This window comes from Pantoea sp. SGAir0183 (genome assembly GCF_043545505.1).
In genome coordinates, this window is sequence record NZ_CP028053.1 from 1,894,218 (window position 1) to 1,951,888 (window position 57,671).

Here is a 57,671-nt window from a genome sequence, read left to right on the forward strand (position 1 = left end):
TGCTTTTCTCGTAAAACGCCAGCCAAATAAGATGAATCTTACCCTTTTGTTCATTACGATAGTTCAGTAACAATGAGTTACAGCATTCCCTGGTCATAAAAAAGTGAGGAGACAGCTTACGGTGAGCATGATATTTCCACCCGAACTGGACGATTTACAGGCCGATTTAGCGGCTTTCGAAGAACGGTTACAAAATTTTTCACAGCGTCTGGGGTTAAACTCTACAGACCTCGACGTCGATCATGTGGCCGTGCGGTGTCATCAGAATGCGACGGCCGAACGCTGGCAAAAAGGGTTTTTGCAACTCGGGGAGCAGTTCTCGGCGGCGATGATTAACGGACGACCGGTATGTTTATTTAAGCTGCACCAACCGTTAATGATTGCCGGCTGGGCGATAGACGTCGTTGAGCTGCCCTGGCCGGGTGAAAAACGTTACCGCCACGAGCGCTGGGAACATATTGAGGTGGTATTACGAGGCGAGCCTGAAACACTGGGCATGCGTGCCATGGCGCTGCTGTCCGATCAGGCACTCACACAGCCGGGTATTTCATTCAAAACCAGCTCACCGAAAGGGGAAAACGAGCGTCTGCCGAATCCTACGCTGGCAGTGACCGATGGGGAAACCACGATTAAGTTTCACCCATGGCGACTGGACGAGATTGTGGCCAGTGAACAGCGTTAGCCCCGGGCTTCAACCGCACGTCTGAGCCGTCTGACGGCTTCTTCCAGCAAGGCGCGGGGACAGCCGAAATTGATCCGTACAAAGCCGTCATCACCAAAGTCGCGCCCCGGCGAGAAGCCAAGCCCGTGTTTTTCAAAGTACAGCGCCGGGCTGGCAACCTGGAGTTCTCGCGCATCGATCCAGCCCAGATAACTGCCTTCCGGAGAGGTCATTTTGAGGCCGGGCAGCGCATTGACTTCGGAAACCAGCCAGTCCCGGTTGCCGCGCAGATAATCAAGCTGGGCATCAAGCCAGTCATCACAGGCCCGCCAGGCGACTTCCGCCGCAACCAGGGCCAGAATATCGACTGAGGGCACAATGCCCTGGCGCACGGCGTTGAATCGCGCCCGTAGTTCAGGATCCGGGATCACAGCGACGGAAGCGCCCAGCCCGGCAATATTGAAGGTTTTGGATGGCGAAAGCAGCGTAATGCTCCGTTGGGCCGCATCATCACTCAGGGAGGCAAAGGGGATATGTTGCAGCCCCGGCGTTAACAGTAAATCGCAATGAATTTCGTCAGAGCAGACGATTAAATCATGGTGCTGCGCAAAGGCCAGCTGCGCTTCAAGTTCTTCCCGGCGGTAAACCGTGCCGCCAGGATTTTGCGGATTGCAAAGCATCAGCAACGTTTTGTCCTGCATGTGGCCGTCTGCTGCAGTGAGATCCATGACCCAGCGGCCTTCCTGCAACGTCAGAGGCAGATTCAACTGATCACGTTCAGCCAGCTTCGCGGCTGAACGGAAAGGGGGATAAACGGGATGCGGCGCGACGGTGCCTTGGTGCGGCGCGGTAAACGCCCGCACGGCCAGATTTAACCCGCAGACTACGCCGGGCAACACGACCACCCATTCCGGTTTAACTTCCCAGCGATAGCGTGATTTACAGCGGGCAATCAGCGCATCGATAAATCCCTGAGGCTTATCGCCATAGCCGAAAACACCATGATCAACGCGGGCTTTAATGGCCTCAATGATGGGGGCAGGCGATCGGAAATCCGTATCCGCTACCCACAACGGCAGAATATCCTGGCCCGCATATTTGTGCCATTTAAGGCTATCACTGTGACGGCGGTCTATCCGTTGGTCAAAATTGAATGTCATAGTTAGTTTTCCACGTAAACTGTTCTAAGGGATAAGCATACCTGACGAATTTGGCGTGAACAGGACGTCATGTAAAGGAGAAGAGAATGACCACACTGGAAATTTGTTGCTATGGGGTGGATTGTGCCTTAACCGCTCAACAGGCGGGGGCCGATCGAATTGAACTCTGTGCGGCACCGCGTGAAGGCGGCCTGACACCTTCTGCTGGCATGCTGGAAGTCGCCCGTCGTGACATTTCTGTTCCGGTGCATCCTATTGTCCGCCCGCGCGGCGGAGATTTTTGCTATTCCAGCCGGGAGTTCGAGGCAATGAAATCGGATGTCGCGCGGATTCGCGAACTGGGCTTTCCGGGCGTAGTGTTAGGGATGCTGGATGAAGATGCCCATATTCATGTGGGGCAGATGCGGCAGATCATGGCGCTGTGCGACGGCATGGCGGTGACCTTCCATCGCGCCTTCGATCTCTGCCACCGGCCAAAACGTTCGCTCGATGTTTTAACCGATTTTGGCGTGAAACGTATCCTCACTTCCGGGCAGCAGCAGAGTGCGGAAAACGGAATTGCATTATTGAGGGAACTTAATGAATACAGCAGCGGTCCTATCATTATGGCAGGTGCTGGCGTTCGTTTAAGTAACCTGCAAAAGTTTCTTGATGCAGATATTCGTGAGGTACACAGCTCGGCAAGCCACCTGGTGGCATCACCGATGCGTTACCGCAAAGCGGGTGTTTCTATGTGTTCCGAAGCCGAAATTGATGAGTTCAGCCGTTACTGCGTCGATGGTGATGTTGTAGAGGCAATGAAAAGTGTCATGCAAATGAATACCGCCCGGGTGGCCTGACTCATAACCAGTTTTGCCGCGCAGCACGCCGATTGATGACGTGATGTTTGCAAGTACCAAACCCCAGCACATTTGCTGGGGTATTTTTTGTCCGGTATTCCGCTATAGTGGATGATGAAACAACGCATTGCGTGCATTCTGTGTCGCCGTTTGCCGTCAACGCGGCTTTGCTTTCCCTGTTCTGTTCCCCGGTTGCGGGTCATCAGCTTAACCCTAATCGACATTGATGTCAGAGGCCCTGCCATGCGATGCATTCTGCTTTCCGCTGTTCTCACCGTGATGGGATGCCATGCGCCCTTAACCTTTGCCGCGTGCAAATCAAACAGTAAAGCGGTCTCTGACAGTAATAACTGGATTCTGCTGGGCGGCAGTGCGAAAGGGGCGGTACGTCAGGTTGTCGCAGGGGAGTTTGGCAAAGACGTCAATTCGCAAAAGCGAGTGCTGGGGCAGTTTGATCCCTGTGGCGACCTGCTGGTGGCGGATATCAGTTATGAAAAAAATGAGCGTAACGTCATTCTGAGCATGGAACAACATCTGGTGCGTGTGCAGGAAGGTTGGGTGGCCGAATATGCGTATCTGGTAAAAGTGCTGAAACAGGGAAAGGAAGTGGTGGTGGATAACCGACAAGGCACCATCAACTGGCACAAGGGAAAAAACGGCAATATTATCAGCGCTTCAGACAAATTCATCAGCATGGGCAAATCGGGATTCACGGACACCACGTACCGCTACGATAAACACTATCGTTTGCTGAAAAGCATTGCGCGCGGAACCGATCCCGTCAGCAACGGGGAATACCGTTACGCGTGGAGTCCGCAGGGCCTCGTCACCCGCACCACCTCTGCCCGGCGAAAAGACACCTATGCCTATGACGATAAAGGGCGGGAGCTGCGCCTGAACGGCACGGCATCAACCGACGTCAGCACTCTGCGCACCGTGGATGAATGCCAGTTCTGGGATGACAAGGGCAACTGCACCCTGAGTTACCTGAATGAAACCGAAGTTTTTAAGAAAGGCACGGTGCAGCGTCACCTCAGTGCGGTTTATAAGTATCAGTACTGGGACAAACCCAGTGAGGCGACGGAATAGCCCCTATTTTACCGTTTTACTGAACGCATCCAGGCCCAGCAGCGCATGGGCGATCTGTTCCGGTGCCAGGTTAGGATTGAGGTTTTTCAACGTATCGCCTTCGCTGTTCGCCAGCGCGCCGATTTTTACCAGATCTTCCCAGCTCACCCCGTCCAGATGCATCTCTTTTAACGTGGTCGGCATATTGATCGAACGGTAGAAGCGGATGTAGCGGGCAATTTCTTCATCGGGACGCTGCTCAAGCACCATCTGAGTTAACGTACCGTAGGCCACTTTTTCACCGTGAGTAAGATGGTGGATATCGCCGTCAATTGCGGTGAATCCGTTATGAATCGCGTGCGCACCTGCCAGACCGGCGTTCTCAAAGCCTAAACCGGACAGCAATGTATTGGCTTCCACTACCGCTTCTACCGCTGGCGTGACGCGTTTTTCCGAGACGGCGATATAGGCACTGTAGCCCCACGTCAGCAGCGTCTCTTCACAGGCCCGTGCAATGGCAAGACCGGCAATAGTCGGATCGCCATTGACCATCGATTTCGCATGGCTACGGGCCACCGCCTGGGCTTCAACCCAGGTCGCCAGACCATCGGCGATGCCGGACGCGAACAGGCGGGCGGGCGCGGCGGCGCACACGGCGGTATCAATTAACACCAGATCGGGATTTTTACTGTAGAAACGGTAGCTTTCAAAAACGCCACTGTCGGAATAGATAACAGACAGCGCGCTACAGGGCGCATCGGTTGAGGCAATGGTGGGCACAATCACTACCGGCTGTTTGAGTTCATCGGCCACGGCTTTTACCGTATCCAGCGTTTTGCCGCCACCCAAACCAATCACCACGTTACAGCCCTGCTGCTGCGCATGCTGACTTAACCGGGTAATTTCATTACTGGAGGCTTCGCCATTGAACTGCTGACGGCTGAGAGTAATGCCTGCTTTTTCCAGCGTAGACTGCGCCCGCTCACCAATCAGCCCCCAGACGACATCGTCAGCCACCACGAAAGCGTGATTGCCTAATTCCGTGACATACTCTCCCAGTTCATCGAGCACGCCCGCACCCTGTACATATTTGCGAGGCGAAGAGAAAATAAATTTACTCATGATCGTAGCTCCTGGTTTTTCAATTGAGACCGTTACCGGCCCGCTAATAACGCCACTAAAAAGCGTAGCAGTTAATCACGCCTGGCTGTCTGTACAGCGTGAAAAACGCTTGTTATTGTTAAGCACTTCTAATCAGGAGTACGCCTGTGACGACTTCATTCCTCTCTTTTCTGTTTGCGATCATTATTTTGACCCTGACGCCGGGGTTCGATACGGCATTAATTTTGCGATCGGCGGCGGCACAGGGCTGGCGACGAGCCAGTGCGACCGCGCTGGGCGTGGCGACGGGCTGTCTGTCGTGGGGCATTGCGGTAGGGCTGGGGCTGGGGGCGCTGCTGCTGGCATCGGAAACGGCGTATAACCTGCTGAAGTGGGCTGGCGCAGCCTATCTGCTCTGGCTGGGCGTCAGGTTACTGTGGCATCCGCGTCGCCAGAATGCAGCGCTGCCCGCCGAAACGCCGTCGCAGCAAACGCATCTGGCCTGCTTTCTGCGTGGGTTACTGGGGAATCTGTTGAATCCTAAAGTGGGCGTTTTCTACGTAACATTTTTACCGCAGTTTATCCCTCAGGGCGGTTCGGTCCCGGTCTGGTGCACCCTGATGGCCCTGACACATATGGTGACTGGATTGATCTGGAGCAGCGTGCTGATTGGCAGCAGTCACTATTTTGCGGCACAGCTCAGGAAGCCACGCGTGTTAATAATCATGGATCGTTTGACGGGCTGCGTCTTTATTGGCTTCGCGGCGAAACTGGCGCTGTCTCGCCGCTGAGCATTACGGCTTGGTGGCGACCAGCACCGCACGCAGCGGTGCGGGATAACCTTCAACGGTTTTGCTGCTGTCCGCAGGATCAAGGAATTCCGCCAGCGATTCGCTGGTCATCCAGTCGGTCCGGCGCTGTTCATCTGTGGTCGTTACGGCAAAGTCCACAATGCGCACATCGACAAAGCCGCATTTCTCCAGCCAGCTTTTCAGCGCCTCGGCGGAGGGGATAAAGTAGACGTTGCGCATCTGAGCATAGCGTTCGCCCGGCACCAGCACCTGATTCACATCGCCTTCAATCACCAGCGTTTCCAGGACCAGTTCGCCGCCGCTCACTAACTGATTTTTCAGCTGCATCAGATGATCCAGCGGCGAACGGCGGTGATAAAGCACGCCCATGGAAAACACGGTATCGAACGCCTGAAGCACCGGCAGCTGTTCGATGCCGAGCGGCAGCAGGTGGGCGCGGCGGTCGTCATTTAACAGCTTGCGGACGGCTTCGAACTGGCACAGAAACAGCTGCATGGGATCGATACCGACCACAAGGTGCGCGCCTGCCCCGATCATGCGCCACATATGGTAGCCACTGCCACAGCCCACATCCAGTACAGTGCGTCCGGCTAACGAGGAGATGTGTGGCAGCACGCGATCCCATTTCCAGTCTGAGCGCCATTCCGTATTAATTTCGGTGCCGTAAAGCGAATAGGGGCCTTTGCGCCAGGGCATCAGATTACGCAGCAGTTTCTCAATGCCCTGACGGTGCCGATCGCTGATATCGTCCCGATCGGCGCTGACGCTGTGCAGCAGGTCCAGCCGCTGAGGTTCCAGCTGGGGTAAATATTCCAGCGACTTGTACCAGTCACGGAAGTGCCCGTGCAGATTTTCACGCTGCCACTCGCTGATTTGCGCAGGCAGCACCTCCAGCCATTTTGCCAGGGGACCCACGGCGATTTGCTGATAAAAACGGCCAAAGTCGATCATTTTAATGCCACCAACGAACCAAAATTAAAACACTGAAACCACAGCTCAGCATGAGAAAAGCCGGCCTGTTTCAGGCGCGCCTTGTGCGTTTCTACGCTATCGGTGAGCATCACATTTTCCAGCATGCTGCGTTTCTGGCTGATTTCCAGTTCGCTGTAGCCGTTGGCGCGCTTAAAGTCATGATGCATGTTGAACAACAGTTCACCGACGTCACGATCTTCAAAGCTGAACTTCTCAGAGAGCACCAACGCGCCGCCGGGATTCAGCCCCTGCCAGATTTTGGTCAGCAACGTCAGGCGGGCTGGCGGTTCAAGAAACTGCAGGGTGAAATTGAGCACCACCAGTGAGGCGTTCTCAATGGCGATATCGCAGATATCCGCTTCGACGACCGTAACCGGCGTAGCCGCCCGAAACGCATCGATATGACGGCGGCAGCGCTCCACCATGGCCGGCGAATTATCCACAGCAATAATCTGACAGCCGGGCACGTGAATATTGCGGCGCACCGAGAGCGTGGCAGCGCCTAGTGAACAGCCCAGGTCAAATACCTGGCTGTTGGGCTGGACGAAACGTTCTGCCAGCATGCCAATCATCGAAATGATGTTGGAATAGCCCGGCACTGAGCGCTGAATCATGTCGGGAAACACTTCAGCCACGCGCTCGTCAAACGTCCAGTCGCCCAGTTTTTCAATGGGCGCAGAAAAAAGTTGATCGCGATCAGACATAACGAAAATCCGAAGAGACGGCGGAAAGGGCGCTATTCTGGCAGAAACTGCCGCGGCCTGCACCCTTTACGCCGTTAACATTAACGCAAGCTGAGCAAGAGTGGCCAGGGCAGGTAAATCAGGTTAAAAATTACCATACCGGACAGCGAGAATAACGTCAGCATCATGCCATATTTGCGTTTGCTCATAACATCGCTGCGCAGGCCCTGTGCATGCAACACCCGGCCAATGAAAAACAGGATGCCGGTCAGGTGCACCATCCAGATATTCGCGCCGTTCATCTCCAGCACAATCAGCAATAATAACCCCAGCGGGATCGTTTCAATGGCATTGCCGTGAATCCGGATGGCCATGTGTAAATCGTGATGACCGCCATCGCCATAAGCCACATGATGCTGTCGCCGTAAGCGCACAACATTCAGGGTAAATTTCATGATCAGTAAGGCCCCGATCACCACATATAACGCGCTTATCATTATTGATTCCTTATTTTTACTTTTGCCAGAGGTGTGATGCTGCCGGTCGCTATCAGAATAGCGAATCCTGTTGCGGCCAGTCCGGCCCGGGACCGATGCTGGCATCAATTTTTTGCAGTTCAGGCCACAAGGCCTGCACCAGCGGAAAGACCTGGCCCATGTCGGGCGTGTGAATGAAGACCAGCGGTTCACTTTGCGTATGCCATTCAGCCAGTTTCGTCAGCCAGATGCGAAACAGCGGCAGGCTTTCTTCAAGACTATCGCTGCCGACAAAGCGGATCATCGGGCGCGGTCCTGTTAACAGCGCATGCGGCGGGACGCGCGGTTTTTGCTGGCGGGCGTGCAGCGCCGCCGCGCTTTGTGACGTTGAGGCGTGAACCGGACGACTGTCCAGCACCACACGATTGACGCCGCGCTGGAGCAGGCCACGATTCAGCGCGCGCTCAGCCTCACCTTTCGCGAAAAAAGCGGCATGCCGCACTTCCACGCCATAGGAAAAAGAGGCAGGCAGACTATCCAGAAAACGCCACAGATCGCTGAGTTGGGCGGGAGAAAAGCTGGCAGGCAACTGGAGCCAGTACTGACCGATGCGATCGGCAAGCGGATGCATCAGGCGAAAAAAGTCGGTCAGTAAGTCATCGGTGTTTTGCAGTGCTGCCTGATGGCTGATGGTGCTGGGGAATTTAAAACAGAAGCGAAACTGATCGTGCGTCATATCCCGCCAGCGCAACACGGTTTCGGGATCCGGCAGTGCATACAGCGTGGTATTGCCCTCAACGGTCTGGAAATAACGCGCGTAGTCCGCCAGGGTTTCAATTCCCCAGAGTTTCCAGTGTGCGTGGTGCCATTGCGGCAAACCGATACGAAGTGTCACGCCTGACTCCTGTCGTTGAGTGTGATGGTAATTATCCTGTAAGGCAGTATATTGACGCAACCCGGTGAAAAGGGAACAGGAAATGCCGTGCTTTAGCGTGGCTCCACTTATCCTGTCAGCCTTTTTCCATTATAATAGCGGCCTTTTTTGCGACAGCACCTGATAAGGTTACGCGGCCTGGTGCTGTCTGCTGCAGCGGCGAAGTTAAAAGGATAGTGTTATGCGTACAGAGTATTGTGGACAGCTCAATCTGTCTCATGTGGGTCAGCAAGTTACGCTTTGCGGCTGGGTCAATCGCCGTCGCGATCTGGGAAGCCTGATCTTTATCGATATGCGCGACCGTGAAGGCATCGCCCAGGTGTTTTTCGATGCCGATCATCAAGAGGCGTTCCAGCTGGCATCTGAACTGCGTAACGAATTCTGTATCCAGATCACCGGTACCGTCCGTGCCCGTGACGAAAAGAACCGAAACAGCGACATGGCGACCGGCGACGTGGAAGTGTTCGCCCACGCGCTGACCATCATCAACCGTGCTGACCCTCTGCCGCTGGATTCTAACCAGACCAACAGCGAAGAAGCGCGTCTGACGTATCGCTATCTGGACCTGCGTCGTCCGGAGATGGCGCAGCGTTTGAAAACCCGTGCGAAAATCACCAGCTTTGTGCGTCGCTTTATGGATAACGAAGGCTTTCTTGATATTGAAACGCCGATGCTGACTAAAGCAACGCCAGAAGGCGCGCGCGACTATCTGGTGCCCAGCCGTGTGCACAAAGGGAAGTTCTATGCGCTGCCGCAGTCACCGCAGTTGTTCAAGCAGCTGCTGATGATGTCCGGCTTCGACCGCTATTATCAGATCGTTAAGTGCTTCCGTGATGAAGACCTGCGTGCTGATCGTCAGCCAGAGTTTACCCAGATCGACGTTGAAACCTCCTTCATGACCGCAGAACAGGTGCGTGAGAAGATGGAGCGTCTGATTCGTGAACTGTGGATGGACATCAAAGGGGTGGATCTGGGGGCGTTTCCACAGATGACCTTTGCCGAAGCCATGCATCGCTTTGGTTCGGACAAGCCTGACCTGCGCAACCCGATGGAGCTGGTGGACGTAGGCGATCTGCTGAAAAGCGTCGAATTCCAGGTCTTTGCGGGTCCCGCAAATGACCCGAAAGGCCGCGTAGCTGCGCTGCGCGTGCCCGGCGGTGCGGCGCTGACGCGTAAGCAAATCGACGAATACGGCAAGTTTGTTGAAATCTACGGGGCCAAAGGGCTGGCGTGGATGAAGATTAACGAACGTGCCAACGGCTTCGAGGGCGTGCAGAGTCCGGTGGCCAAGTTCCTCAGTGCCGACATCGTGGAAGCGATACTGAACCGCACGGGCGCACAGGATGGCGACCTGATCTTCTTCGGTGCCGATCGCGCGAAAGTCGTGGCGGATGCGCTGGGTGCGCTGCGCCTGAAAGTCGGCCGCGATTTGCGGATCACCGACGAAAACGCCTGGGCACCGCTGTGGGTAATCGACTTCCCGATGTTTGAGGAAGATGAAGAGGGCGGTCTGGCTGCGATGCACCATCCGTTCACCTCACCGAAAGACATGACCGCAGAGGCGCTGGCCAGCGATCCGGTTCAGGCGGTGGCAAATGCCTACGACATGGTGATTAACGGCTACGAAGTGGGCGGCGGTTCCGTGCGTATTCACAACAGCAAAATGCAGCAGACGGTGTTCAGTATCCTCGGGATCACCGAAGAGGAGCAGCGCCTGAAGTTTGGCTTCCTGCTTGACGCGCTGAAATACGGTACACCACCGCACGCGGGCCTGGCGTTTGGTCTGGATCGTCTGACGATGCTGCTGACCGGCACCGATAACATTCGCGATGTTATCGCATTCCCGAAAACCACCGCCGCCGCGTGCATGATGACCGAAGCACCGAGCGAAGCCAATCCTGCCGCGTTGCTGGATCTGGGCATTCTGGTGGCGCCGAAGAAAGAAAAGTCAGAGAACAAGTAATGGGCAATAAACATCCGGTATCGGTGCTGGTGGTGATTTTTGCGCAAGATACTGGCCGGGTGTTAATGCTGCAGCGACGTGATGATGCCAGCTTCTGGCAGTCGGTCACAGGCAGCCTGGAAGTCGGGGAAACCCCGCGCCAGGCGGCCGAGCGTGAGGTGTCAGAGGAGCTGTCCATCAACATTGCGGACGAAAAGTTAGTGCTGGAAGACTGTCACAAACAGATCGAGTTTGAAATTTTCCCGCACTATCGCCACCGTTACGCACCGGGCATCACGCATAACCGTGAACACTGGTTCAGGCTGGCGTTACCCGCAGAGCGCGACCTGGTGCTTACCGAGCATCTTGCCGCGCGCTGGCTTGAGCCCGCCGCTGCTGCTGCCCTGACCAAGTCCTGGAGTAACCGCCAGGCGATTGAGGAATTTATCTGAATGCCTGCCGTAACGCGTTTTTCAGGCGGCAGTGACGTTAAATTTCGCGAATTCGACGAAGCTCATCCTTCGTTCCCTAAACCGGGCGCCGGTGATAAACCGGCGCCGTTAAAATTGAAGAGTCGGGCATCATCGGTATCGCGAAGCCGCGACCGTCAGTGCAGTGCAACCGGAACGTTTATAACGACGTGAGGATGGCAGGCACTGTCGGGAGGCGGATCGTAAGTCAGATAACCCGTGCGATTGTTAAGATCGGAGAATATGCAAGATGGCTGGACATAGTAAATGGGCGAATACCAAGCACCGCAAGGCTGCTCAGGATGCCAAGCGCGGTAAAATCTTTACCAAAATCATTCGCGAGCTGGTGACCGCCGCGAAACTGGGTGGGGGCGATCCCGGTTCTAACCCACGTTTACGTGCTGCCATGGACAAAGCGCTGTCTAATAACATGACACGCGATACCATGAACCGTGCGATTGCACGCGGTGTGGGCGGCGAAGATGATTCCAACATGGAAACCATCATCTATGAAGGTTACGGTCCGGGGGGATCTGCCATCATGATCGAGTGCCTGAGTGATAACCGAAACCGTACGGTGGGTGAAGTGCGTCATGCGTTCACCAAAACCGGCGGCAACCTGGGAACCGATGGCTCCGTGTCTTACCTGTTCAGCAAAAAAGGCGTGATTTCTTACGCGCCAGGCCAGCATGAAGATGCGGTGATGGAAGCCGCGCTGGAAGCCGGTGCAGAGGACGTGGTGGCGTATGATGATGGCGCTATCGATGTCTTCACCGCCTGGGAAGAGATGGGCACCGTGCGCGATGCGCTGGAAGCCGCCGGTCTGAAAGCGGATACGGCGGAAGTTGCGATGATTCCGTCAACCAAAGCGGAAATGGATGCGGAAACCGCACCGAAACTGCTGCGTCTGATCGATATGCTGGAAGACTGCGACGACGTGCAGGAGGTTTATCACAACGGTGAGATCTCCGATGAGGTGGCGGAAACGCTGTAATGCTGTACCGCTTTCATCGCTGGCTGGAGACGCGTCATGTCTATCATCCTGGGGATTGACCCCGGTTCACGCGTCACCGGTTACGGGGTGATTCGTCAGACCGGCCGCCAGCTCACCTATCTGGGCAGCGGCTGTATCCGCACCAATACGACAGAATTGCCGGCGCGCCTGAAACTGATCTATGCTGGCGTTTGCGAAATTATCACGCAGTTTTCGCCTGATTTTTTCGCCATCGAGCAGGTGTTTATGGCGAAGAACGCCGACTCGGCGCTGAAGCTTGGCCAGGCGCGCGGTGCCGCCATCGTCGCGGCGGTAAACCATGACCTGCCGGTGTTCGAATATGCCGCACGTCAGGTGAAGCAGACGGTTGTCGGAACCGGCGGTGCAGAAAAAAGTCAGGTTCAGCATATGGTCAAATCTTTACTGAAGCTTGCAGCCAGTCCGCAGGCTGATGCCGCCGATGCGCTGGCTATCGCGATTACGCACTGCCATGTTGCACAGAATGCCGCGCGCATGAGTGAGAACACGCTGGTGCTGACCCGCGGCCGGCTGCGGCAGCGCTAACGGCAATCCCCGCAATATGCCCGTCAGGCTGGATATTCATCCAGCCTTTTTTATGGTATAAATTCCGCCACATACGTTGAATAAGGAAGGCATCAGGTGATAGGTCGTTTACGGGGAACCATTCTGGAAAAGCAGCCACCGCTGGTCCTGCTGGAGGCGCATGGCGTTGGTTATGAAGTCCATATGCCAATGACCTGTTTTTATGAACTGCCTGAGCTTAATCACGAAGCGATAATCTTTACGCAATTTGTGGTTCGTGAAGACGCGCAACTGCTGTTCGGCTTTAACAGCAAACAGGAACGTGCCCTGTTTCGTGAACTGATAAAAGTCAACGGCGTTGGGCCGAAACTGGCGCTCGCTATTCTGTCGGGCATGTCCGCTCAGCAGTTTGTCACGGCGGTGGAAAAAGAAGAGATTGCCGCGCTGGTCAAACTGCCGGGTGTGGGCAAGAAAACCGCCGAGCGTCTGGTTGTCGAGATGAAGGATCGCTTTAAAGGGATGCATGGCGATCTGTTTGGCGGTGACTCGGCCTTTACGCTGACCACGCCGGGCCCGGAACCCGAAACCAACGACGCCGAAGCGGAAGCGGTTGCAGCGCTGGTGTCCCTGGGTTATAAACCGCAGGAAGCGAGCCGCATGATCAGCAAAGTGGGTCGCCCTGACGCGGATTGTGAAACATTAATTCGCGAAGCGCTCCGCGCCGCTATTTGAGGTAATTCATGATTGAAGCCGATCGCCTGATCTCCGCCGCCAGCGTTAGCGAAGAAGAGAGCCTCGACCGCGCCATCCGGCCTAAGATGCTGACCGAGTATGTCGGCCAGCCGCAGGTGCGGGAGCAAATGGAAATTTTTATCAAAGCGGCCCAACTGCGTGGCGATGCGCTGGACCATTTGCTGATTTTTGGCCCACCCGGGCTGGGAAAAACCACCCTAGCGAACATTGTGGCTAATGAGATGGGCGTCAATCTGCGCACCACCTCCGGTCCGGTGCTGGAGAAAGCGGGCGATTTGGCGGCGATGCTGACCAACCTTGAGCCGCATGATGTGCTGTTTATTGATGAGATTCACCGCCTGTCACCGGTCGTTGAAGAAGTGCTGTATCCGGCGATGGAAGACTATCAGCTGGATATCATGATTGGCGAAGGTCCGGCAGCGCGATCGATTAAGCTTGATCTGCCGCCGTTTACGCTGATTGGTGCCACTACGCGCGCGGGCTCACTGACGTCGCCCCTGCGCGATCGTTTTGGTATCGTGCAGCGGCTGGAATTCTATCAGGTAAAAGATTTGCAGCATATCGTCGGGCGCAGTGCCGCCTGTCTGGGCCTGGCGCTGAGCGAGGAGGGGGCCCTTGAAATCGCCCGTCGCTCTCGCGGCACGCCGCGTATTGCTAACCGACTGTTACGCCGGGTGCGTGATTTTGCAGAAGTGCGGGCAAACGGTAACTTAAGCGGCGAAGTCTCAGTGACCGCGCTGGACATGCTTAACGTTGACAGCGAAGGTTTCGACTATATGGATCGTAAACTGCTGCTGGCGATTATTGATAAATTCACCGGCGGGCCGGTGGGTCTGGATAACCTTGCGGCGGCGATTGGTGAAGAGCGGGAAACGATCGAAGATGTCATCGAGCCCTTCCTGATTCAGCAGGGCTTTATTCAACGCACACCGCGCGGCCGGATGGCCACGCAGCATGCTTACCGTCATTTCGGTATCACCAAAGAGGCGTAATCACAGCGCCGGTTTGCGCACCATACTGACGATAAACAGTATGGCTGCGCACAGCACCACAGACGGCCCCGCAGGCGTGTCATAAAACGCCGAGAAGGTTAACCCGCCGGTCACTGCCAATACCCCGATCAGCACCGCAATTGCGGCCATCATTTCCGGTGAACGTGCAAAGCGTCGCGCCGTCGCAGCCGGGATAATCAGCAGCGAGGTGATGATCAGCGCCCCGACAAATTTCATCGCCACGCCAATAGTCAGCGCGGTCACCAGCATCAGGATTAACCGGGTGCGTTGAATATTCACCCCATCGACCTGCGCCAGTTCGGGGCTGATGGTCATCGACAGCAACGCGCGCCACTGCCAGGCCATGACCGCTAAAACACAACCTACGCCCGCAGCCATTGCCCCGAGATCGGCAGGGGTGACCGCCAGCAAATCGCCGAACAGGTAGGCCATCAAATCGACCCGCACATTCGACATCAGGCTGACGACCACCAGTCCCAGTGAAAGCGCACTGTGCGCCATGATGCCCAGCAAGGTATCTATGGCCAGATGCGGGCGGCGTTCCAGCCAGACCAGCCCCAGCGCCAGACAAACCGTCACCAGAATCACGGCATAATATGGATTTACATCCAGCATTAAACCAAACGCAACGCCCAGCAGTGAGGCATGGGCCAGCGTGTCGCCAAAGTAAGACATCTTGCGCCAGACGACAAACGAACCCAGAGGACCGGCAGCCAGCGCCAGCATGACGCCGCCCAGCCAGCCCGGTAGCAATAATTCAATCATAGTGGACCCGGTCCCTTGCGAAGTACGATACGTCCCTTTAAGTCGTGACGATGATTATGGTGATGACGATAGATAGCCAGTTCCTGCGCGCCGCGTGGCCCAAACATGGCAATAAATTCCGGATGCTGAGAGACAGCCTCGGGCGTGCCGGAACAGCAGATATGATGATTGAGGCACAGCACTTCGTCTGTCTTGGCCATGACCAGATGCAAATCATGAGAGACCATCAATACCGCACAGTTCAGCTCATGACGAAGCTGGTTAATCAAATCATAGAGCGCGACCTGACCATTGACGTCCACGCCCTGTGTCGGCTCATCCAGCACCAGCAACTGTGGCTGATTAAGCAGCGCACGCGCAAGCAGGACGCGCTGCATTTCGCCACCGGACAGTTTCTGCAGGGGAGAGGTCAGCAGGTGACCGGCCTGAACGCGTTTGAGCGCAGGCAGAATGTCCTGATGACGTGCGCCACGTGAAAAACGCATAAAACGCTCGACGGTGACCGGTAACGCCGGATCGATGTGCAGTTTCTGGGGCACATAACCAATACGCAGGTTCGCACTGCGATGCACCTGACCGGATGAGGGCGCGAGCAGGCCGAGTACTACGCGCACCAGCGTCGATTTACCCGCGCCATTGGGACCCAGCAGCGTCAAAATTTTACCAGGATGAAGCGCCAGGCTCACGCCAGACAGGACGGTGCGTTGAGCAAATTGTATGGAGACATTTTCAAGTGTGACAAGTGATGGCATAAGATTTACAGGTTGCGCAGAATTTCGAATGTTATAATATCACATCCAATCTGTTGATGACGAAGGAATGACGCATTATGTTACATAATATAAAAGGGGTGGGTTTTACCCTGGCTGCGCTTGCTTTTGCTACCGCCGTTGCTTTGCCCGCTCATGCCAATGTGGTGGCCTCCATTAAGCCTGTTGGCTTCATTGCCTCTGCGATTGCGGACGGGGTAACACCGGTGGAGGTCTTGCTGCCTGATGGCGCATCCGAACATGATTATGCCCTGCGTCCGTCTGATGTAAAACGCTTACAAAACGCGGACTTAGTGGTCTGGGTGGGACCAGAAATGGAAGCGTTTATGACCAAATCAGCCGCCGCCCTGCCAGAAAAAAAGAATCTTGAGATAGTACAAATTCCCGGCGTAAAAACGTTGCTGCTGCGGGGCGGTGAAGACGATGATCACGATGACCATGAGGCAGCAGAGCACGATCAGGATGCAGAGCATCATCACCATCACGGTGAGTTTAATATGCACTTGTGGATGTCACCTGAAATCGCGCAAAAAACCGCGGTTGCAATCCATGAAAAATTATTGGAACTTATGCCGCAGGATAAAGCCAAACTTGACGCCAACCTGCAGCATTTTGAGGCAGAATTAGCGGACACAGATAAGCGCATTATCTCACAGCTTGCCCCCGTTAAAGATAAAGGGTATTTCGTTTTTCACGACGCTTACACGTACTTTGAAAAACACTACGGTCTCTCGCCCACCGGGCATTTTACCGTTAACCCAGAAATTCAACCGGGTGCACAGCGCTTACATCAAATTCGAACACAGTTGGTTGAGAAAAAGGCCGTTTGCGTCTTTGCTGAGCCACAATTCAGGCCGGCGGTCATCGATGCTGTTGCCCGTGGAACGCAGGTGCGTAAAGGCACGCTCGATCCACTGGGCACAGACATCAGCTTAGGAAAAGACAGCTATGTGAAATTCCTCTCACAGCTGTCGAGCCAGTATGAGACCTGCCTGAAAGGAGCATAGAGGAATAGTTTAACGTGCAGCAGATAGCCCGCTCTGTCGCCCTCGCATTTAATAATTTGCCGCGCCCCCACCGCGTTATGCTGGGATCGTTAACCGTTGTTACTCTGGCCGTCGCAGTCTGGCGGCCTTATGTTTACCATCCAAATGATGATGTTACGCCCATCGTCAAAGCCATTGAGTTAGACAAAAACGAGTTTCGCACACTGCTTCCTGAAGCCAGTGAACCTATCGATCAAACCACGCCCGAACCCGATGAAGAACTGCCTTCAGACGACGTCGATCAGGATGTCGCCGATACGGCAGGCACGCACGATTACACCGTCTCCTCAGGCGACACGCTCAGCAGCGCACTGAACCAGTATGGCATCGACATGAGCGACATTAATGCGCTGGTGGCCAGCGATAAAGATCTGCGTAATCTGCAGGTCGGTCAGCAGCTCAGCTGGACGCTCAATGATGCCGGCGCACTGGATACCTTTACCTGGGAAATCTCGCGTCGTGAAACCCGCACCTATACGCGCACCGATAAAGGTGGCTTTAGCATGCAGTCGCAGATGCAAAAGGGTGAATGGCGCAACAGTGTGATTCAGGGCGAAGTCCGCGGCAGCTTTGCCGCCAGCGCTATGCGTGCCGGTTTAAGCGGTGCAGAGGCCAGTAGCGTGATCAAAGCCATGCAGTGGCAGATGGATTTTCGTAAGTTACGCGCGGGCGATAAATTTAGCGTGCTGATGTCGCGCGAAATGCTGGAAGGCAAGAGCGCGCAAAGCCAGCTACTGGGTGTGCGTTTGCGCAGCGGCGGTAAAGATTATTACGCGTTCCGGGCCGAAGACGGCAAATATTACGACCGCAGCGGTGCGGGCCTGGCGCGGGGCTTTATGCGTTTCCCCACCGTGAAACAGTACCGTGTCTCGTCGAACTTTAATCCGCGCCGTCTTAATCCGGTGACGGGCCGAATTGCACCACACAAAGGTGTCGATTTCGCGCTGCCGGTTGGTACGCCTGTGCTGGCTGTGGGCGATGGCGAAGTCGTGGTGGCCAAAAACGGCGGTGCCGCCGGTAACTATGTGGCTATCCGTCACGGCCGTCAGTATATGACGCGTTACATGCACCTTAAAAAAGTGCTGGTGAAACCGGGGCAAAAGGTAAAGCGTGGCGATCGTATTGCGCTCTCCGGCAATACCGGCCGTTCAACCGGACCGCATCTGCATTTTGAGATCTGGATAAATAATCAGGCTGTTAATCCCCTGACGGCCAAGCTGCCGCGCATGGAAGGTCTGACGGGCAAAGATCGTTCGCAGTATCTTGCTCAGGTCAAAGGCTGGTTACCGCAGTTGGGGATGAAGTAAATACTTTGATAACGTCGACGGCATGGCCGTCGACTTTTTTATCTCTGGCGCAGGATGATTGCAAATTTACTCGTCGCCACTATCATTAGCCCGTCATTGATTGAGGCGAGTGCATGGAAACCCGTAAAAAAAATAACATTGAATTTATTCCCGTTTTTGAACGTTCTTTTTTAAAGCCAAAATACTGGGGCAGCTGGCTGGCCATTGGCGCGCTGGCGGGTATTGCATTGATGCCGCCTCGCGTGCGCGATCCGCTTCTGGGAGGGCTCGGCAAGTTTGCTGGTAAGCTGGCGAAGGGCGCGCGTCGCCGTGCGCTCATCAATCTCTATTACTGCCTGCCTGAATTAAGCGAATCTCAGCGTGACGCGATCGTCGATCAGATGTTTGCCACCGCACCGCAAGCCATGGCCATGATGGCCGAGCTGGGTATGCGCGATCCGACACAGATCCGACAGCGGGTTGAGTGGCACGGTCGGGAAATCATTGATCAACTGCAGGCCGACAAGCAGAACGTGATTTTTCTGGTGCCGCATGGCTGGGCTGTGGACATTCCGGCCATGCTGCTGGCCTCAGAGGGACAGATGATGGCCGCGATGTTCCATAACCAGAGCGATCCGCTGGTGGACTATGTCTGGAACCGTGTCCGCCGTCGTTTTGGTGGTCGTATGCATGCGCGCAACGATGGCATTAAGCCGTTTATCAGTTCGGTCCGTCAGGGCTACTGGGGCTATTATCTGCCTGACCAGGATCACGGGCCGGAACACAGTGAGTTTGTCGACTTCTTTGCCACTTACAAAGCTACCTTACCCGCCGTTGGCCGGTTGATGAAAGTCTGTCGCGCCCGCGTCGTGCCGCTGTTTCCGGTGTATAACGGAGAAAGGCATAAGCTGGAAATTTACGTTCGTCCGCCGATGGATGACTTACTCGAAGCGGATGACCGTCAACTGGCGCGGCGGATGAATGAAGAGGTAGAAGTGTTTGTGCGTCCGCATCCGGAACAATATACCTGGATACTGAAACTGCTTAAAACCCGAAAAGCGGGTGATGTCGAACCCTACTCGCGAGACGAGCTTTATCCTCGTAAATAAAGAAAGGCCGCATGGCGGCCTTTATAATTTAGACGGGCGTTACTTTGGCGTGACGCCTGCGTTCCCGCAGAAACATCAGCACCAGGCCAAACCACAGGACACCACTGATAAAGTTGATCAGGCTAAACCAGATCACCCCACCGCTAAAATAGAAGTGCTTCGCCAGCTCAATGCCGGCAGCCAGCGTCAAAATGCTGATCATGCCCAGCATGGCCGCGACGCTGCCTTTACCTTCATCGCTGGCATAGAGCGTCAGCCGGTAAAGTCCGGCATTCACCATCCCGCCGCCGAACGCGTACAGGCTTAATCCTGCGGTAATCAACAAATAGCTGTGTGTGTTTATCAGCGTGGCAAATAAAGCAAGGCTTAACCCGAGTAATATGGGCCAGGCGGCAAATTTCACGGGTTGCTCAATCGGCATCCGGCCAACCAGTTTACTCAGGGTCAGGTTACCGGCAATCATTGCCATAAATACCGGCAGCTGGAGCAGGGCGTACTCCATTCGTGAAAGTCCTTCATCACGCATCAGAATGACCGGGGACAGGGCCACCCAGGTCAGAATAGGAATGAAAACCAGTCCGATGGCAAAGGACCCAAACATCACCTGACGATCTTTTATCAGTCGGCCATAATTGCGCGCCAGCACCGGCAGCGCAATGGACTGGTGACGATCGCCGGCGGTTTCAGGCATGACCCGCCAGAGTACGATAAACGCCACGGCGCTGCAGGCGGCAAACAGCCAGAACATACTGCGCCAGCTTCCGACCGTGAGCCAGGCGGCGCCCGCCAGAGGCCCGGCGAGCGGTGCCAGCAGGGCGACATTCGCCATCAGTGCCATAATGCGCACGGCCAGTGCTTCCTCGAACGCTTCCTGAATGGCTGCATAGCCGACCGCACCAATAAAACACAGGCTAATTCCCTGCAGGAAACGCAGACTGACGAACTGCTCAATGTCACTGACCCAGGTGGTCAGAATACAGGCGGCAGCAAAAAACAGAATGCCGGACAGCAGCACGGGCCTGCGGCCATATTTATCGGACAACGGGCCAAGCAGCCATTGTAAAACCACGCCACCCAGCAAATAGGCCGTCAGAGAGGTGGAAACCCACTGATCGCCTACGTCGAATTCGGCGGTGACCAGCAACATGCCGGGTTGGATCATATCGTGAGCAATATAGGTGGCGAACTCATAAAGCACCATCGCCAGCGGAAACAGCATCACGCGTCCGGTCAACTGGCGGATGGGTTGATAACGGGCCATCTGGCCTCCTTATGAAAAAACAAAAAACGCGACTGCAAGGCAGCCGCGTTTAAATGGTAATACAGATGTGTATGAAAAGCGGTATTAATCGACGCGCAGCACCCGGCCGGTGTTAGTCGTGCCGGTTGCCCCCATCACATCCCCTTGCGTGACGACTACTAAATCACCGGAGACGAGGAAGCCTTTGTCACGCAGCAGATTAACGGCGTCATGGGCGGTGGCCACGCCTTCGTTATCGCTGTCGAAAAACACGGGCGTCACGCCGCGATACAGCGCGGTGATATTCAGCGTACGTTCGTGGCGCGACATGGCAAAGATCGGCAAACCTGATGTGATACGTGAGGTCATCAATGGCGTACGACCGGATTCCGTCATGGTAATAATGGCGGTCACGCCCTGCAGGTGGTTCGCCGTGTACATGGCTGACATGGCGATCGCTTCTTCGATATTATCGAACTGCACATCCAGACGGTGTTTAGAGACATTTACGCTTGGGATTTTCTCGGCACCCAGACAGACTTTTGCCATGGCGGCAACGGTCTCCGCCGGATACTGACCGGCAGCGGTTTCGGCTGACAGCATTACCGCATCGGTGCCGTCCAGCACGGCGTTGGCGACGTCCATGACTTCAGCGCGCGTCGGCATAGGATTGGTGATCATTGATTCCATCATCTGTGTCGCGGTGATGATGGTACGGTTCAACTGGCGCGCACGGCGTATAAGGGCTTTCTGAATCCCGACCAGTTCCGGATCGCCAATTTCCACGCCCAGGTCGCCACGGGCAACCATCACCACGTCAGAGGCCAGAATGATGTCATCCATGGCTTCCTGCGAGGCGACCGCTTCGGCACGTTCTACTTTCGCGACCATTAACGCGTCACAGCCCGCATCGCGCGCCAGACGGCGGGCATAGTGCATGTCTTCACCACAACGCGGAAAGGATACCGCCAGATAGTCCACGTTGATTTTGGCGGCCGTGATAATATCGGCTTTGTCTTTCTCCGTCAGGGCTTCAGCCGACAGGCCTCCGCCCAGTTTGTTGATGCCTTTATTGTTAGAAAGTGGGCCACCTACTGTTACTTCGGTAAACACTTTGACGCCCTGAACCTCCAGCACCTTCAGCTGTACGCGACCATCATCCAGCAGCAGGATATCGCCGGGTACCACATCCTCGGGCAGACCTTTATAGTCAATGCCGACGCGTTCTTTATCGCCTTCGCCTTTGCCCAGCGCCGCATCAAGCAGGAACCGGTCGCCCACGTTCAGGAAGACTTTACCTTCTTTAAAGGTGGATACACGAATTTTAGGGCCTTGCAAATCGCCCAGAATGGCCACATGTCGACCGAGTTTTGCCGCAATCTGACGCACTTTATCGGCACGCATCTGGTGATCTTCGGGCGTACCGTGTGAAAAGTTAAGACGCACAACGTTGGCACCAGCAGCAATGATTTTTTCGAGATTGTTGTCGCGGTCAGTGGCTGGGCCGAGAGTGGTTACGATCTTGGTTCTTCTTAAACGTCGGGACATAGAGATTCCTTTGAATTTTGGAACTGAGCTGAATCGTTACTTTTTAAGGTATTAGCCCGTCAGATACTGATTACCACACAGAGGTATTATTATACATTCGAGTGTGTCAGAACTGTGGCACTGCGCCCGGAAGACGTCCAGTAAAGGCGCTTTTGTCAGATACAATACTGAGACTCACCGAGGAAGTCATCCCCCCTTCGACGCTAGCGCCAGCTTAATTGACCAGACGCAAGTGACGCAGCCATTCTGCGTGTCACAACGCGGCAGGCTGAACAGCCCGTTCATCTGTATCGTAGTTACAGCCGGGCCGCGCGTAACAGACCAGGCTGTTGCGGTCGTTCGTTTGCCGGTGGGGAAGGCATCGTCTGTTGTTTGGCCCACGAAGCCGGTGTAAACAGCGAAAAGCGTAAAGCGGCAAGTGTTGCACCGGCGCATTATCCCGACCAGATAGGGAGTAAATATCTGTTAGAATGGATAAATGCTGAGATGAAAGGCAATGCTGCCGGGGTGACCCTGTAGAATCAGCCGCGGGGCAAGGTCTGATAAGTCGGCTGGCCCTTTTTTTGCCATAATCAGCGTCGCACTGGCTGCAGCCAGACAATTTTTGACACAGAAAAATAAGCGAAAGCGCACGGGTCAACCTACCACAGACGCGAATTACGCGCAGAGTAAGTAGGGTGACGCCGCGGGCTGGTTTACCTGGCCTGGGGAAAAAAGTACATTGTGCTGAAAGTAAATAACAACATGGACCCGGTGCTCAGGATGCATCGCCACCGGGACTATCCTGCAACGAGGAGAGGAAAATGGCGGTAACACAAATAGCCCAGGCATGCGATCTGGTAATTTTCGGCGCCAAAGGCGATCTCGCCCGTCGTAAACTGTTGCCCTCGCTGTATCAGTTAGAGAAAGCGGGTCAGATTCATGAAGAAACCCGGATTATCGGCGTTGGCCGTGCAGAGTGGGATAAAGCTGAATACACCAAAGTGGTGCGTGAGGCGTTAGAAACCTTCATGAAGGAAAAGATTGACGAAGCGCTCTGGGATAAGCTCAGTAACCGTCTCGATTTCTGTAACCTTGATGTTAACGATACCTCGCATTTCCCAAGACTGGGTAAGATGCTGGATCAGAAAAACCGCACCACGATTAACTATTTCGCCATGCCGCCCAGCACCTTCGGGGCCATTTGTCAGGGCCTCGGCATGGCCAAGCTCAATGCGAAACCGGCGCGCGTGGTGATGGAAAAACCGCTCGGCACGTCGCTGGAAACGTCAAAAGAAATCAACGACAGCGTAGGCGAGTATTTCGATGAGAGTCAGGTGTTCCGTATTGACCACTATCTGGGGAAAGAAACGGTTCTGAACCTGCTTGCGCTGCGTTTCGCAAACTCCATCTTCGTGAACAACTGGGATAACCGCACGATCGATCACGTGCAGATTACCGTGGCTGAAGAGGTGGGCATTGAAGGCCGTTGGGGTTACTTCGATAAAGCCGGGCAGATGCGCGATATGATCCAGAACCACCTGTTACAGGTGCTGACCATGATTGCAATGTCTCCGCCTTCCGATCTCAGTGCCGACAGCATTCGTGATGAGAAAGTGAAAGTGCTGCGTTCGCTGCGTCCTATCGATCAGACGAATGTCCGTGAGAAAACGGTGCGGGGTCAGTACACCGCCGGCTTTGTGCAGGGCAAAAAAGTCCCCGGCTACCTGGAAGAAGAGGGCGCCAACAAAACCAGCTCTACGGAAACCTTTGTGGCCATTCGCGTCGATATCGACAACTGGCGCTGGGCGGGCGTGCCCTTCTATCTGCGCACCGGTAAGCGTTTGCCGACCAAGTGTTCTGAAGTCGTGGTGTACTTCAAAAACCCGGAGATGAACCTGTTTAAAGACTCTTACTCCGAGTTACCGCAGAACAAACTGACCATCCGTCTGCAGCCGGATGAAGGGGTGGACATTGAGATCCTGAACAAGGTGCCGGGTCTGGATCACAAACACAAACTGCAGACGACCAAGCTGGATCTGAGCTACTCAGAAACCTTTAACCAGTCTCATCTGGCGGATGCGTACGAGCGTTTACTGCTGGAATCGATGCGCGGCATTCAGGCACTGTTCGTGCGCCGTGACGAGGTGGAAGCCGCCTGGACTTACGTTGACTCCATCATCAACGCCTGGGCCGCAGATGGTGATTCCTCCAAACCTTATCAGGCCGGCACCTGGGGACCGGTGGCGTCCGTCGCGATGATCACGCGAGACGGTCGTTCCTGGAATGAATTCGAATAATCCCTTCCCAGCCCGCATAATGCGGGCTTTTTTTTGCACCACCTCTCAAAAATGAACTACTGTTTTAAAAATTTTATTCGTTGATGGACGGTGAAACGGAGAATCCTGTATGGTAGTCGTGCTGTTAACCGGACTGGCGCTGTAAAGGCTTCGGCGCAGTGATCACAATGTTATTTACCAGGGGAAGTGATGAAAAACTGGAAAACGAGTGCAGAACAGATTCTGAAAACCGGACCGGTCGTGCCGGTAATCGTGGTTAACAAGCTGGAACATGCGGTTCCCATGGCTCAGGCGCTGGTCGCCGGCGGCGTCAGGGTGCTGGAAGTGACCTTACGCACGCCCGTGGCGATGGATGCCTTACGCGCCATTATCAAACAGGTGCCAGAGGCTATTGTCGGTGCGGGAACGGTGCTGAACACACAGCAGCTCCAGGAAGTGACGGAAGCGGGCGCACAGTTTGTAATCAGTCCCGGTATCACCGAGTCCTTACTCAAGGCCGCCGTTGAAGGGCCAGTTCCGCTTATTCCCGGCATCAGCACGGTGTCAGAATTAATGACCGGCATGGATTACGGTCTGCGAGAGTTTAAATTTTTCCCGGCCGAAGCCAACGGCGGGGTAAAAGCGCTACAGGCCATCGGTGGGCCTTTCCCTCAGGTGCGTTTCTGTCCGACGGGCGGTATCTCACCAGCGAATTACCGTGATTATCTGGCGCTGAAAAGCGTACTTTGTATCGGCGGCTCCTGGCTGGTGCCGAACGAGGCGCTGGAAGCAGGGGACTGGCAGCGTATTACGCAGCTGGCCAGCGAGGCCGTCGCGGGGGCCCGCTAACGGGCAGACGGTGAGCCCGCAGGCTCACCGCACTCACTTAACCCTGAACGCTGACGGCAGCCGCACTGGCTACCGCGCGCGCAACAGCCTCTTCCGTTGTCTCGGCGCAGGCCAGAGCAACACCTAAACGACGATGACCTTCAATTTCGGGCTTGCCAAACAGGCGCAACTGCAAACCCGCCCCCAGTGCTGCTTCTACATTCGCAAAGCGGACATTCTGGCTGGTTAACTGTGGCAGAATAACGGCTGAAGCAGAAGGGCCGTACTGGCGAATGGCCCCTACAGGCAGCCCCAGGAACGCGCGGACATGCAGGGCGAATTCTGACAGATCCTGCGAGATCAGCGTCACCATGCCGGTGTCGTGCGGACGCGGAGAGACTTCACTGAATACCACTTCGTCGCCGCATACAAACAGCTCCACACCAAATAATCCATAGCCACCCAGTGCGTTGACCACGGTTTCCGCGATATGCTGGGCACGCTGTAGCGCCAGGTCGCTCATCTGCTGCGGCTGCCATGACTCACGGTAATCGCCGTCTTCCTGGCGATGACCGATAGGGGCGCAGAAATGAATGCCGTCAACGGCCCTGATGGTCAGCAGGGTGATTTCAAAATCAAACTTCACCACGCCTTCAACGATAACGCGTCCCGCCCCGGCGCGACCGCCTTGTTGCGCATAATCCCAGGCCTTATCCAGCTGGCTGGCATCGCGAATAAAACTCTGGCCTTTGCCGGATGAACTCATAACGGGTTTGACGATGCAGGGAAAACCAATCCCGGCGGCGGCAGCGACAAAATTTTCTTTGCTGTCGGCAAAGCGGTAGGTTGAAGTGGGCAGTGCCAGCTCCTCTGCGGCCAGACGACGAATGCCTTCGCGGTTCATGGTGAGGCGGGCAGCGCGGGCAGTGGGCACGACGCGCTGACCTTGCTGCTCCAGCTCCAGCAGTTTCTCTGTTGCGATGGCTTCAATCTCAGGCACCACGAAGTCTGGTTTCTCCTGGGCAATAACGGCGGCCAGTGCGTCGCCGTCCAGCATATTTATCACATGGATACGGTGCGCTACATGCATCGCAGGCGCATTGGCGTAGCGGTCAACCGCAATCACTTCCACACCCAGACGCTGACATTCCAGCGCGACTTCTTTGCCCAGTTCTCCTGAGCCTAACAGCATGACGCGCGTGGCAGCAGGGCGTAGCGCAGTTCCGAGAGTCGTCATCATTTCACCTAAGCAGTCAACCAGTCAAAATTCGCGCGCAGTATAAACGAAAACGTTTGCTTTCTCACCTCTTGCGCACATTTCATCTCGTTTGCGCTACTTTTCCTGCTCTGACGTTTCCTGACATCTTTTTGGTAATGATGATGTTTCTGGATGGTAAGGGGAGTAAATAATGAATAACTGGCTGCAACAGATTCAATCAGTACTGGCAAAAAAGAGCGGTGACGGCAAATCCGGCGGCGGGCTGAGTGAGATGCTGGCCCCCGGTGCGCTGGGTGGCCTGGCGGGATTGCTGGTGGCCAGTAAATCATCACGCAAGCTGTTAACTAAATATGGCGGCAAAGCCTTAATCATCGGCGGCGGGGCAGCAGCGGGCGCGGTGTTGTGGAACAAATACAAACAGCGGGTGCGTGAAACCCATCAGGACGAACCGGGTTTTGGTGAGTTACAGACGCCGGTTGATCAGCGCGCAGAACGACTGGTCACGGCCTTAGTGTTTGCCGCCAAAAGCGACGGGCATATTGATGACCGTGAACGTGCGGCGATTGAGCAGAACATTCATCAGGCAGGCTATGGTCAGGATGCGGAGAAACTGATCCAGCAGGCCATGCAGCGGCCGCTGGACCCCGAATGGCTGGCGGCGGATGTTAAAAATGAAGAAGAAGCACTGGAACTCTATTTTCTCAGCTGTGCCGCCATTGATGTTGATCATTTTATGGAGCGCAGCTACCTGTCGGCACTGGGCGACGCGCTAAAAATTCCGCAGGATGTCCGAAAAGGTATCCAGCAGGATATTGATCAGCAGAAGGCCAGTTAACTCATGTCCGGGCCCGTAACAGGGCCCTGAACACGCTCATACTCACTATCCCTGACTTGGCATCTGAAGACATTAGTGCCACCCTTAATGTTGATGATGTTCAGCAGGATGGATGATATGAAAGCACCTGACGCGAAAAAAATACCTTACGAGATGTCGCTGCATGGCGAGACGCGGGTCGATAACTACTACTGGTTGCGCGATGACAAACGCGAAAACAGCGATGTGCTGGACTACCTGCGTGCTGAGAACAACTATGGTCAGAAAATCATGGCGTCACAGGAGCCATTACAAAACCGTATTCTCCACGAGATCATTGACCGACTGCCGCCTCAGGACCATTCCGTTCCCTACGTAAAAAATGGCTACCGCTACCAAAGCCGTTATGAAAGTGGTAATGAATATGCCGCCTATTACCGGCAGCCTGCCAGTTATCAGGAAACTGATGAATGGACGTTGCTGCTGGATGCCAATCAGCGGGCTTCACACAGTGATTTTTATACCATGGGCGCGCTGCATATCAGCCCGGACAATCAGGTCATGGCCCTGGCAGAAGATTTCCTTTCCCGCCGCCAGTACGGCATTCGCTTTCGCAATCTGGAAAACGGGAGCTGGTATCCTGAGGTGCTGAATGATGCCTCTTCCAGCTTTGCCTGGGCGAATGATTCACGCACGCTCTACTATGTGCGCAAGCATCCGCAAACGTTGCTGTCTTACCAGCTCTGGCGGCATGAACTGGGCACGCCACAAAGCGATGACCAGCTGGTTTATGAAGAAAAGGATGATACCTTTCACCTCAGCATTCATAAAACCACCTCAAAACAGTTCATCCTGATCGTACTGGACAGTACCAATACCAGTGAAATTCAGCTGCTGGACGCCGATTTGCCGGACGCCCTCCCACAGGTCTTTCTGCCACGGCGACGCGATCACGACTACAGCCTCGACCACTATGACTTTACGTTTTTTATACGCTCAAACCGTGAAGGCAAAAACTTTGGCCTGTACCGCACGCGTTACCTCGACGAATCGCGTTGGGAAACCGTGATCCCCGCGCGTGACCATGTGGTGATGGAAGACTTTCAGCTCTTCCGTGACTGGCTGGTTGTCGAGGAACGCCAGCGCGGCCTTACCAGCCTGCGGCAAATGAACTGGCACACGGGCGAAACCAGCGGTATCGCATTTGACGATCCTACGTACGTAACCTGGCTGGCTTACAACCCCACGCCACGCACCAGTAAACTGCGCTATGGCTACTCCTCCATGACCACGCCTGCCACGCTGTTCGAACTGGATATGGACACGGGTGAACGCCGTATTTTAAAGCAGAGCAGCGTCAAAGACTTCAATCCGGATGAGTACAAAAGCGAACATCACTGGATTACCGTGACTGACGGCACCGAAGTGCCGGTCTCGCTGGTCTATAACCGCAAGTACTATCAGAAGGGACAGAACCCGATGCTGGTTTACGGTTATGGTGCCTATGGCAGCAGCATGGATGCGGACTTTAGCGTCAGCCGGCTGAGTTTGCTGGATCGCGGTTTTGTCTATGCACTTGTGCATGTGCGTGGCGGCGGTGAGCTGGGGCAACAATGGTATGACGGCGGTCGCCTGCTTAACAAGATGAACAGTTTTACCGATTTTATTGACGTAACCCATGAACTGGTGGCAAGGGGGTTCGGGCACCCGGACCGGCTTTATGCCATGGGCGGCAGTGCGGGCGGACTGCTGATGGGGGCGGTCATCAATCTTGCACCGACGCTGTATCACGGTGTCGTTGCGCAGGTGCCGTTTGTCGATGTGTTAACCACCATGCTTGATGAATCAATTCCGCTGACCACGGGGGAGTATGACGAATGGGGCAACCCAAATGAGGCGAAGTATTACCACGCTATTCGTCAGTACAGCCCGTACGACAATATTGACGCCCGGCCCTGTCCCCATCTGCTGGTTACCACAGGCCTGCACGATTCACAGGTGCAGTACTGGGAACCGGCGAAATGGGTCGCAAAACTGCGTGAACATAAAACGGATGACACACTGCTCCTGCTCTGTACCGATATGGACTCGGGGCACGGGGGCAAGTCAGGGCGTTATAAAGCCTACGAAGGCGTCGCGCTGGAGCTGACCTTTATCATTGCACTGGCCCAGGGGAGTCTGCCCCCGCCTGACCTCAGGGAAGCTGACTGAGATATTTACGCAGCGCCTGTCGCAATGGCGGGCGCAAATCTTTAACGTTCTCCAGCATCCATTTCAGATAACCCGGATCTTTGCGGGCAATGGCGGCCAGCGCCTGGCCGCGATACTTACCAAACGGCAGTACGTCATCGCGCTGAGCGGCAGGCTGAGAGCGCTGGCTCATTTCAGCGGCGCTCCAGCCAGACAGGTCCATAATGCGGATCAACAGGGCCGCCGTAACATAGCAGTCGTAAAGTGCGCGGTGAGCATGTAAATCTGCGGGCGGCGTCACTTCCAGCTTCAGACTGTGCCGCAGCGCCTGATTCCCGTATTTGATACCTGGCCACAGCTGGCGTGCCAGCGTCATGGTGCAGATCCAGTCGCCGGCCATCTCAGGCAACATCCGGCGGTCAAAGCTGGCATTGTGCGCGACATAATATGCACTGCCGTGGTAACGCGTAATGGCATCTTCAATCGGCGGCTTACCCATCACCATCGCTTCAGTGATGCGATGAACGGCCATCGCCTGGCGGCTGATAGGGCGGTCGGGTGAAACCAAATCGCTCATAGGATTGACGATCTGGCCGTCAATCACATCCACGGATGCCACTTCGACAACGCCGCCTTGCAGCCCGCAGGTTTCTGTATCAATGACACGTAACATTATTTCTGTTTAGGCTCGTAGGGCAGGCGGGACAGATTCAGAGAGGCCTGGCGATAGTGCATTAAGCGCTGACGAAACCAGTCGCGCAGGGCTTCGGGTTGTTCACTGGCCACCATTTCAGCCACCACAGGCATGTTATAGCGTTCTTTAAATGCAACGCCTGCCGCCGCCAGATCAACGTTGACTTTGTCTTTCTCTTCCTGCGACAGCAAGGCAAGGTTATGACTCATGATATTCTCCTGATATGCGTGCGCAAAAGTAATGTTTTCCTCCGCCATACGCAAGGTAAAGGATAGCATTGCTGGCCTCGACAGTTAAATTGCAGCGGCGTATTCTTGCGCCACGTTTATGGCCTTACCAGGCGTTAACAGGATGATGTTATGAAGAAAACATTACTTTCGCATGGCGCAATGATCGCGTTTGCGACCTCGACACTGGCTTTTAGTCCGTTGGCGCTGGCGCACGCGCATCTTACGTCCTCTGTCCCCGCCGCAAAAGCCGAAATATCGCCCGCGCCGCAGCAGATAACCCTGAATTTTACGGAAGATGTTGAGCCCGCGTTCAGCGGCGTTAAGGTGGTGGATGCTCAGCATAAAACGATTGCGGGCAAGATCAGCCGCGATAAAGCCCGGCATAACCAGTTACGGGTTAACTTCGCTCAGCCGCTGACTCAGGGCACGTATCAGGTAAACTGGCATGTGCTGTCCGTGGACGGGCATAAAACAAACGGAAATTATACGTTTACCGTGAAGTAATCCTGTGACGACACTGTGGGTGGTGCTGCGGGCACTGCATTTTACGGCGATTATAGTACTGGTCGGCAGCCATTTCTGTACGACGCTGCTGGCGCCCGTTTCGTTACGGGCGGCGCTGATATCGCGCCTGTCACGCCTGATGACAGGCAGTGCAATCCTGGCACTCCTGACTGCGCTGTGTATGCTGGCCGCGCAGACGGCATTGATGAGTGGCGACTGGCACAACCTGGCCGTGCCGGACGTATGGATGGCGGTGCTGTCTACACACTGGGGCGCGGTGTGGCAATGGCAACTCCTCTTTTCGTTGTGCAGCGTAGCCGCTATCCTGATGCGTGACCCGCAGCGGCAGTGGATCGGGTGGCTGACCAGTCTGCTACAGTGTGGTTGTCTGGCGCTCATCGGCCATGCCGCGATGCGGGAGGGGTTAGCTGGCATCGCGCAACAAGGTAATCACGTTGTACATCTGATCGCCGCATCTTTTTGGACGGGTGGCCTGGTGCCGTTACTGGTGTTGATGCAGATGGCTCGGAACATTGCCTTCCGAACCACCGCAATCCGCACGATGATGCGTTTTTCCCGCTACGGGCATCTGGCTGTGGCCCTGACGCTGGTCACCGGACTGGTAAACAGCCTGCTGATTGCAGGCTGGCCGGGTGACTGGTCGCTTAACCGTTATGTTGTACTGTTGCTCTGTAAAGTCGCGCTGGTGGGCCTTATGGTGATGATTGCGCTCTGGAACCGCTACCGATTAGTTCCGCGTTTTCATGTCGCTGGCCTGGGCGCACTGCAGCAGTTTATTCGCATGACTCAGCTGGAAATTGTGCTGGCATGCGGCGTAGTGGGGTTGGTGAGTGTGTTTGCTACGCTGTCGCCAACCTGAAATGACCGACATTCAAGAAAGGAACGTTATGTTGCTGAGAAAAGCGATCCCTGCATTGCTGTTATTCACACTGGCTGGCCAGGCGCTGGCGGCACAAATTATCACCGTCAGCCGCTTCGAAATTGGCAAAGAGAAGTGGCCCTTTAACCGGGAAGAGGTGATGTTAACCTGCGAGAAAGACGGCGCGCTGTTTGCGATTAACCCCAGCACGCTGATGCAGTATCCCCTCAACGACAAAGCGGATGCGCAGTTCAAGGCCGGTCAGGTTAAAGCGCAGCCGATCAGCGTGATTCAGGCCCCGGATAAAGCCCATCCGGATCAGATGATGAGTCTGCAGCCCATCGTCGATCGTGCTCAGGCGCTGTGCGCGAAATAACACGCGATACGGCAGGGTTGTCAGCAAAATTGTTTAGCCGATCACAAACCTGTCGGTTTTTTGCACAGCACCGCTGCACTGGCTGGAAAATCTCCTGTCTTGGCCTACGCTTTACAGGCAAGGCGAAAGCCTGAACGAATGCCAACTTTTAGCGCACGGCTCCTTGAGAGCCCTTTCCCTGGACCGAATACCTGGAATAGTGTTCGGTCTTTTTTTATACCCGACGCGTCTTAATATCCATCCCGGTCGCCAATAAGCCGGAACGCACCAGGCACTGTCATCTTCCCGTCCTTGATCTCCCCGTGTAATCCCGCCACATTAGCGCTTCGCATTCTGATTTTCGTTACGGAGAGAAGCATGTCGTCTGAACAGCAAATCGCCTTACTGAAACGCATTGATGACCGCTACCGGATGCTGACTGGCAACGGATTATACTGTCCTGAGCACATAGCCGATCGTTACCGCTGGCTCCACGAGGATGCGCCGTACAGTATTCTCGCGCATAACCGTGAGGCCGATCCGGTTTTTGTCTATGCCAACCGCTGTGCGCTGGATTGTTTTCACTACAGCCTGGCGGAGATGCTGCAACTGCCCTCACGGCTTAGCGCCGGGCCTGCCGACAGGGCGGAGCGGCAGCGTTTGCTGGACAGCGTGAGGCGCAATGGCATCGCCACAGGTTATAGTGGCCCGCGCGTCAATAAACAGGGTGAGACCTTCACCATCTACGAGGGTGAAGTCTGGCAGTCAGAAGAACACGAAGCGGACTGGGGGCAGGCCGCCTTGTTCTGGCCTCGTCCCCGTCAGTCCAGAAAGTAAAACAACGTTGTGCCACGTCATACCTTACCTGCGATGACGTGGCGCAATGGCGTGCGTTACACGCGGAAGGCTTCTACCATGCCGCGCAGCGCATGGGCCTGCTCGGACAGAGATTGTGAAGCCGAAGACGATTCTTCCACCAGTGCCGCGTTATTCTGCGTTACGCTGTCCATCTGACTCACCGCGACGCTGACCTGTGAAATGCCCTGCATCTGTTCGGCAGAGGCAAGGGAAATTTCATCCATCGCACTCGCGAGGTCGCCCACCATGCTGACAATTTTCAGGATACTTTCACCCGTGCCGTTGGCCACTTTGACGCCGCTTCCCACTTGCTCCACCGCCTGCTCAATCAGAGATTTTATCTCTTTTGCGGCAGTGGCGCTGCGCTGGGCCAGCGTGCGGACTTCGCCTGCCACGACCGCAAACCCGCGTCCCTGTTCACCCGCCCGCGCGGCTTCAACGGCGGCATTCAGCGCAAGAATATTGGTCTGAAAAGCAATGCCTTCTATCACGCCGGTGATATCGCGAATTTTGGCGGCGCTCAGGGAAATATCGTTCATGGTTTCTGACATCCGGTGGACATCACTCTCACCGCTGCGGGCCAGCTCTGCAGTTTCACGCGCCGTTGAGGCCGTAGTTTGAGCACCGGCGGTATTACTTTTTACCGTCGCAGTTAACTGCTCCATGCTGGCCGCCGTTTCCTGCAAGGCAGCAGCCTGCTGTTCAGTACGCGAGGAGAGTTCGGTATTTCCCTGGGCGATTTCCTCTGCCGCCAGGGCAACATTGCCCGACGTTTGTTTAATTTCTGAGACCAGCCCGCGCAGCTTCGCCTGCATACCATCCAGGGACGCAAGCAGGCTGGTGGTGTCATGGCGACGCAGCGAAACGCTGGATGTCAGGTCACCTGCCGCAATTGCAGCGGCCAGCGCCTGCGCCTGGGCGGGCTCACCGCCCAGTTGACGCATCAGCACACGTGTAATCACATAGCCAGTTGCTACCGAGAACAGGACAGAAAGCACGGCTAGCAGCACCAGCGTTACCGATGCCCGGCTGGTGGACTGGCTGTTAACTTCTACGGCGTTACGGCTGCTATACATCAGAATATCGGTGGCTTTATTAAGCGCATCCAGCATATTGCGCTGCAGTGGACGCAGGGTCGTCATGAGATAGCGCGTCGCTTCTGTTTGCTCATTTTTTAGTCCCAGTTGCCCGGCCGTCACGAAGGACGCCATCATCGGTGTTTCAAGTTCCCTGATATGATTCAGGGCAGCCTGTTCTTCCGCTGTAGACTGAGTCTGCATCATGGTTTCAAGCGTCTCGCGGTTTTGAATGAACAATGCTTTCTGCGTATTAAGGCGCTGTAACTCTGGCTGCATTTCTTTGTCGTCGGTGAGCAGGGCCAGGTTTCGCACGGCTATCGCCAGATCGCGCAGTCCGCCACGCATATCCAGAATAAGTTGGTATTTTCTCATTTTGCTGTTCACGACATCGTCCATGCCCGTTTTGGCATGATGCAGGGAGGTCAGAGAAACGGCAGTACAGAGGATCAAAAGGAGAATGAGCAGGCCGAAACCCGTCGCAAGCCGTGTAGAGATTTTCATAATAAGATTCCTGATAAGGAGCGGTTTCGTTCTCTATCGGCATCAGAAGCATAAATAATTAATGGAAAATGCAAAATTTACATAAATATCGTTAATATTTTATTTTGCACCATTGAAAATGATCTTAATCAATAAATGGTCAGATAAAAGGATTTCATTGCGAAGGAGGGGGTAAGTGATGAAAAAACAAAGAATTTCTTTATGTATTACATCGGGGAAGCATGTGTTTTTGATGTGATAGATAAATATAAATGGTGATTCCCCCCTAACTCTGATGCGCCGCACAGCCTGGGCCGAATCCGGACCCGAAAAACGTTAAGCTCAGCACGTTTTTGCGATGCGTAAGGGGGACGCGCTTGTCTTTTTGCTGAAGCATGAGGGGCGATTATCCCGAGCCCGCACAGGGCCGCGACCGTCATGCGTGTCCCTGGATCACTGAAAATATGTGAGGCAGGTAACAATATTGACGAAAATTTTAAGTTTATCAGACACTCCCTTACCCTGATTTCTTCACCATAGCGACTCCATTCACAGCATGGGATAGCACAATGCGGAAATCATTAGCAGTGGCCTGGATGTTTTTGATTGTCTCGTTTGGTTCTGCCGCACAAAGCCTGGTACACAGCAGGCACGATCCGACGCATCTCGTCGGACTGAAAACGTACAGTAGTCTTGCCGATACGCCGGAATCACCGGATGAGCATGTGAGGGAAAAGCAGCATGATGTAGGCAATGCATTATGATGTGAGGATAAAAATGGCTCGCCCCGGCGAGCCATATTGGTATTACAGGGCAGGTTTGGGAGCCAGCACTTTTTTGCCCAGTCTGATGCCCGGTTTCTCAACATACTGGTACAGCAAAGAGGCCAGGCCATATGTCAGCGGCAGAGATACGGCACAGACAATCAGGAAACGCGTGACATCACTCTGGTAAGCAATATCCGTTTGTTTCAGCAACAGCGCGATAGTCGGAATCACAATCAACAAATGCAGCAAATACACGGAAAAAGAGACATCGCCCAGCCATGTACTCAGGCGGTTGTTTAACACCTTACGTGGAAGCTGAATGAGCCGCGCCATCAGACTGTTTTCCTGATACTGCCACAGCACCGCCGCCATGCCGATAATCATCAAGGCTTCCATCACCACCTGAAGTTTGATCGCGCCTAACCCGATAAACACACTGACCACCGGGCCAGCAAGGGCAAAGACCACATAGAGCAGGGACCTGCGCCGTACGGCCTCCGCCAGCAGCATGCCCGAAATAAACATATTGAGTTTAATCAGAATCATGGACGGCATTTCAAAGGCTTCGTAATAGTCAGGCAGCAGATAACGGCCGGTACAGCTCAGCGCCATGATACACAGCAATGCCGGGGCATAACCGAAGCGCATAACCGCCAGCATGATAAAGGGAAACAGCAGATAAAACTGCATTTCCAGCCCGATACTCCAGTCGGGCAGCGTGGTGTTAAAGCCATAGGCGGGCAGGACGCCAAACAGGAAAGAGAAATGCGTCACGACATTCATGAGTGACTGATCGGCATAGCGTGAGGCATCGGTCGCTGTGCCCGAATAAACATGTGCGATCGTGTCGCGCATCTCGCCAAACCAGGGGCCAGAGATGAGCGCGACCGCCAGCAGCAGATAGTAAAGCGGGGCGATGCGAAAAAAACGCCGTAGCCAGAATTTCTTGATGGTTTCCGGGCTTTGCCACGGCTCTTTTTCCTGACGTTCGACATAGTTTTTTGCCATCAGGTAGCCCGAAAGCAGGATAAACAGATCCACGCCAATCCCCGGAGAAGAGAGTAAAGTGATATGGCAATGGATAAGCAAGCTTATGTGTCCCAGCAGTACCCAAAGAGAAGCAATCCCCCGTAACCCTTCCAGTTCCGTGGACCATCCTCGCGTTGCAGACATGGTAAAACCTCGTTAATCAATTATTTATACTGTATCCAAAGGCATCACTAAGCCCTAACAGTCGGATCAAGTCCACCTGCAATGATAAAAGTAAGAGGATTCTGACATTATAATGAATAATCGATCTGCGTGATAATACACACACCTTTGAGTGGCTCAGAAGTGACTGTCGATGACAAAGGTCAACCCCTTTCTCTGACGGGCCTGCCACTGCGGATAAGAGGGACGTATTTTCATAAATAGCAGGGCAGGACGGCATTGCAGACGTACGGGTAAAGGGCGGAAAGGGGACGTCTGCGTCCCCTGTTCTCAGGCCAGTTTCAGCATAACCATGCCCAGCAACAGCAGAGCCAGGCCCGCCCAGCCTTTGCGGTTCAGGCGCTGACCAAAGAGAATGCCGCCTGCAGCAACGGTGGCGACGAGACCAAACCCGCCCCAGAGCGCGTAAGCCACGGAAAGATCGATACCTTTCACGGCCTGCGACAGCGCACTGAATGCCAGCAGCACACAGCCCAACGACGCGATGCCGGGCAGGGGCTTTTTAAAACCGTTGCTGTACTTGAGCATGATATTGGCGGCAATTTCCAGCAGGACAGCCAGTGCCAGCCAGGCAAAATGAATCAGATCAGGCAGGGTCATGATCGGCCTCCTTCTTGCTGCCGGTTTTCATCAGCAGAATGCCGACAATCAAGGTGACCAGACCGCAGATTTTCAGCGGCGATACGGTTTCATCAAACAGATGCACGCTAAACAGCGTGATCAGCATAATGCCGATACCTTCCCAGAGGGCATAAGCGACCCCCAGTGCGATACGTTTGATGGCAAAACTCAGGAAGATATACGAACAGGCAATCATGCCCAACATAATCAGATAGCCGCTCTGGCTTTGATTCAGGCTGGACCATTTCATGGTCAGGGTACCCATGATTTCCGCAACAATAGCGAGTGCTAATAATCCCCATGCGCGCATGGTTTTTTCTCCACAACTAGCGTCGTAATTAACCCACCGTGATGCCACGGCAGAAAGGAATAAACGAGCGGAAAGGGGACTAAAGCGCGCTGCGCCAGTGCTGATCGAGGGCGTTAACGCTGAGTAATGCGAGGAACGAAAGGGCGGTAAAACGGGGAATGAACATCCTGCTCATAATTTCACAATGCATCCACGTTATTGCTTCTCTTCAGTGGACGGGTAAAGCCTCCGGTAATAAACACCCACACTTTATACCACCACCGGCGTTAAAAGCACAGCGCGATATTGTAAGTTGAATTGACATAAATCAGAGCAATCATGCTTATTATTCTGATTAATGTAGGTGATAAGTGCAGAAAAAAGAAATAAGCCGGACAGTTGTCCGGCTTAAGGTCAGGGAGGCGATCAGGCTTACCGCTCAGGTGCCTTACGCACTGGGGCATCGCCTGCAACATAGTAGTCTGCGGTACTGCGCGGCAGCGGTTGACGACCACGGATGCAGTCGGCGATTTTTTCACCGATCATGATGGTGGTCGCATTCAGGTTGCCCGTAATAATTAAGGGCATTATGGATGCATCGACCACGCGCAAACCTTCCAGTCCATGTACGCGGCCTTCGCCATCAACCACCGCCATCTCGTCATTACCCATCTTACAGGTTCCGCAAGGATGGTAAGCCGTTTCGCCATGGTTACGCACGAATTCATCCAGCTCCTCGTCCGTCTGGCATTCAATGCCCGGGCTGATCTCACGGCCACGGTATTTATCCAGCGCGGGCTGATTGATGATTTCACGTGTGATACGAATCGCATCACGGAACTCATGCCAGTCCTGTTCATGCGACATATAGTTGAACAGAATTGCGGGATGGCGACGCGGATCGCGGGACTTCAGGCGCACATGTCCGCGGCTGGGTGAACGCATTGAGCCCACGTGACACTGAAAACCGTGCGCATCGACCGCATTCGAGCCGTTGTAGTTAATCGCTACCGGCAGGAAGTGGTACTGAATATTCGGCCAGGTAAACTCTTCACGGCTGCGAATAAAGCCACCCGCTTCGAACTGGTTACTGGCACCCACGCCCGTGCCGTTAAACAGCCACTCTGCGCCGATCTTCGGCTGATTCCACCACTTCAGTGCGGGATACAGAGAGACGGGCTCCTTGCATTCATACTGCAGGTACATTTCAAGGTGATCCTGCAGGTTCTCACCTACGCCCGGCAGGTCATGGACGACCGGGATGTCAAACTGCTGTAACAGTGCGGACGATCCCACACCCGAGCGCTGTAAGATTTGTGGCGAAGCAATGGCACCCGCACACAGCAGCACTTCGCGTCGCGCATGAACGGTGTGCAGCGTATTACTGTCACCGATCATATATTCCACGCCAATTGCACGCTTGCCTTCAAACAAAATACGGTCAGTGGTGGCATGGGTTACGATTTTCAGGTTCGGACGGCGTTTCGCCTGGTCAAGATAACCGCGCGCGGTGCTGGAACGTCGACCTTCTGGCGTGACGAAGCGGTCCATCGGCCCAAAGCCTTCCTGCTGATAACCATTCAGGTCATCTGTGCGCGGATAGCCGGCCTGAACGCCTGCCTGAATCATTGCTTCAAACAGCACGTTGTTGCCTTTCTTCGGCGTGGTCACGCTGACCGGACCATCGCCGCCGTGGTAGTCATTGGCACCGGTATCGCGCGTTTCTGACTTGCGATAGTAGGGCAGACAGTCCAGATAGCTCCAGTTTTCCAGGCCGGGCATGCTTGCCCAGTTGTCCAGATCCATCGCGTTACCCCGGATATAACACATGCCGTTGATCAGCGAAGAACCGCCCAGGCCTTTACCCCGACCACACTCCATGCGGCGGTTGTTCATATACGGCTCAGGCTCAGTTTCATACGCCCAGTTATACCGTTTTCCCTGTAAAGGGTACGCCAGGGCCGCTGGCATCTGCGTCCGAAAATCGAAACGATAATCAGGCCCACCCGCTTCCAGCAGCAGAACATTCACACTACTGTCTTCAGTCAGTCGGGTGGCCAACACATTCCCTGCGGATCCGGCTCCAATGATAATGTAATCAAATTCCATTCGTCGCTCCTCAGGTAAGGGGATTAAAAGACAGACTGAAAGCGCGTCAGCTCAACCTGAACCGACTTCACCTGGGTGTAATTCTGCAATGTCATCAAGCCGTTTTCACGACCGACGCCAGAATGCTTGTAACCGCCGACAGGCATTTCAGCGGCAGATTCACCCCAGGTGTTAATCCAGCAGATGCCCGCTTCAATCTGATGAATGACGCGGTGCGCACGATTCAGATCCCGGGTCACCAGACCCGCGGCCAGACCATATTCGGTATCGTTAGCGCGACGTATCACTTCCTCTTCCGAGGTGTAACTCAGGATCGACATCACCGGCCCGAAAATTTCCTCACGGACAATTTTCATGTCGTCGCGGCAGTCGCTGAATACGGTTGGTGCCACCCACGCGCCCTGATCAAACCCGTCACCGGTTAAGCGTTTACCGCCACACAGCAGACGGGCACCTTCTGCAATACCGGACTCAATAAAGCGCATCACGTTGTCACGGTGGCTAAAGCTGACCAGCGGACCAAAGTTCGTCTCGGGATCGCGCAGATCGCCCGCTTTGATACGGGCAACACGTTCTACGATTTTGGCTTCGAACGCAGACTGCAATGCGGCCGGGACAAAAACGCGGGTACCGTTGGTACATACCTGGCCGGAACTGTAGAAGTTAGCCATCATGGCGATGTCGGCGGCCAAATCGAGATCGGCGTCATCAAAGATGATCAGCGGGGATTTGCCGCCCAGCTCCATGGTGACGTCCTTCAGGGTCGATCCTGCCGCATTTGCCATGACTTTTTTGCCGCTGACGACACCGCCGGTAAATGACACTTTATCGATACCCGGATGCTCGGTAAGCAGTTGACCGGTAACCGCGCCGGTACCGGGCAGCACGTTGAAAACGCCGTCCGGCACACCGGCTTCGGTGTAAATCTCAGCCAGTTTCAGGGCCGTCAGCGGTGTGACCTCGCTGGGTTTGAAAATCATGGCATTGCCTGCGGCGAGGGCCGGGGCAGATTTCCACAGGGCAATCTGAATCGGGTAATTCCACGCGCCAATACCGGCGACCACGCCTAAGGGTTCACGGCGGGTATACACAAACGCGGTATCACGCAGAGGAATTTGCTGGCCTTCCAGCGCAGGGATCAGCCCAGCGTAATACTCCAGCACATCGGCACCGGTAACGATGTCGACGCTGGCGGTTTCACTGAACGGCTTACCGGTATCAAGCATTTCCAGTTCAGCCAGCTCATCATTGCGCTCGCGCAGAATATCTACGGCCCGACGCAGAATGCGTGAGCGTTCCATGGCGGTCATGGCTGCCCAGATTTTTTGCCCTTTTCTGGCCGCCGCCACAGCGCGATCGACATCCTCGCGCCCGGCAATCTGGACATCAGCCAGTACTTCGCCGTTGACCGGATTAATCGTCTGGAAGGTTTCTCCAGACGTCGCGGCAACATAAGTACCATTGATGTAGAGGTGTTGTTCGGTGAATCGGGACATAATTTCTCCTGGTTCCGTTACGCGTGTTCGCCGGCTAACTGCTGGCGAATAAATTGAGTGGTCAGTGTCCGTGCTGTCGTCGGGTCAAAGGGCTTGCCGCTTAATGCTGCGCGTAGCCACAGGCCATCAATCATGGCGGCCAGCCCGTGAGCGGCAAGCCTGGCCCTGTCCCTGGGCAACTGGCGGCGGAACTCCACGGCCAGCGATGAAAAAAGACGGCGATGACTGACCCGTTCCAGACGTTGAAGCTGAGGCTGGTGCATACTGCTTGACCAAAAGTCCAGCCAGGCTTTCATCACTGCGCGTTCGACCTGACTTTCGTCGAAGTTTCCCTCAACGATTGCGCGCAGTCGTTCTTCGGCGGGAGCGTTGGCTAACGGCTGCAGGCGACGGGCAACTGCCTCACGTAGTTGCCGGGTGACGTCGCGCATCGTGGCTTCCAGCAATCCGTTCTTGTCCTTGAAATAGTGGCTGATGATGCCGGTTGACACGCCCGCGCGTCGGGCAATCTGAGCAATGGTGGCATCATTAATACCTACGTCATTTATCGTTGCCAGCGTCGCATCGATCAGCTGTCGACGTCGTATTGGCTGCATCCCTACCTTTGGCATTGCGTTCGCTCCCACCCAAAATCAGTCCCCTATTTAATCTTTTTTTGATTGGATATTCAATATAAATAGAAACCTTGTTAGGATGCTGTGTCTTAAAAGTTGAGTAAGTGAAGCGGTAAGTGTGGCAGATTCGTTAGTTTTGACCAGAATGTAACGGCAGGAAACGAAGCGTAAAAAACACTTACCCCTCGGGACACCGGATGTTTTTACCGGTTTGAACTCTTGCAAAATTGATAAGCCAACAACCAGAGGTAAACGATGATGAGTCCACCAGCAAGTGAAAAAGACAGAATCAACCCCGTGGTGTTCTACACCTCCGCAGGATTGATTCTGACCTTTTCACTCATCACTATTTTATTCAGCAGCGAAGCCGCCAACTGGATACTGAGGGCGGTAAACTGGGTGTCCGAAGCGTTTGGCTGGTATTACATGTTGGCCGCCACGCTTTATATCGTGTTCGTGGTATATATCGCCTGTTCCCGTTTTGGCTCAATCAAACTCGGGCCTGAGCAGTCGAAACCGGAATTCAGCATACTGAGCTGGTCGGCAATGCTGTTTGCCGCCGGTATCGGGATAGACCTGATGTTTTTCTCGGTGGCGGAACCGGTTTCGCAGTATATGCAGCCGCCGGAAGGGGCAGGGCAAACGCTTGAAGCGGCCCGTCAGGCGATGGTCTGGACTCTGTTCCACTATGGCTTAACCGGCTGGTCAATGTACGCCCTGATGGGGATTGCCCTTGGCTATTTCAGCTACCGCTACAATCTGCCCTTAACCATCCGTTCCGCCCTGTATCCCATTTTTGGTAAACGTATTAACGGTCCCATCGGCCACAGCGTAGACATTGCCGCGGTAATAGGGACGATCTTTGGTATCGCTACCACGCTGGGAATTGGTGTGGTGCAGTTAAACTATGGGCTGAAGGTCCTGTTCGATATTCCGGAAGGATTAACGGCGCAGACGGCATTGATTATTCTGTCGGTGATCATTGCCACCATTTCCGTGACGTCGGGCGTTGACAAAGGCATTCGTATTTTATCGGAACTGAATGTGGCGCTGGCTCTCGGCCTGATTCTGTTCGTCCTGTTCGCTGGCAATACCGGCTTCCTGCTTAACGCACTGGTGCTCAACGTAGGGGATTACATCAATCGCTTTATGGGCATGACGCTGAATACGTTTGCCTTTGACCGGCCAACAGAGTGGATGAACAGCTGGACCCTGTTTTTCTGGGCCTGGTGGGTGGCCTGGTCGCCGTTCGTGGGCCTGTTTCTGGCACGTATCTCCCGTGGCCGTACCATTCGTGAGTTTGTGCTCGGTACGCTGGTGATTCCTTTTACCTTTACGCTGCTGTGGCTGTCGGTCTTTGGTAACGCGGCCCTGTATGAAATCCTTCATGGCGATGCAGGTTTTGCACAGGAAGTGATGGGCCATGCGGAACGCGGTTTCTACAGTCTTTTGGCGCAGTACCCGGCCTTCAAGCTGAGTGCTTCCGTCGCGACCATTACCGGTATGTTGTTCTATGTGACCTCGGCGGATTCCGGTTCGCTGGTGCTGGGTAATTTCACCTCCAAACTGAAAGACATCAACAGTGATGCGCCGAACTGGCTGCGTATATTCTGGTCGGTCGCCATCGGCGTCCTGACGCTGAGTATGCTGATGACCAACGGCATTACGGCGCTGCAAAATACCACGGTCATCATGGGGCTGCCGTTCAGTTTCGTTATCTTCTTCGTGATGGCAGGGCTGTATAAATCGCTCAAGGTGGAAGATTATCGCCGCGTGAGTGCGACGCGGGATACGGCACCTTATCTGGCACATGCTACTGACCGTCTGACCTGGAAAAAACGGCTGTCGCGCCTGATGAACTATCCTGGCTCGCGCTACACCCTGAAAATGATGGATGACACGATCTTTCCCGCCATGGAGGACGTGGCAAAAGAGCTGGAGCTGCGTGGCGCGCGCGTCACGCTGGACCGCGTGGCCGCCGACGGGGAGCATCCCCTGGGTTATCTGGACCTGCGCGTACAGCTGGGCGAGGAGCAGGATTTCCTCTATCAGGTCTGGCCACAGCAGTATTCCATTCCGGGCTTTACCTACCGCGCGCGCAGCGGGAAATCTACCTATTACCGGCTGGAGACGTTCCTGCTGGAGGGCAGTCAGGGTAATGACCTGATGGATTACAGCAAAGAGCAGGTGATCATCGATATACTCGATCAGTATGAGCGCCACTTGAACTTTATTCATCTGCATCGAGAGGCACCGGGCAGCAACATTACGTTCCCCAGCGCCTGATCCCACAGCCCGTTAGCCGCCAGGTTAACGGGTTTTTTATGGCTGACGGAAAACCCGGCCGCGTAAACATGGTCCACAGCCAGTCAGGTTTTGCCGGAGGCCTACGATACATCCGGGGACAGGGAAATGTGTCATCACTGCCGTCCACGTGACAACGGGAGTTTACTGTCGGAATTGTCCCGACCTAAAGCGGGGCAAATTCAACTATCTTTAAACTTTACAGGACACCAATGACTGTTGTGGACAGGGAGTCGTATGCGAAAAATTCTCAGAACATTTCTGCCGCTTTACACCACCACGTTGTTGATGCTGTTGGGCTCAGGGTTACTCACTACCTACGTGTCACTGCGTCTGGCCCATGATCAGGTTAATGGTGCGCTGATTGGGGCCATCATTGCGGCAAACTATATTGGCCTGGTGATCGGTGGCAAGGTGGGTCACAACCTGATTGCGCGCGTCGGTCATATTCGTGCCTATGTAGCCTGTGCCGGCATTATCACGGCGTCAGTGATCGGACACGGGCTGACAGATTTTATCCCCCTCTGGGTTTTCCTGCGCCTGATCATCGGGCTGTGCATGATGTGCCAGTACATGGTGCTGGAAAGCTGGCTTAACGACCAGGCGGAATCGTCACAGCGTGGGCTAATCTTTGGCTTCTATATGGTGGCGACCTACCTTGGCTTAAGTAGCGGTCAGGTGGTGCTGACCTTACAAAGTGACTTTGGTCTTCAGACGTTGTTAATCGTGGCGCTCTGTTTTGCCCTCTGTCTGGTGCCGATTGCGCTGACGACGCGCACGCATGTTCGCGCGATGTCACCTGCGCCGATGGAACTGGGCTACTTTCTTCGCACCATCCCTAAATTACTCAGCACCACCTTATTAACCGGTATGGTCGTCGGCGCCTTTTATGGCCTGGCGCCGGTGTATGCCAGCAGCAAGGGATTCAGCGATGCGCAGACCGGTATTTTTATGAGTCTGACGATCTTTGCCGGGCTGGTATCGCAGTTTCCTTTAAGCTGGCTGTCCGACCGTTACGATCGTCAGCGGCTGCTGTTTTATATTGCAGCGCTGCTGGCGCTGGCCTGTTTGCCGCTGGTGTTGCTGCCCAGGCTGTCATTTCACTGGGTGCTCGGCATCGCCTTTCTTGCCAGCATGGTGCAGTTTGCCCTCTATCCTTTGCAGGTGGCGCTGGCAAACGATCAGGTGGCGGCGGAGCAGCGCGTTTCACTGACGGCCTGTCTGCTGATGGCGTTTGGTATCGGAGCCAGTATCGGCCCGTTGCTGGTGGGCTCGCTGATGCAGTCTTTCGGCAGTAACATGCTTTATCTGTTCTTCACGGTGTGCACCCTGTTGATTGCTGTGCTGAGCTATGTGAAGAAAGCGCCGCTTCCGTTACCGACTACCGAGGTACCCTTGCCCCACGTGGTGTTACCGGACAGCCTGGCTACCTCGCCTTTAGGCGCGGCGCTTAACCCGGTGCTGGAAGACGAGGCGATTCAGGCGGCGATGGTCACCAGTGATGAGGAGGGCGCAGAGGACGAGGGTGAGAATGAGGACGAAGGCGACGTGACCCAGGCGCGCGACGATGAAAGCCGCAGCAGGGCCACGTCGGGTTCCACATCTCCTGACGGATAAGCGTTACGGGCGATGAAAATCCTCGACAAGCAGCATGGGTTTTGCCACGCTGAAAGCCGTTACCGCAAGGGGGAATGTCATGTTAGAACTGCGCCCAAACTGTGAACGTTGTGATATCGATCTGCCTGCGGCATCGCATGATGCGCGCATCTGTTCGTTCGAATGTACCTTCTGCGCGACCTGCGCTGAGCAGCATCTGCAGGGGCATTGTCCCAACTGCGGGGGAGAATTAGTGCGACGTCCCATCCGGCCCGCCGCCAAATTGCTGACCCATCCGGCGAAAGCGCGTACCGCCTGAGTTATCAGCATGCATCGCGCCAGAATGCACAGGCGCGATGCCTGCCGCTTGTGCAGGTCCGTCCGCGCTGAGCCACGTTTCTGGCGCTGCTATCAGTAAAACAGCGCCGAATATGTGACAGTGTCACTTTCGGGGTGTGACGGCTTAACGGAACAGCCGACCGTCGCGCACCAGTTCGCGCGGATAGCTGTTTTTAATCCGGCTGCCAACCCGTTTTGCCAGCCCCAGCGGCTGAGCCTGATAGGTCACAATCATCTCATCAACGGTGGGCGGGTTTTCAGGGTAGATATCGCGACCGCGAAACCACGCTTCCGCTTCCGCCTCATTCAGTTTCACTGTCTGCGCTGGACGCGGTGACGCCAGCGCGACAACGGCCTCATGTTGCCAGCGATAACCCTTCGCAAAGGTTTCAGCCAGTTTCAGGCCAATCCGCGAGAAACGGACCTGCCCTAACAGCGGAACGATGTCGGCGGGAAACAGCCAAATTTCTTTATCGCGTTGCCACAGTTGCAGGCGCTCATCCCACTGAAGCGCCACCTTCGCGGCCGCCTGAACAATATCGTTTTCCAGTTTGCGGTTTACGGGGGTAAACGGAAGCTTGCCGACTTTGTATGTCGGCGCAGGCAGCCGCTCAACAGAGGCGATTTTGCGTAACCGCGCGACAAAGAAGCCTTCACTGTCAAACAGCTGAGGAAAGACGTGCAGGTAACCTTCGGGCGTGGCTGCCTGTTCTGCGCCTGGAAACAGCGTCGTCAGCGGCGCAACCTCGACGGCTGCGGGGTAGCGCGCCAGTAGCCAGGCCACAACCTGTTGGTTTTCGATCGGATTGAGTGTGCAGGTGGAATACACCAGCGTACCGCCAGGCTTCAGGGCATGAAACGCGCTGTCAATCAGATCGCGTTGGGTCTGGGCGATATCGTGGGTGCTGGCAAGCGACCAGTTTTTCAGCGCATCCGCATCTTTACGTATCACGCCTTCGCCAGAGCAGGGCGCATCCAGCAGGATCGCATCGAACTGTTCCGGCAGCGCAGGCCCAAAGACGCGGGCGTCAAAGTGAGTCAGCGCGGTATTGGTCACGCCACAGCGGGTAATGTTCGCGTGCAGCACTTTTACCCGGCTGGAAGAGAACTCATTAGCAAGGACAATTCCCTGGTTGTGCATTCGGGCAGCAATCTGTGTTGTTTTCGAGCCGGGGGCGGCCGCCATATCCATGACATGCTGCGCATCGGGACAGGCATCAAACAGCGCCGTCACCGGCAGCATCGAGCTGGCTTCCTGAATATAAAACAGGCCACTCAGATGCTCTGCCACGCTACCCAACGGTAAACTTTCATCCTCCCGGCTGATCCAGAAGCCGTCTTCACACCACGGCACCGGCGTAAGCTGCCAGCCGTAGTGAGCCGTTTGGGCCAGAAACGCGCTGACGCTGATTTTTAACGTATTGACTCGCAGGCTGCGGCGTAACGGCTGCTGGCTGATGTCGATAAACTGCTGCAGGCTGGCCTCATCGGGCAGGCTCTGGCGCATAAGGTCAAGGAAATCGGCAGGAAAACGTGAAGCGGCGTCGGACACGGATAAGTTCTCTTTGAGGCAAAGGCGGGAGTGTAACACGCGGAAAGAAAACGGGCAGCCTGGCTGCCCGTTTTGGGAGGATTAAGGTTGGTTCGGGTCAGGAATGGCCGTACCCCAGTTACGCCACTCTTTCGGCGGTTCGTCCTGCAGCAGGAAGTGCTTGTTCGCATTCGCCTGCGGGGCCAGCGGGACCGTCGGTGGCGTAGCAAACTGAATGCCGCCGCGGATAAATTGCTGGAAGGTACCGGTTTTCACCACACCGCCAATCAGCCCAAAGTCCAGGTTATAGCCGGAGGCGAGCCAGAACACCGAGTTATTACGTACCAGATGCTGATATTTCTTACTGATGCGCAGGGCGATTTGCACGCGATCCGCCATATTACCCAACGAGGTGCCGGTCACGGTACCGACTTCGACGCCACGGAACAGGACCGGCGTCCCTAATGACAGAGAACCCGCTTCGGTGGCATCCACATAGATGTTCAGGCCGTTGAGGTAACGCGAGTCGGTGATGGTGCTTTCCTGCAGCTCAAAGGTCCGCGCGCCGCGTCCTTTACCCGGGTCAACGTTAACGTAAGGCTGCAGGATCGTCTCCAGATGATTCACCCCGGCGGCCGAAATCTCGGGCGACACCACGGAGAAACGACTGTCAACGCGCGCGAAGTTCTGCACGTATTCCGGGTAAAGTACGGCTTTGGCCACCACCTGATTATTGTCATCACTCAGCGACAGCGATTCGATCTGACCCACGTTAATGCCCAGATAGCGAATCGGCATGCCCGCAGACAGTTTGCTGGCATCATAGGTGTGCAGGGTAATCTGGCTGCCCACCGCGCGAGCGGCCGTTTCGGACGGATAAAGCACGCGTTTTACGCCTTTATCCACTTTCGCCCCGGTCAGGTTGTCAAAGCTGATCGCGCCTTTTAAAGCCCGGTTCAGCGGGGAGGCCTGCACCGTTAATCCGCTGCCGTTAAGCTGCACGCGTGCGCCGCCTTCCGCCCAGAAGACACTTTCGTTGGTGAGGAGCTTACGGTATTCCGGTTTGATATGAACGGCAATATCAAACGCATCCGCGCGCGGTGTGACTTTCGTGATTTCGCCCACCTGGAACTTGCGGTACAGCACGACAGATCCCGCCTGAACATCCGGCAGACTTTTCGCGGTCAGCATCAGCGTGGTCGACGGACCGTCACCCACAATACCTTCCTCCGCACGTTCCGCATCCGCAAACAGCGGATAGGCGGCTTTTGGCGCGCCGCGCTTGCCGGGATCCAGACGAATACCGCCATCGACCCATTCACGTGCGCTGGCTCCCAGCACCTGCATGCCGTCCAGACCGAATTTCACATCAAGACGACTGTTCACGATGAATTTACTGTCGCTGTGCACCAGTTGCCGGTGGTCAGGATTGATTGCCACAACAAAATTCACCCCATTTTCATCCAGATCGCGCGAGATGACCTGGCCGATTTTCATACCGTATAACATCAGCGGTTGCCCCGCATCGATGCCATAGCTCTCCGGCGCGCTGAGTTTTACGGTGAGCACATTGGGTTGCTGCAGCAGCGTTTTGTCAGGCGCAACCACGGTAAAATGCTGTACGGGTGGACCGTCGCCGGGCACCAGTTCAAAGGTATTGCCGGTCAGCAGACTGCTCAGGCTGGTGTCAGTCAGGCTGAGTTTCGGACTGTGCATTTCAATGCGTGTGCCTTCGCGCATCAGGCCGACCACAGACGGATCAACCGTCATCTCGCCGGTGACTTTGCCGCCGTCCTGCAGATTCAGTTTGGTGAGCGTACCGACTTCCAGACCCTGGTACATCAGCGGCGTTCGGTTAGCCGACAGGTTATCGCCGTTGGGCAGATCGAGGTTAATCAGCACACCGCGCTGGCTGTGAGCCAGATCAGGATAGAGGGTGTAATTCTGGTCGCTCTTTGCGGCTTCCGCGCCTTCGGGCGAGTCAAAGGCAATCGCGCCATTAACCAGCGCCGCCAGGCTTTCCAGCTGCACTTTGGCACCGCTCAGGCTGACATCGGCGTTCAGGCCGGACACGTTCCAGAAACGGCTGTTGGTTTTCACCAGGTTGACGAAGCGACGTTCGATAAGCACGTCAATTGACACGCCGTTGTTTTGACCGTTGATACTGTAGTCGTACACGCGGCCTACCGGAATTTTGCGGTAATAGACCAGTGAGCCGGTATTCAGCGAGCCCAGATCCGGTGCATGAAGGTGGATCATCAGCTCGCCGGTATTAACACGGTATTTCGGTTGCGTATCCAGGGCGGTGAAGGTGTCGCTCTCTTTACCATCGCCCGGCATCATGCCGATGTAGTTACCGCCGACCAGCGCATCAAGGCCGGAAACCCCGGCCAGCGAGGCTTTCGGTGTCACCAGCCAGAATTGCGTATTCTCACGCAGCGCATCACGCATATCACTTTTGATGCTGGCTTTGATCTGGATCTTGCGATAGTCGTCGCTCAGGTTGATGCCCTGCACGGTACCGACTTCCACGCCCTGATAGCGCACAGGCGTGCGCCCGGGCACAATCCCATCTGCCGTCTGGAAATTAATGGTGATTGTGGTGCCGCGTTCCTGAAAATTCGTCCATAGCAGCCAGCCCGCAATCAGCATGGCGATAACGGGCAGCAGCCAAAAAGGGGAAATTTTACGCTTATTACGCAGCGTAGCATTAGTCGGTGTAGTCGGCGTTTCCTGTTGCATGTGCATCCCAGAGCAGGCGGCTATCCAGCCACTCAACGGCCATAATGGTCAGGATCACAGCCGCGCCAAAGTAAAACGCGGCAGGTCCCATGGTAAAAGCCAGTAACTGGTCACGATTGACCAGTGACATGGTTAACGAAATGACAAACAGATCCAGCATAGACCAGCGACCGACCCAGGTTACAAAACGCAGGAGACGGATGCGGGTTTTCAGGCCTTGCTCGCAGCGAAAATGAATGCTGAGAAGCAGCGCCAGCATGACCAGAACTTTGGTAAAGGGCACTAAGATACTGGCGATAAAGACGATGGCGGCGACCGGAATATTACCGGATGCCAGGGAAAGAATGCCGGAGAAGATCGTATCTTCCCGCCGCGAGCCATTGAGGTACACCACCGAAATGGGCAGCAAATTGGCCGGGATCAGCAGCACAATGGAAGCGATGAGCGCAGCCCAGGATTTTTGCAGGCTGTGACGGCGACGGAAGTCGAGCGGTGTATGGCAGCGGGGGCAACGGCCTCGTGCGTCGGGAACATCGGTATAATGGCAGTTGAGACAAACCTGCAGATCCTCCCGTCGCGTCACCTGAGGCTGTTGCGGATAAAAGTGTTCCCATAGCTGCTCAATATTGAGATGAATCAGCGTCATCACGCTCAGGACGGTCAGGGCAATGTAAGCCACCAGACCGTAGCCCATTTCGAGATCGGCGTATTCCTGAACTTTAATCGACGCCACCGCGATGCCAATCAGGAAAATGTCCAGCATGACCCACTCTTTCAGCTTCTCCAGCATCAGCAGAACCGGGCGCAGATTCATGCCCAAACGCTGGCCCAGCGCCAGGTAGCCAATGCCAGCCACAAGCGTGACGGGCGCACCGATAGTGCAGAACGCCACCATGGAGGCCGTTAACACGTTGCCCTGCAGCGTCATCTGCACAATGCCTTCCAGCAGGCTGGCGTTAATGCGCATACCCAGCAGCCGGATATCAATCAACGGCATGCTGAAGGCGAACGGCATCAGGACCAGCATGGTGGCCGCCATCGCCAGCAGACGCGTCATCGACCAGTCATAGCCGCTGACAATTTGTGCATTACAACGGGGGCAATGTGCCGACTGATGCGATTTCACATCTGGTAAGGAAAAAAGGGTATCGCATTGCGGACAACGCTGATAACGTGCGTGGGGCAATGTCTCGCTAATCGCGTGAATTTTCATAAAGAGTGCAGGGTTCGCTTATTGTTATTTACGCAAAGGGTTGTTAAGACATTGCTGTGTACCTGTTTCGGGTATCACGCTTCGATCCACAGAATGTTAAGGTTATAGTAACTAACGCTATGATTCACCTTATGGCTATGGATTTTTAGTGCTTATTTTTAACTGGCGGAGTGGTTAGCCGCCCGGATGTCACTGGTAACGGTTGAATAATGAACAAAACTGCCTTTTACGCCGATTTAGATCGCGATATGCGCGCCTTGCTGGCGGGAGAAACGGCGTTCCTCGCCGCGATGGGTAACTTTAGCGCGCTGTTGTATGAACGTCTCGAAGGCGTGAACTGGGCAGGCTTCTACCTGCTGACGGAAGCAGACACACTGGTGCTTGGCCCGTTCCAGGGTAAAATTGCCTGTGTGCGCATCCCCGTGGGTAAAGGTGTCTGTGGTACAGCGCTGGCGCAAAATCAGGTCCAGCGTGTAGATGATGTGCATGCGTTTCCGGGGCACATCGCCTGCGATGCGGCCAGTAATGCTGAAATTGTGATTCCTCTGAAAGTAAACGGTCACGTTGTGGGCGTGCTGGATATCGACAGTGTGGAATACAATCGCTTTGATAGTGATGATGAAAAAGGGCTGGTAGCCTTGACTGACGGGCTTTGCGACGTGCTCGCGAACACGGACTTAGAAAAATATTTGCAGCTGACGCGTAGCTAATCGACTGGATTGCATGGCATTTAGCGATGTTGTCATTATAATGTCGCCTGTTCATGCCTGCTCTGGTCGGCAAACCCGTAGTAATCAGGAAATTTCATGGAAAATCAACCTAAGTTGAATAGCAGTAAAGAAGTCATTAGCTTTCTGGCGGAGCGCTTTCCGCACTGCTTTAGCGCTGAAGGTGAAGCGCGTCCGCTCAAAATCGGTATCTTTCAGGATCTGGTCGAGCGCGTTCAGGGCGAAATGAACCTGAGCAAGACACAGTTACGTTCAGCATTACGTCTTTATACCTCCAGCTGGCGCTATCTGTACGGTATTAAAGCGGGTGCGACCCGCGTGGATCTCGACGGCAATCCGTGCGGTGTTCTCGATGAGCAGCACGTTGAGCATGCCCGCAAGCAACTGGAAGACGCGAAAGCGCGTGTTCAGGCGCAACGCGATCAGCAGCGGGCCGCGCGTCGTGAAGCCGGTGAGGGCGAAGAAGGGGCCAGCGCGCCACGTCGTCCACGCAAACCTGCTCCGCGTAAAGCCGCAGAGGGTGACGCCGCGCGTAAGCCGCGTCCGCAGTCTGCTGAGCGTCCTACTGCATCGCAGCATCGCAAACCGGCACCCCGTCCGGAGCTGCAGCAGGCTAAACCCATCACTGATACCTCAACTTTGCAACCCGGCCAGAGTATTAAAGTTAAAGCAGGCAAAAGTGCAATGGACGCAACCGTTCTGGAAGTTTCTAAAGACGGCGTCCGGGTACAGCTCGCTTCCGGCATGGCAATGATTGTGCGCGCAGAACACCTGCAGTTCTGAAACGGAGGCTGACCCCGGCATGAACACCTTGTTAAAAGTTGGATTGATCGCGGGCCTGCTGTTGTCAGGCCCTTCCTTTGCCGCCGAGAACATCACTCGTGCCGATCAAATTCCTCAGTTGCATGAAGATCCCCAGGATCCTACCGTCAGCGAGCGCGTCACCTCACGGTTCACGCGTTCTCACTATCGCCAGTTCGATCTGGACGGGGCGTTTTCCGCCAAAATTTTTGACCGCTACCTCAACATGCTCGACTACAGCCACAACGTGCTGCTGGCGTCGGATGTAGCACAGTTTGCCAGCAAGAAAACACAGCTGGGTGACGAACTGCGTAGCGGTAAGCTGGATATTTTTTACGATCTTTATAATCTGGCCCAGAAACGCCGCTTCGAACGCTATCAGTACGCGCTCACGGTCCTGGCTCGCCCGATGAACTTTACCGGTAATGACACCATCGATATTGACCGTTCCAAAGCGCCCTGGCCGAAAGACCAGAACGAATTAAATGCGCTGTGGGATGCCAAGGTGAAATACGATGAGTTGAGCCTGAAGCTGGCCGGTAAAGACGAAAAAGAAATTCGTGACGTGCTGACCAAACGCTATAACTTCGCCATCCGTCGCCTGGCACAGAGCAACAGCGAAGATGTGTTCCAGCTGGCAATGAATGCATTTGCCCACGAAATCGATCCGCACACCAACTATCTGTCGCCGCGCAATACCGAGCAGTTCAATACTGAAATGAGCCTGTCGCTCGAAGGGATTGGCGCCGTACTGCAGATGGATGACGATTATACCGTGATCAATTCTATGGTCGCGGGTGGCCCGGCGGCGAAAAGTAAAGCCATCACCGTTGGCGATCGTATTGTCGGCGTCGGTGAGCCAGGCAAGCCAATGGAAGATGTGATTGGCTGGCGTCTGGATGATGTCGTCGCCAAAATTAAAGGACCGAAAGGCAGTAAGGTACGCCTTGAAATCCTGCCTGCCGGTAAAGGTACTAAAACCCGCATTGTGACACTGACGCGTGAGAAAATCCGTCTGGAAGATCGCGCCGTTAAAATGAGTATTCACAATGTGGGCAAGCAGAAAGTCGGCGTACTGGATATTCCGGGCTTCTACGTGGGCCTGACCGATGATGTCAAAGTGCAGTTGCAGAAACTGCAAAAGCAGAATGTCGACAGCATCGTGATTGATCTGCGGACCAACGGCGGTGGCGCACTGACCGAGGCGGTCTCACTGTCTGGCCTGTTTATCCCAAGTGGCCCCGTGGTGCAGGTGCGCGACAATAATGGTCGCATCCGTCAGGACAGCGATAACGACGGCATTGTGTACTATAAAGGGCCGCTGGTGGTGCTTGTTGACCGCTTCAGTGCGTCTGCCTCTGAAATCTTTGCGGCGGCGATGCAGGACTATGGGCGTGCGCTGATTGTTGGCGAGCCGACCTTTGGTAAAGGCACCGTTCAGCAGTATCGCTCGCTGAACCGCATTTACGATCAGATGCTGCGTCCGGAATGGCCTGCGCTGGGATCGGTTCAGTACACGATTCAGAAGTTCTACCGTATTAACGGTGGCAGTACACAGCGTAAAGGCGTCACCCCCGATCTGCTGATGCCTACCGGCGTTGAAGCGGCGGAGACAGGCGAGAAGTTTGAAGATAACGCCTTACCGTGGGACAGCATCACGGCTGCCACCTACGCGAAAACCGGAGATGTGAAAGCGCTGGTGCCGCAGTTGACGAAAGAACATGATGAACGTATCGCGAAAGATCGTGAGTTCCAGTACATCATGAAGGACATTGCCCGCTTTAATGCCATGAAGGACAAGCGCAATATCGTGTCGCTCAATCTTGCTCAACGCGAGAAAGAGAACCACGAAGACGATGCGCTGCGTCTGGAACGCATTAATGCGCGCTATCAGGCCGAAGGCAAAAAGCCGCTGAAGAGCCTGGATGACCTGCCTAAGGATTACAAAGAACCCGATCCTTATCTGGATGAAACCGTCAAGATTGCCAACGATCTGGCGCAGCTGGAAAAGACGCTTCCCGACGCGTCCGCAGCGAAAAGCAACTGATACGTTCTGGTTTAATAAAAAGCACCGCACTGCGGTGCTTTTTTTATGATAAGTCCGGCAAGGATGCGTTACGTTAATGTGTTGTACTGCGCGCATTCAGTAGGGTTGCGGTAAAGGTTATGTCATATTGTAAAGTTATGTCTTTTTAGGCACTTAAACGTTAAGGTCGCTTGAAAACCCGCACAATGCTCATAGGATATGTATCCGCGCATGAGCGCATGAACTACTGAGGATGATTAACCGTTATGATGCGTATTGCTCTTTTCCTGCTGACCAACCTGGCAGTGATGTTGGTATTCGGGCTGATTCTCAGCCTGACAGGAATTCAGTCAAGCAGTGTTCAGGGCCTGATGATTATGGCAGGTCTGTTTGGCTTCGGCGGTGCGTTTGTCTCACTGCTGATGTCGAAGTGGATGGCGTTGCGTTCGGTCGGCGGTGAAGTGATTGAACAACCACGCAACGAAACCGAGCGCTGGTTGTTAGAGACCATTAGCCAGCAGGCCCGGCAGGTTGGTATTGCGATGCCGCAGGTCGCGATTTACCACGCGCCTGACATCAACGCCTTTGCAACCGGTGCCCGCCGTAATGCGTCACTGGTGGCTGTATCGACCGGGCTGCTGCAAAACATGAGCCGCGACGAGGCTGAAGCGGTGCTGGCGCACGAAGTCGCGCATATTGCCAACGGCGATATGATCACCATGACCCTGATTCAGGGTGTCGTGAACACCTTTGTGATTTTCGTTTCGCGTATTCTGGCGCAGATTGCGGCAGGCTTCATGTCTGGTAACCGCGATGGGGAAGAAAGCAGCAACGGTAATCCGCTGGTGTACTTTGCCGTTTCTATGGTGCTGGAACTGGTGTTTGGTATCCTTGCCAGCATCATTACCATGTGGTTCTCTCGTCACCGTGAGTTCCATGCGGATGCCGGTTCAGCGAAACTGGTGGGCCGTGAGAAGATGATTGCGGCACTGCAGCGCCTGAAAACCAGCTACGAGCCGCAGGAGCCCAGCAGCATGATGGCGTTTTGTATCAACGGTAAAGGGAAGTCATTCAGCGAGCTGTTTATGTCGCATCCCCCGTTAGATAAACGTATTGAAGCGCTGCGTAGCGGCGAATACCTGAAGTAACCCGGCAAAAAGGCGACTGAGAAGTCGCCTTTTTTTATCACTGTACGCGCGGTGTTTTTATGCGCGACAGACTGAGCAGGGCCGCTGCGGTTGAGAATCCAGCCGCCAGTAACAGCGCCGCATGGGTGCCGTCATTGCCCAGCCAGTTGAACATCAGCGCTACCAGTGCGGCACCGCTGCTCTGACCCAGTAACCGTGCCGTGCCCAGCATACCGCTGGCACCACCGCTGCGTTGACGCGGAGCGGAGGTAATAATGGTGTGGTTATTCGGGGACTGAAACAGGCCAAAGCCCGCCCCGCACAGCATCATGCGCCAGATAATGTCCATGTCGTCTGGCTTCGCAGGTAAGTGAGCCAGCAGAAAAAGCCCGATGGCAAACAGGGCCAGCCCTAATCCCCCGAGTAAGCCCGCATGCACTCGTTCAATTAAACGTCCCGCGACCGGTGAGAGCAGCATGGTGGCCAGCGGCCACGGCGTAAGCAATAAACCGGTTTCGACCTCTGTACGCCCCAGCACGCTTTGCAGGTAGAAGGGCAGTGATACCATCGCCAGCATCTGCGCGCAGAAAGAGCAGACGGAGGTGCACATCGACAGGGCAAAAATAGGGATGCGCAGCAAATCAACCGGCAGCAACGGCACGGCCATCGTCAGCTGGCGTCGGATAAAAAAGTAGCCCACCACAAGCAGCGTGATAAGTTCTCCTGCGATAAGCCAGATCGATTGTCCCTGGGCAAAGCCACCCAGCGCCGAAATAAGCAGGCCGAAAAAGAGCGCATTCATTACCGCACTGGTGACATCAAACTTCTGTGTTTTGGCCCGTTGCGGGTTATCCGGCAGATAACGTAACGCCAGCCAGAGCGTGACAACGCCCAGTGGCAGGTTGATCAGGAACAACCAGCGCCAGCTGGCAAATGAGAGGATGGCTGCCGCAACCGTGGGGCCGGCCGCCGTCGAGATCGCCACCAGCAGGGCGTTGATCGCGATGCCGCGGCCCAGATAATGTGGGGGATAAATGATACGAATCAGGGCGGTGTTAACGCTCATAATCGCCGCACCCCCCAGGCCCTGAAGCACCCGGCCCAGCGTAAGCAGGGGAAGGGAGGGCGAAAGGGCGCAAAACACCGACGTGATGGCAAACACCACCAGCCCTGCCTGGTACACGCGGCGGTAGCCGACGATATCGCCTAAAAAGGACAACGACAGTAGCGAGGCGACAATGGCAATCTGATAAGCATTAATCACCCAGACTGACTGGGCCGGACTGGCCTGTAGCTCACGTGAGATGGTTGGCAGCGCGACATTGGCAATCGATCCATCCAGTACCGCCATGATAAGGCCGATGGCGATCGTCAGAATAGCCCAGTAGCGTTGGGGTACTGCGAGTCCGCCGTCAGAAGAGGAAAGTGACATAGAGGCTAATATTAAAGAGTGTGAATATCATCATGCTAATCAATTGGCCGCCAAATTGCATCGTACCCACGGAAAAAATATATTTTAGAGATGTTTCAAACCCGGAAGATTGCCGGGATCGGCGCTGTCACTCTATACTGCAACTCTGTT

The 57,671-nt window shown here is 54.9% G+C and carries 53 protein-coding genes; 29 read left to right on the forward strand and 24 right to left on the reverse strand.

Annotated elements, in window-relative coordinates:
* Positions 1-121: 121 nt before the first annotated feature.
* Entirely contained in the window at positions 122-682 is a 561-nt protein-coding gene (locus tag C1N59_RS08785; protein ID WP_110267419.1) for a VOC family protein, read from the forward strand.
* On the opposite strand, the gene C1N59_RS08790 is transcribed toward C1N59_RS08785, so the two are convergent.
* The gene (locus C1N59_RS08790; RefSeq protein ID WP_394550585.1) at positions 679-1,821 is read right to left on the reverse strand and encodes a MalY/PatB family protein; all 1,143 of its coding nucleotides are present in this window, start codon (positions 1,819-1,821) and stop codon (positions 679-681) included. The two genes, C1N59_RS08785 and C1N59_RS08790, sit on opposite strands and share 4 nt — an antisense overlap.
* Before the next feature lie 86 nt (positions 1,822-1,907).
* On the opposite strand from C1N59_RS08790, the gene cutC reads away from it, so the two are divergent.
* Together cutC and C1N59_RS08800 are read left to right on the forward strand one after the other, a co-directional pair.
* Complete coding sequence (gene cutC / locus C1N59_RS08795) at positions 1,908-2,660, forward strand: copper homeostasis protein CutC (RefSeq protein ID WP_033741990.1); 753 nt, start codon at positions 1,908-1,910, stop codon at positions 2,658-2,660.
* A gap of 243 nt (positions 2,661-2,903) precedes the next feature.
* Positions 2,904-3,749 (forward strand): hypothetical protein, encoded by an 846-nt coding sequence (locus C1N59_RS08800; protein ID WP_394550588.1) that lies wholly within the window; start codon positions 2,904-2,906, stop codon positions 3,747-3,749.
* 3 nt (positions 3,750-3,752) lie between these two features.
* Here the strand turns inward: C1N59_RS08800 and C1N59_RS08805 are convergent, their stop codons facing one another.
* Positions 3,753-4,850 carry a glycerol dehydrogenase gene (locus C1N59_RS08805; RefSeq protein ID WP_033741989.1) on the reverse strand — a complete coding sequence of 366 codons (1,098 nt, stop codon included), beginning with the start codon at positions 4,848-4,850 and terminating at the stop codon, positions 3,753-3,755.
* Positions 4,851-4,996: 146 nt separating this feature from the next.
* Between C1N59_RS08805 and C1N59_RS08810 the strand changes: the two genes are divergently transcribed.
* Complete coding sequence (locus C1N59_RS08810; RefSeq protein WP_262959146.1) at positions 4,997-5,620, forward strand: LysE family translocator; 624 nt, start codon at positions 4,997-4,999, stop codon at positions 5,618-5,620.
* A gap of 3 nt (positions 5,621-5,623) precedes the next feature.
* Here the strand turns inward: C1N59_RS08810 and cmoB are convergent, their stop codons facing one another.
* From cmoB to C1N59_RS08830, 4 genes are all read right to left on the reverse strand, one after another.
* Positions 5,624-6,592: a tRNA 5-methoxyuridine(34)/uridine 5-oxyacetic acid(34) synthase CmoB gene (cmoB, locus tag C1N59_RS08815; protein ID WP_006120261.1), complete on the reverse strand. Its 969-nt coding sequence runs from the start codon at positions 6,590-6,592 to the stop codon at positions 5,624-5,626.
* Positions 6,589-7,317 carry a carboxy-S-adenosyl-L-methionine synthase CmoA gene (gene cmoA / locus C1N59_RS08820; RefSeq protein WP_039343163.1) on the reverse strand — a complete coding sequence of 243 codons (729 nt, stop codon included), beginning with the start codon at positions 7,315-7,317 and terminating at the stop codon, positions 6,589-6,591. Before cmoA ends, cmoB begins: the two co-directional genes overlap by 4 nt.
* Positions 7,318-7,397: 80 nt before the next feature.
* Positions 7,398-7,793, reverse strand: coding sequence for an MAPEG family protein (locus C1N59_RS08825; RefSeq protein WP_058701780.1), 396 nt, complete (start codon positions 7,791-7,793; stop codon positions 7,398-7,400).
* A gap of 52 nt (positions 7,794-7,845) precedes the next feature.
* Positions 7,846-8,667 (reverse strand): DUF72 domain-containing protein, encoded by an 822-nt coding sequence (locus tag C1N59_RS08830; protein ID WP_394550591.1) that lies wholly within the window; start codon positions 8,665-8,667, stop codon positions 7,846-7,848.
* Positions 8,668-8,887: 220 nt separating this feature from the next.
* Between C1N59_RS08830 and aspS the strand changes: the two genes are divergently transcribed.
* The 6 genes from aspS to ruvB all read left to right on the forward strand — a co-directional run bounded on the left by aspS (position 8,888) and on the right by ruvB (position 14,400).
* The gene (aspS, locus tag C1N59_RS08835) at positions 8,888-10,669 is read left to right on the forward strand and encodes an aspartate--tRNA ligase (protein WP_033741983.1); all 1,782 of its coding nucleotides are present in this window, start codon (positions 8,888-8,890) and stop codon (positions 10,667-10,669) included.
* Positions 10,669-11,100: a dihydroneopterin triphosphate diphosphatase gene (gene nudB, locus C1N59_RS08840; RefSeq protein WP_162285805.1), complete on the forward strand. Its 432-nt coding sequence runs from the start codon at positions 10,669-10,671 to the stop codon at positions 11,098-11,100. The genes aspS and nudB overlap by 1 nt, the downstream gene beginning before the upstream one ends.
* A 268-nt stretch (positions 11,101-11,368) precedes the next feature.
* Entirely contained in the window at positions 11,369-12,112 is a 744-nt protein-coding gene (locus C1N59_RS08845) for a YebC/PmpR family DNA-binding transcriptional regulator (protein ID WP_394550593.1), read from the forward strand.
* A gap of 36 nt (positions 12,113-12,148) precedes the next feature.
* Entirely contained in the window at positions 12,149-12,676 is a 528-nt protein-coding gene (ruvC, locus tag C1N59_RS08850) for a crossover junction endodeoxyribonuclease RuvC (RefSeq protein ID WP_033741979.1), read from the forward strand.
* A 96-nt stretch (positions 12,677-12,772) separates the two neighbouring features.
* Positions 12,773-13,387 carry a Holliday junction branch migration protein RuvA gene (gene ruvA, locus C1N59_RS08855; RefSeq protein WP_006120270.1) on the forward strand — a complete coding sequence of 205 codons (615 nt, stop codon included), beginning with the start codon at positions 12,773-12,775 and terminating at the stop codon, positions 13,385-13,387.
* 8 nt (positions 13,388-13,395) lie between these two features.
* The gene (gene ruvB, locus C1N59_RS08860; protein WP_006120271.1) at positions 13,396-14,400 is read left to right on the forward strand and encodes a Holliday junction branch migration DNA helicase RuvB; all 1,005 of its coding nucleotides are present in this window, start codon (positions 13,396-13,398) and stop codon (positions 14,398-14,400) included.
* Here ruvB and znuB read toward each other — a convergent pair whose 3' ends face one another.
* Entirely contained in the window at positions 14,401-15,186 is a 786-nt protein-coding gene (znuB, locus tag C1N59_RS08865) for a zinc ABC transporter permease subunit ZnuB (RefSeq protein WP_394550595.1), read from the reverse strand.
* The gene (znuC, locus tag C1N59_RS08870) at positions 15,183-15,938 is read right to left on the reverse strand and encodes a zinc ABC transporter ATP-binding protein ZnuC (RefSeq protein WP_394550597.1); all 756 of its coding nucleotides are present in this window, start codon (positions 15,936-15,938) and stop codon (positions 15,183-15,185) included. Before znuC ends, znuB begins: the two co-directional genes overlap by 4 nt.
* A 77-nt stretch (positions 15,939-16,015) precedes the next feature.
* Here znuC and znuA point away from each other — a divergent pair, with 77 nt between their 5' ends.
* The 3 genes from znuA (at position 16,016) to lpxM (ending at position 19,397) form a co-directional block, all read left to right on the forward strand.
* Positions 16,016-16,963 carry a zinc ABC transporter substrate-binding protein ZnuA gene (gene znuA, locus C1N59_RS08875; protein ID WP_394550599.1) on the forward strand — a complete coding sequence of 316 codons (948 nt, stop codon included), beginning with the start codon at positions 16,016-16,018 and terminating at the stop codon, positions 16,961-16,963.
* A 14-nt stretch (positions 16,964-16,977) separates the two neighbouring features.
* A complete protein-coding gene (gene mepM, locus C1N59_RS08880; RefSeq protein WP_394550601.1) occupies positions 16,978-18,309 on the forward strand; it encodes a murein DD-endopeptidase MepM in 1,332 nt (443 codons plus the stop codon).
* A 113-nt stretch (positions 18,310-18,422) separates the two neighbouring features.
* Positions 18,423-19,397: a lauroyl-Kdo(2)-lipid IV(A) myristoyltransferase gene (gene lpxM, locus C1N59_RS08885; RefSeq protein WP_054633645.1), complete on the forward strand. Its 975-nt coding sequence runs from the start codon at positions 18,423-18,425 to the stop codon at positions 19,395-19,397.
* 28 nt (positions 19,398-19,425) lie between these two features.
* Here lpxM and C1N59_RS08890 read toward each other — a convergent pair whose 3' ends face one another.
* Both C1N59_RS08890 and pyk read right to left on the reverse strand, forming a co-directional pair.
* Entirely contained in the window at positions 19,426-20,658 is a 1,233-nt protein-coding gene (locus tag C1N59_RS08890; RefSeq protein ID WP_054633646.1) for an MFS transporter, read from the reverse strand.
* 84 nt (positions 20,659-20,742) lie between these two features.
* Complete coding sequence (pyk, locus tag C1N59_RS08895) at positions 20,743-22,185, reverse strand: pyruvate kinase (RefSeq protein WP_033741964.1); 1,443 nt, start codon at positions 22,183-22,185, stop codon at positions 20,743-20,745.
* A gap of 803 nt (positions 22,186-22,988) precedes the next feature.
* Between pyk and zwf the strand changes: the two genes are divergently transcribed.
* Together zwf and C1N59_RS08905 are read left to right on the forward strand one after the other, a co-directional pair.
* Positions 22,989-24,464 (forward strand): glucose-6-phosphate dehydrogenase, encoded by a 1,476-nt coding sequence (gene zwf, locus C1N59_RS08900; protein ID WP_006120280.1) that lies wholly within the window; start codon positions 22,989-22,991, stop codon positions 24,462-24,464.
* Positions 24,465-24,653: 189 nt separating this feature from the next.
* Complete coding sequence (locus tag C1N59_RS08905; RefSeq protein WP_033741962.1) at positions 24,654-25,292, forward strand: bifunctional 4-hydroxy-2-oxoglutarate aldolase/2-dehydro-3-deoxy-phosphogluconate aldolase; 639 nt, start codon at positions 24,654-24,656, stop codon at positions 25,290-25,292.
* 37 nt (positions 25,293-25,329) lie between these two features.
* On the opposite strand, the gene purT is transcribed toward C1N59_RS08905, so the two are convergent.
* A complete protein-coding gene (purT, locus tag C1N59_RS08910) occupies positions 25,330-26,508 on the reverse strand; it encodes a formate-dependent phosphoribosylglycinamide formyltransferase (protein ID WP_394550810.1) in 1,179 nt (392 codons plus the stop codon).
* A gap of 172 nt (positions 26,509-26,680) precedes the next feature.
* On the opposite strand from purT, the gene C1N59_RS08915 reads away from it, so the two are divergent.
* Both C1N59_RS08915 and C1N59_RS08920 read left to right on the forward strand, forming a co-directional pair.
* Positions 26,681-27,325, forward strand: a complete 645-nt coding sequence (locus C1N59_RS08915) for a tellurite resistance TerB family protein (RefSeq protein ID WP_205951952.1) — start codon at positions 26,681-26,683, stop codon at positions 27,323-27,325.
* Between the two features lie 117 nt (positions 27,326-27,442).
* Entirely contained in the window at positions 27,443-29,515 is a 2,073-nt protein-coding gene (locus C1N59_RS08920) for a prolyl oligopeptidase family serine peptidase (RefSeq protein ID WP_394550604.1), read from the forward strand.
* Here C1N59_RS08920 and exoX read toward each other — a convergent pair.
* Together exoX and C1N59_RS08930 are read right to left on the reverse strand one after the other, a co-directional pair.
* Complete coding sequence (gene exoX / locus C1N59_RS08925; RefSeq protein WP_394550606.1) at positions 29,499-30,167, reverse strand: exodeoxyribonuclease X; 669 nt, start codon at positions 30,165-30,167, stop codon at positions 29,499-29,501. The two genes, C1N59_RS08920 and exoX, sit on opposite strands and share 17 nt — an antisense overlap.
* A complete protein-coding gene (locus C1N59_RS08930; protein ID WP_006120290.1) occupies positions 30,167-30,397 on the reverse strand; it encodes a DNA polymerase III subunit theta in 231 nt (76 codons plus the stop codon). Before C1N59_RS08930 ends, exoX begins: the two co-directional genes overlap by 1 nt.
* A gap of 150 nt (positions 30,398-30,547) precedes the next feature.
* Here C1N59_RS08930 and copC point away from each other — a divergent pair, with 150 nt between their 5' ends.
* The 4 genes from copC (at position 30,548) to C1N59_RS08950 (ending at position 32,994) form a co-directional block, all read left to right on the forward strand.
* The gene (gene copC / locus C1N59_RS08935) at positions 30,548-30,922 is read left to right on the forward strand and encodes a copper homeostasis periplasmic binding protein CopC (protein WP_394550608.1); all 375 of its coding nucleotides are present in this window, start codon (positions 30,548-30,550) and stop codon (positions 30,920-30,922) included.
* Between the two features lie 4 nt (positions 30,923-30,926).
* The gene (copD, locus tag C1N59_RS08940; RefSeq protein ID WP_394550610.1) at positions 30,927-31,802 is read left to right on the forward strand and encodes a copper homeostasis membrane protein CopD; all 876 of its coding nucleotides are present in this window, start codon (positions 30,927-30,929) and stop codon (positions 31,800-31,802) included.
* Between the two features lie 28 nt (positions 31,803-31,830).
* The gene (locus C1N59_RS08945) at positions 31,831-32,178 is read left to right on the forward strand and encodes a YebY family protein (RefSeq protein ID WP_394550612.1); all 348 of its coding nucleotides are present in this window, start codon (positions 31,831-31,833) and stop codon (positions 32,176-32,178) included.
* Positions 32,179-32,535: 357 nt separating this feature from the next.
* Entirely contained in the window at positions 32,536-32,994 is a 459-nt protein-coding gene (locus tag C1N59_RS08950) for an MEKHLA domain-containing protein (protein WP_054687688.1), read from the forward strand.
* A gap of 56 nt (positions 32,995-33,050) precedes the next feature.
* Here C1N59_RS08950 and C1N59_RS08955 read toward each other — a convergent pair whose 3' ends face one another.
* A complete protein-coding gene (locus tag C1N59_RS08955) occupies positions 33,051-34,595 on the reverse strand; it encodes a methyl-accepting chemotaxis protein (protein WP_394550614.1) in 1,545 nt (514 codons plus the stop codon).
* Between the two features lie 548 nt (positions 34,596-35,143).
* Between C1N59_RS08955 and C1N59_RS08960 the strand changes: the two genes are divergently transcribed.
* Positions 35,144-35,338 carry a hypothetical protein gene (locus C1N59_RS08960; RefSeq protein WP_006120296.1) on the forward strand — a complete coding sequence of 65 codons (195 nt, stop codon included), beginning with the start codon at positions 35,144-35,146 and terminating at the stop codon, positions 35,336-35,338.
* Positions 35,339-35,380: 42 nt separating this feature from the next.
* On the opposite strand, the gene C1N59_RS08965 is transcribed toward C1N59_RS08960, so the two are convergent.
* The 6 genes from C1N59_RS08965 to betI form a co-directional block, all read right to left on the reverse strand.
* Entirely contained in the window at positions 35,381-36,514 is a 1,134-nt protein-coding gene (locus C1N59_RS08965) for an acyltransferase family protein (RefSeq protein ID WP_394550616.1), read from the reverse strand.
* Positions 36,515-36,823: 309 nt separating this feature from the next.
* Positions 36,824-37,153: a multidrug/spermidine efflux SMR transporter subunit MdtI gene (gene mdtI / locus C1N59_RS08970; RefSeq protein WP_033741950.1), complete on the reverse strand. Its 330-nt coding sequence runs from the start codon at positions 37,151-37,153 to the stop codon at positions 36,824-36,826.
* Entirely contained in the window at positions 37,140-37,484 is a 345-nt protein-coding gene (gene mdtJ, locus C1N59_RS08975; protein ID WP_006120299.1) for a multidrug/spermidine efflux SMR transporter subunit MdtJ, read from the reverse strand. The genes mdtI and mdtJ overlap by 14 nt, the downstream gene beginning before the upstream one ends.
* A gap of 411 nt (positions 37,485-37,895) precedes the next feature.
* Entirely contained in the window at positions 37,896-39,572 is a 1,677-nt protein-coding gene (gene betA, locus C1N59_RS08980; protein ID WP_394550618.1) for a choline dehydrogenase, read from the reverse strand.
* A gap of 23 nt (positions 39,573-39,595) precedes the next feature.
* Positions 39,596-41,068 carry a betaine-aldehyde dehydrogenase gene (gene betB, locus C1N59_RS08985; protein WP_006120301.1) on the reverse strand — a complete coding sequence of 491 codons (1,473 nt, stop codon included), beginning with the start codon at positions 41,066-41,068 and terminating at the stop codon, positions 39,596-39,598.
* Between the two features lie 17 nt (positions 41,069-41,085).
* On the reverse strand, positions 41,086-41,679 hold the full coding sequence (gene betI / locus C1N59_RS08990; RefSeq protein WP_006120302.1) for a transcriptional regulator BetI: 594 nt from the start codon (positions 41,677-41,679) through the stop codon (positions 41,086-41,088).
* Between the two features lie 258 nt (positions 41,680-41,937).
* Between betI and C1N59_RS08995 the strand changes: the two genes are divergently transcribed.
* The 3 genes from C1N59_RS08995 to C1N59_RS09005 all read left to right on the forward strand — a co-directional run bounded on the left by C1N59_RS08995 (position 41,938) and on the right by C1N59_RS09005 (position 45,901).
* Positions 41,938-43,968, forward strand: coding sequence for a choline transporter (locus tag C1N59_RS08995; protein ID WP_054633657.1), 2,031 nt, complete (start codon positions 41,938-41,940; stop codon positions 43,966-43,968).
* Between the two features lie 255 nt (positions 43,969-44,223).
* Positions 44,224-45,603, forward strand: coding sequence for an MFS transporter (locus C1N59_RS09000; RefSeq protein WP_394550620.1), 1,380 nt, complete (start codon positions 44,224-44,226; stop codon positions 45,601-45,603).
* Positions 45,604-45,682: 79 nt separating this feature from the next.
* Complete coding sequence (locus C1N59_RS09005; protein ID WP_394550622.1) at positions 45,683-45,901, forward strand: DUF1272 domain-containing protein; 219 nt, start codon at positions 45,683-45,685, stop codon at positions 45,899-45,901.
* 144 nt (positions 45,902-46,045) lie between these two features.
* On the opposite strand, the gene rsmF is transcribed toward C1N59_RS09005, so the two are convergent.
* From rsmF to yebS, 3 genes are all read right to left on the reverse strand, one after another.
* Complete coding sequence (gene rsmF / locus C1N59_RS09010) at positions 46,046-47,473, reverse strand: 16S rRNA (cytosine(1407)-C(5))-methyltransferase RsmF (protein WP_394550624.1); 1,428 nt, start codon at positions 47,471-47,473, stop codon at positions 46,046-46,048.
* Between the two features lie 81 nt (positions 47,474-47,554).
* Positions 47,555-50,194 carry a PqiB family protein gene (locus C1N59_RS09015; RefSeq protein WP_394550626.1) on the reverse strand — a complete coding sequence of 880 codons (2,640 nt, stop codon included), beginning with the start codon at positions 50,192-50,194 and terminating at the stop codon, positions 47,555-47,557.
* The gene (gene yebS / locus C1N59_RS09020) at positions 50,163-51,407 is read right to left on the reverse strand and encodes a membrane integrity lipid transport subunit YebS (RefSeq protein WP_033741942.1); all 1,245 of its coding nucleotides are present in this window, start codon (positions 51,405-51,407) and stop codon (positions 50,163-50,165) included. Before yebS ends, C1N59_RS09015 begins: the two co-directional genes overlap by 32 nt.
* A gap of 209 nt (positions 51,408-51,616) precedes the next feature.
* Between yebS and C1N59_RS09025 the strand changes: the two genes are divergently transcribed.
* The 4 genes from C1N59_RS09025 (at position 51,617) to htpX (ending at position 56,110) form a co-directional block, all read left to right on the forward strand.
* Positions 51,617-52,117: a GAF domain-containing protein gene (locus C1N59_RS09025; protein ID WP_033741940.1), complete on the forward strand. Its 501-nt coding sequence runs from the start codon at positions 51,617-51,619 to the stop codon at positions 52,115-52,117.
* Positions 52,118-52,213: 96 nt separating this feature from the next.
* A complete protein-coding gene (proQ, locus tag C1N59_RS09030; RefSeq protein WP_054633662.1) occupies positions 52,214-52,918 on the forward strand; it encodes an RNA chaperone ProQ in 705 nt (234 codons plus the stop codon).
* Positions 52,919-52,937: 19 nt separating this feature from the next.
* On the forward strand, positions 52,938-54,983 hold the full coding sequence (gene prc, locus C1N59_RS09035) for a carboxy terminal-processing peptidase (RefSeq protein ID WP_033741935.1): 2,046 nt from the start codon (positions 52,938-52,940) through the stop codon (positions 54,981-54,983).
* Between the two features lie 245 nt (positions 54,984-55,228).
* Positions 55,229-56,110 carry a protease HtpX gene (gene htpX, locus C1N59_RS09040; RefSeq protein WP_033741934.1) on the forward strand — a complete coding sequence of 294 codons (882 nt, stop codon included), beginning with the start codon at positions 55,229-55,231 and terminating at the stop codon, positions 56,108-56,110.
* A 37-nt stretch (positions 56,111-56,147) separates the two neighbouring features.
* On the opposite strand, the gene C1N59_RS09045 is transcribed toward htpX, so the two are convergent.
* Entirely contained in the window at positions 56,148-57,521 is a 1,374-nt protein-coding gene (locus C1N59_RS09045) for an MFS transporter (RefSeq protein WP_394550629.1), read from the reverse strand.
* Between the last annotated feature and the right edge of the window lie 150 nt (positions 57,522-57,671).

What these genes read in the sequence shown, in the direction of transcription:
- C1N59_RS08790 (WP_394550585.1), bottom strand. Translation starts at nt 1,821, where the DNA reads ATGACATTCAATTTTGACCAACGGATAGACCGCCGTCACAGTGATAGC.
- cutC (WP_033741990.1), top strand. Translation starts at nt 1,908, where the DNA reads ATGACCACACTGGAAATTTGTTGCTATGGGGTGGATTGTGCCTTAACC.
- C1N59_RS08800 (WP_394550588.1), top strand. Translation starts at nt 2,904, where the DNA reads ATGCGATGCATTCTGCTTTCCGCTGTTCTCACCGTGATGGGATGCCAT.
- C1N59_RS08805 (WP_033741989.1), bottom strand. Translation starts at nt 4,850, where the DNA reads ATGAGTAAATTTATTTTCTCTTCGCCTCGCAAATATGTACAGGGTGCG.
- cmoB (WP_006120261.1), bottom strand. Translation starts at nt 6,592, where the DNA reads ATGATCGACTTTGGCCGTTTTTATCAGCAAATCGCCGTGGGTCCCCTG.
- cmoA (WP_039343163.1), bottom strand. Translation starts at nt 7,317, where the DNA reads ATGTCTGATCGCGATCAACTTTTTTCTGCGCCCATTGAAAAACTGGGC.
- C1N59_RS08825 (WP_058701780.1), bottom strand. Translation starts at nt 7,793, where the DNA reads ATGATAAGCGCGTTATATGTGGTGATCGGGGCCTTACTGATCATGAAA.
- aspS (WP_033741983.1), top strand. Translation starts at nt 8,888, where the DNA reads ATGCGTACAGAGTATTGTGGACAGCTCAATCTGTCTCATGTGGGTCAG.
- nudB (WP_162285805.1), top strand. Translation starts at nt 10,669, where the DNA reads ATGGGCAATAAACATCCGGTATCGGTGCTGGTGGTGATTTTTGCGCAA.
- C1N59_RS08845 (WP_394550593.1), top strand. Translation starts at nt 11,369, where the DNA reads ATGGCTGGACATAGTAAATGGGCGAATACCAAGCACCGCAAGGCTGCT.
- ruvC (WP_033741979.1), top strand. Translation starts at nt 12,149, where the DNA reads ATGTCTATCATCCTGGGGATTGACCCCGGTTCACGCGTCACCGGTTAC.
- ruvB (WP_006120271.1), top strand. Translation starts at nt 13,396, where the DNA reads ATGATTGAAGCCGATCGCCTGATCTCCGCCGCCAGCGTTAGCGAAGAA.
- znuB (WP_394550595.1), bottom strand. Translation starts at nt 15,186, where the DNA reads ATGATTGAATTATTGCTACCGGGCTGGCTGGGCGGCGTCATGCTGGCG.
- znuC (WP_394550597.1), bottom strand. Translation starts at nt 15,938, where the DNA reads ATGCCATCACTTGTCACACTTGAAAATGTCTCCATACAATTTGCTCAA.
- znuA (WP_394550599.1), top strand. Translation starts at nt 16,016, where the DNA reads ATGTTACATAATATAAAAGGGGTGGGTTTTACCCTGGCTGCGCTTGCT.
- lpxM (WP_054633645.1), top strand. Translation starts at nt 18,423, where the DNA reads ATGGAAACCCGTAAAAAAAATAACATTGAATTTATTCCCGTTTTTGAA.
- C1N59_RS08890 (WP_054633646.1), bottom strand. Translation starts at nt 20,658, where the DNA reads ATGGCCCGTTATCAACCCATCCGCCAGTTGACCGGACGCGTGATGCTG.
- pyk (WP_033741964.1), bottom strand. Translation starts at nt 22,185, where the DNA reads ATGTCCCGACGTTTAAGAAGAACCAAGATCGTAACCACTCTCGGCCCA.
- zwf (WP_006120280.1), top strand. Translation starts at nt 22,989, where the DNA reads ATGGCGGTAACACAAATAGCCCAGGCATGCGATCTGGTAATTTTCGGC.
- C1N59_RS08905 (WP_033741962.1), top strand. Translation starts at nt 24,654, where the DNA reads ATGAAAAACTGGAAAACGAGTGCAGAACAGATTCTGAAAACCGGACCG.
- purT (WP_394550810.1), bottom strand. Translation starts at nt 26,508, where the DNA reads ATGACGACTCTCGGAACTGCGCTACGCCCTGCTGCCACGCGCGTCATG.
- C1N59_RS08915 (WP_205951952.1), top strand. Translation starts at nt 26,681, where the DNA reads ATGAATAACTGGCTGCAACAGATTCAATCAGTACTGGCAAAAAAGAGC.
- C1N59_RS08920 (WP_394550604.1), top strand. Translation starts at nt 27,443, where the DNA reads ATGAAAGCACCTGACGCGAAAAAAATACCTTACGAGATGTCGCTGCAT.
- exoX (WP_394550606.1), bottom strand. Translation starts at nt 30,167, where the DNA reads ATGTTACGTGTCATTGATACAGAAACCTGCGGGCTGCAAGGCGGCGTT.
- C1N59_RS08930 (WP_006120290.1), bottom strand. Translation starts at nt 30,397, where the DNA reads ATGAGTCATAACCTTGCCTTGCTGTCGCAGGAAGAGAAAGACAAAGTC.
- copC (WP_394550608.1), top strand. Translation starts at nt 30,548, where the DNA reads ATGAAGAAAACATTACTTTCGCATGGCGCAATGATCGCGTTTGCGACC.
- C1N59_RS08945 (WP_394550612.1), top strand. Translation starts at nt 31,831, where the DNA reads ATGTTGCTGAGAAAAGCGATCCCTGCATTGCTGTTATTCACACTGGCT.
- C1N59_RS08950 (WP_054687688.1), top strand. Translation starts at nt 32,536, where the DNA reads ATGTCGTCTGAACAGCAAATCGCCTTACTGAAACGCATTGATGACCGC.
- C1N59_RS08955 (WP_394550614.1), bottom strand. Translation starts at nt 34,595, where the DNA reads ATGAAAATCTCTACACGGCTTGCGACGGGTTTCGGCCTGCTCATTCTC.
- C1N59_RS08960 (WP_006120296.1), top strand. Translation starts at nt 35,144, where the DNA reads ATGCGGAAATCATTAGCAGTGGCCTGGATGTTTTTGATTGTCTCGTTT.
- C1N59_RS08965 (WP_394550616.1), bottom strand. Translation starts at nt 36,514, where the DNA reads ATGTCTGCAACGCGAGGATGGTCCACGGAACTGGAAGGGTTACGGGGG.
- mdtI (WP_033741950.1), bottom strand. Translation starts at nt 37,153, where the DNA reads ATGACCCTGCCTGATCTGATTCATTTTGCCTGGCTGGCACTGGCTGTC.
- mdtJ (WP_006120299.1), bottom strand. Translation starts at nt 37,484, where the DNA reads ATGCGCGCATGGGGATTATTAGCACTCGCTATTGTTGCGGAAATCATG.
- betA (WP_394550618.1), bottom strand. Translation starts at nt 39,572, where the DNA reads ATGGAATTTGATTACATTATCATTGGAGCCGGATCCGCAGGGAATGTG.
- betB (WP_006120301.1), bottom strand. Translation starts at nt 41,068, where the DNA reads ATGTCCCGATTCACCGAACAACACCTCTACATCAATGGTACTTATGTT.
- betI (WP_006120302.1), bottom strand. Translation starts at nt 41,679, where the DNA reads ATGCCAAAGGTAGGGATGCAGCCAATACGACGTCGACAGCTGATCGAT.
- C1N59_RS08995 (WP_054633657.1), top strand. Translation starts at nt 41,938, where the DNA reads ATGATGAGTCCACCAGCAAGTGAAAAAGACAGAATCAACCCCGTGGTG.
- C1N59_RS09000 (WP_394550620.1), top strand. Translation starts at nt 44,224, where the DNA reads ATGCGAAAAATTCTCAGAACATTTCTGCCGCTTTACACCACCACGTTG.
- C1N59_RS09005 (WP_394550622.1), top strand. Translation starts at nt 45,683, where the DNA reads ATGTTAGAACTGCGCCCAAACTGTGAACGTTGTGATATCGATCTGCCT.
- C1N59_RS09015 (WP_394550626.1), bottom strand. Translation starts at nt 50,194, where the DNA reads ATGCAACAGGAAACGCCGACTACACCGACTAATGCTACGCTGCGTAAT.
- yebS (WP_033741942.1), bottom strand. Translation starts at nt 51,407, where the DNA reads ATGAAAATTCACGCGATTAGCGAGACATTGCCCCACGCACGTTATCAG.
- C1N59_RS09025 (WP_033741940.1), top strand. Translation starts at nt 51,617, where the DNA reads ATGAACAAAACTGCCTTTTACGCCGATTTAGATCGCGATATGCGCGCC.
- proQ (WP_054633662.1), top strand. Translation starts at nt 52,214, where the DNA reads ATGGAAAATCAACCTAAGTTGAATAGCAGTAAAGAAGTCATTAGCTTT.
- prc (WP_033741935.1), top strand. Translation starts at nt 52,938, where the DNA reads ATGAACACCTTGTTAAAAGTTGGATTGATCGCGGGCCTGCTGTTGTCA.
- htpX (WP_033741934.1), top strand. Translation starts at nt 55,229, where the DNA reads ATGATGCGTATTGCTCTTTTCCTGCTGACCAACCTGGCAGTGATGTTG.
- C1N59_RS09045 (WP_394550629.1), bottom strand. Translation starts at nt 57,521, where the DNA reads ATGTCACTTTCCTCTTCTGACGGCGGACTCGCAGTACCCCAACGCTAC.